The following is a 57671-nucleotide window of genomic DNA, read 5'->3' on the forward strand; positions in this document are numbered from 1 at the left end:
TACCAGGACGACGAAGGGGTGCCGCAGGGCTATCTCACCTATCGCCTCCAGCCCGAAGACCTGCGCGAGCAGCCGGTGGGCGAGCTGGTCATCGAGGACCTTATCACCGTCACTAATGATGCCAGGCGGGACCTGTGGGTATATGCGGCGACGTTCACCCAAGCCCGGACAGTCCGGGCTGTAAACGTCCCTCTAGACGAGCCGCTACGCTGGCTGTTATCCGATCCCCGCGGTCTGCGCACAACCGGCGTGCGTGATTTCCTGTGGCTGCGCATACTCGACATCGCTGCCGCGCTAAGCACCCGAGCTTACGCGGTGCACGACCGCCTGCTGCTCGAGGTTCACGACCGGCACATCAGGGAAAACGCCGGCCGTTACGAACTGACTGTGGCGCCGAATTCCATCGCCTGCGTGCGAACCGACGCTCCACCGGACATGGTGGTGGACATCGCTGCACTGGCGGCCGCTTACCTGGGGGACACAACGATGACAACGCTAGCCGCCGCCGGCCGGGTGCGCGAGTGCCGGCCCGGCGCGCTGGCCCGAGCCGACGCCCTATTCGGACTAAGGCCTGGGCCGTGGACGGTCACCGACTGGTAGCTCTAGCGGCCCTTTAGCTTACCAAGCGAGCCCAGAAGCTCTACGGCTTTCTTGAGGAGGTTTAGCAGCGACTGCCCCGAAGCGGCCAGCAGGTGTTTTTTGTTTAATTCGTCAAACAAGAATCCCAAGAGGGTCAACAGAGTGCCCACGAGCAGGCTGACGTTGCCCAGAAGACTTAGGACCGAATCGGATCCCACTTCCACGGCGACCGCAATGCCCAAAACGACAATCAGGAGTGCGGGGAGCCATGTCACTCCCCCCCGGCCGACGATGGCAGCCAGCCGCGCCTGTGATAGCTGCTGCTCGAGGTCGCGAAGGCGCTTGTTCTCGGCGACCAGGTGATCGATCAAAGCACCCTGTGTAGAGGGCGCGCCGGCAGTGACAGCGGACGAGTCTGGCCATTGCAGAGTCGTCAGCCGTTGTACGCCGACGGGAAAATAATCTACCGCGAGCAGAAGTGCGTGCGTAAGGCGGGCCCGTCGCCCTACATCCCGGGCATCTGGTGTCGATTTTCCCCGGCCGAGTTCACGCAAGACAACTTGCGCACCCGCAACCGCATGCTCGGCCAAGCGTTCGGCGACCTCGGGGTAATCCTGGCCGAGCAGATCTAAGATTGCTAGCACGCCCCGCACGACGTCGGCCGTTGCTTCCACCGAGGCCCAGCCCACCTCCGGTTGTGGTGGGAACCGCTCCAGCTGATCGGCAATCAATTCGGCTAGCCCTTTGACACACCCACGATCAGCGTGCAGTAAACCGAGCTGGTGCAGCAGCGCGATCGAGTCCAGGACACGTACCACCGGTGCCACCCGGCTCAGGGCGGGTACGGCGTCGACCAGGGCGGCCCGCACATCCTGCAAATAATCCTGATCGGCGTTGCGGGACCACCCAATTCGGACAGCCAAAATCTGCAGCCGGACATCGAACTGCTGGGCGAGCCTACGTTCCAGCATCGCGTCGATCAAGTTCAGGTTGGACCGTTCTGATGAGTCGAGCAACGCCACAACCTGGGCCAGCGCGATGCTGGACGAAAGATCTTCCTGATGACGGGGTATCGCCAACCGTTCAAGGATTTCGTCGACGACGCCGCTGATCTCCCCCGGCGACACCGCGCCGGGCGTGCGATTAAATTCGTCGACCCACAATAAGGTCAGGACGGCGGCGATATTGCGTAAACGGTGGGCTGAATCTACGGTGTCCCAACCGCCCACCGAGCGCATCCTGGCGTACAGGCCCCGGGCAAGCTCACGTTTAGTGTAGCGACCGACGTAAGCGGTAATCTTGGTGGCCGGAAGTTCAGTGGCCACGTCGGTGGTGAGCATCGTACCGCCACGTTCGAGGAAGCACAGGACCTCGGGGCGATCCTTTAAAAGCGCCAGGTTCTCGGGAGGAATGACGAAGAGCTCGACCTCCGACTGCGGGTTCGTGAGCAGCCAGCGTTCAGCCCTGCTGAGCTCGCCAGATTGCGCCGGCGCACTCGACACTGCTGATGACCGGTCCAAGCCCAGCCACCAGTGCAGAAGCTTCCTCGGGGCAGGATTCTCGCCGACGCGGAGCAGTCGGATCGGCGAACCGAAGGCTGCCCAGCGGATGAGGTTGGCGAGCATCGCGGTGTTGCCCTGCCAATCGAGCAGCGGCGTGCAGACAACAACGCGTTGCGGCACATGATCGTTGGTGCGAACCAGGAGGGCTTCCGTATCGTTACGCACCAGCACCAGCTTGAAAAGGTCGGGAAGAGTGGGCCGCACTAGTGCCTTGAAGAACAGCCACGACGGCCCGAACTCGAAGCCGCCGTCGCGTAGTCCGTCGAACGCCACCTCTATTGGGTAGTGCAATACGATGTCGTCCATATCGTTCACTTGTGGCGGATATACCGGCGTAGGGTCAGGGGCCGGACTGGTGCGCGTCGCCATGGCCGGGCACAGATCGTGTGGCAGGACGGACGACAGCGAGTCGAGCCACTGGTGAAGCACGATGACGCCGCCACCACGGTCGATGTAGGCATGCAACTTCTCAAGGTGGTCCGCCACGGCACGGTTGACTCGGTCAGACGTGAGCGAGTTTGTGGCGAATATGATGCACGCGACATCGTTGTCCAATGTCGCAAGTAGGCGATTGACCTCATCATCAGCGAAGAACTCAACACCGGCATCTACTACGTCGCCCGAAATAAGCCGCACGGCTTCCTGAAAATAATCGGCGGCCACATCGGCCCAGCTGGAACGGGACACCTCAGTGCCGTTCTGGATCACCGCAATGATTGCGACCATAGTCAGCCCCCTGTTGGACAATAGTGGTTGCGTGCAAAATCGAGGTTGGTCTCGATCGTGTGGCCGGCCGACCCAGATTGGTGTGTGTGCCGTCTCAGGTCGCCTTTCCCTCCAGGTGCCCCGAGGTCGTTTGAGCTCACATTGCGGTATGGAATGTTGGAAGCAGCGCCACCAATCATGGGCACGAACCGGAGTACCGCACTCACGTTGGTTCTATCGGGCCTGTCCGGTTCATCCAGGCCGCTTCCGGCGTCAGGGTCACGATAAGTGAGGCGAAGACTGCGGAGGTGCTTGCCCTGTAGCCCGGCCTCTAAGGGACAGATCAAATTTGCGGTGCCAGTCTTTCCGTCTCTGAATGAAACTGCACCTGCCTGCGCCTCAATAAGATCCTCCGGCAGAGTAAACGGTGTGGGCACGGCGGCCATTGCGTTGAAAGACCATATGGCGGCAGCACCTGGGGTTACGAAAGCTTCTCCTTCTGCATCTGCTCGGGCCATTGTTTGCACCTCTCATAACCATTGGCTGGGCAGCGGACGGGTGCTCGGCCTTCTTTCAGCTACAAAACTTTTTGGCGTTTACTCCAGGACATGCCCGGTTAGTCCCACAGGGTCAGGTTAGGGACGAGCGCGTTACGCTGGCGTTATTGGTGATGTGATCAGGAGCCCAAGGGCTACCCCGCAGCCCGCGCAAGATAATGCCCTCCTGTTAGGACAGCGGATAACCGATCAGGATTGTCCCCCGGCTGTTGACAGCGAATTGGTCGTCCACAGCACCTCCTGCCTCATTGCGCAATGGGCCGTTGCACGATTGCAGATCAAAGAGTGCGGGCACGGCTGGTGGTAGCTCGAGCCCTCCACAAGGGAGTTCCAATTGTCCAGATGGTGCCTGGACAGTCTGGCTAGGCCGTTCCGCCTGGCCGTGATGGCGGCGGCCACTTCATGTGTCTGCAGGGCGGCGGTCCAGTGCGATACGAAGTCTGCTTGCTTGAGCGGTCGGGAAGACCAGCTAAAGGACCTCTCCGTGCCTATGAGTCCGACGGGCTTATAGACGGACTCATGACACGGCCCAGTACGTCTCGTAGCGCATGTGGTCCGCATCGCTGGCAATGCCACCGAAGTCGGCATCGATCGCTTCGAACTCCGTAAGATAGGCACGCATTGCCGCCATCTTTGCGGTAATCGCTTCCTCCGACAAGCGGACTGCATTCCGTGATAGTTGCTGCTCGTCGACCCCCAGATTGTCTAGCGCCGCTTTGACTGCTTCGTCCGCCTCCGGGTTGGGCCGTGGAGCGAACCATGACGGCAGACCGTGCCTAAGGTAGTAGGGGGAGTCGGCGTACAGCCGCACCCTCTGCCCCCGGCGGGCCAAGTCAACCCCGTAGCGAGCCACGTCCTGATGATCTGGGTGCGCGCCGATACCGGCAGGGACATACACGAGCATGTCCCGCTCGATACGTGCACCTATCGCTGCATCGATGACGTCCAGGCCGATCCGGATAGCGGTCTCGCGCCTGCCCACGGCGAGTAGCCCGTCGGGCTCGCTGCCTGCAACAGCGCGCAATTTGGGTACCGCGTGCAGACGGTAGCCCAAATCCAGCAAATCGGCGTGCACGAGCCCGCACCCTGCAGACGAGATCGCGGCTTCGTCTTCCTGCCGACGCCGGGCCGCCCAGGCCGCCGATTCTGATGCGCCGTGCATCTTATCGAGCGGCGTGACGAATCCCGGTGCGGGGATTCCCGCGAACACCGTGATCACTACAACCTGCCGGCCCCGCCGCAGCACGTCCCACGCACTGAAAACCGCGTCGTCGGGATGGGGTGAGAGGACGACGATGAGGGGAGGGCTAGCAAAAGCGTCTTCCACGACCCACCCCTCGGCGTCCAACGTGATTTGACCAGTATACGTATCGCAGCGGCGCAACTATACGGGCAAGGCTGAATGGCGCTAACTGTTATGAGGCACGGATGACTAATGCTGATGTATCAGGAGCGGATTCGAGCGGCGCCCTTAATAATGACCGCAAAACAATTGAATAGCATGTCCGGGACGCCTGCGACCTCCCGCGCGCCATTGCACCTGCGCGAGGGCGCTCCTAACCATCAGCCAGCAGGAGATTGGCTTCGTGAGGAAACGAACAACTCGTTTCGGGGTCTGACCATGCGATAACGCCCCGGTAACGCTGGTCTAAATATCGTCGTTCATCATCGTCCGGTCCTCAGCCATAGAGGCTGATCATGCGTGTTCCCCGGAAGAGCCTCACAGCAGAGGGGAGTTTGACGAGCAACAGGGGCAGCAATGAACCGCAGCACCCGGGACCGGGCTCGGTACAAACCAGGCCGCCTGGAATCGACCGAGGGAGCCTAAACGAGTGGAGAAGAATGCTGCAGAGGGCAGGCGGTATCAGATTCGAGTGGGGCGCTCCTGACACAAGATCGCTGGTCAGAACGGGTAAAGATTACCACCTAGCCGGCGCGCAGATCTGTTCGAACCTTCACCAAAACATCAAAACTCAAAACTCCCCTACAGCAGACTGAAGGAAAGAAAATGACCGACGTAACCGATTCGCTAAACCTCTTGGATCGCCCCGAGATTCCCGAGGACGTAAAGACGCTGCTCAGGGTGATTCCGGGACAGGAACAGATCGAGCTTACCCCTCCTGAGTCCTTCCCTTCTGCCGAGCAAACAACCGAGCCGTACTGTCCCCCGTGGGCTACCGTCACCGAACCTTCCTCTGACGAAACCTTCGAGGTGGAGGGTCAGACGTTCGTTGCACCCCGAGTGCACGAAGAACCGAACCCCATGCTGTATCCGATGTGCACCGTCGGCATCGTCTTCAACAGCAATGGCAAGCGCGGAAGCGGGGTTCTCGTTGGCCCGAATCTACTGCTAACAGCTGGGCATGTCGCCCCTTGGGGAGCTGCTAATTGGAACATGGAGTTTGTTCCCGCCTACAGGAACGGGTCGCGTCCTTTCGGCAGTTCATTCGTTCAGACCTACCACGGCTACAACACGAACAGAAGCGTCACTGGCTACGACTACATCATTTGCAGGCTCTATAACCCCCTCGGCAGGGCCCTCGGGTGGATGGGGGCGGCGTCCTTCGGCAACGAAAACGACTACTACAACAAGCGGTTTGTCTCCTCCGGATACCCCGGCAGCTACGGCGAACGGCCAGCTGTCGAACTCGACATGGGCGTCCGGGACATCGACAACGACAGCCCCGGCAAGGAGCTTGAGTTCGCCTTGCGCGCCGATCTCGGACCTGGCTGGTCCGGCGGCCCCCTCTGGCAGCACACAGCGAACCCCTACGTCGTCGGTGTCCTGAGCGGTCAGGAAAAAGACGGACTGGATCCGACTCGACTGGTGTACTCCGCTGGGAGCGCACTCGTAGACCTGGTCCGGCACGGCCAGGCGAACTGGCCCGCGTAACTGACCAAATTGCGTCTATCGGATCCCTGTCAGTCACGTTATTGGTGTCTGATCATGCAGTCCACATCGACAACGGTGTTCACCCGGGGCCGAGGGCAAGGATGTCTCTCACCTTCGGGAGCCCGAGTGCGTCCACAAGTCAATCAACTTCTACCCCTAAGGGGGACATCGTGTTAGACATCCATCGGCCCTGCTGCAAAATTGCTCCTCCCGATCTGCTTGCCCTGCTTGCGGTCAATGGCAAGCAGCCCGAGCGAGAGGCCGCTGTCCGCGCGCTGGCTACGTCGGCCGCCATCCGCTCTCAGCGTGCTGTCATGGGCCGTTTCAGCCGCCAACTAAACCTGAACATCGCACAGATCGCCGGCTTCGGCGTCACCCCGGACCGCCGGCAAACTGTTTATGACAACCAAAGAATGGGCCGATCTTTCCTTCCCGGAGTCCGGGCACGGGGATGGGGAGAACCGCCAGTCCAGGATGAAGCGGTGAACCAGGCTTACACAGGTAGCGCGACAACATATGAGTTTTACCGGGATGTCCTCAAACGGGATTCCTTGAACGGCGCTGGGATGGAGCTCGTGTCCACTGTCCACTACGGTGTGGCTTTCGATAATGCTTTCTGGGACGGCTCGCAGATGGTTTACGGTGACGGCAGTGGCCGGATCTTCCAGGTTGGCGGGCTAACGCGCTCCTTGGATGTCATCGCCCACGAGCTCACCCACGGAGTTACGGAATTTACCGCCGGACTTGTGTATAGCAAGCAGTCCGGAGCCTTGAATGAACACTTTTCGGATGTGTTCGGCTCACTGGTCAAGCAATACAGCCTCAAAGAGACAGCCGACGAAGCGGACTGGCTTATCGGCGAGGGGATCTTGGTCCCCACTCTTGGCAAGGCTCTACGTTCGATGAGCAACCCGGGCACGTCACACTCGGGCGACCGACAGCCAAAGCACATGGACCATTATGTGGACCTACCCGATGACAACGATCCGCGCAACGACAACGGAGGTGTGCACATCAACTCCGGTATCCCCAACCACGCCTTTTATCTGGCGGCCACCGAGCTGGGTGGCTACGCTTGGGATGTCGCCGGAAAGATCTGGTACGAGGCCCTGACGACACGTCTTCGGCCCAACACACAGTTCGACGAGGCAGCGGCGGCGATAGTGGATGTCGCCGCCACAATGTTCGGCTCTGCCGAGGAAAAGGTCGTCAAGAAGGCATGGAAGGAGGTCGGGGTTCTCACGTGAAACTGATAGTCCGCAGGGGCGGCGGTATCGCAGGTATCGTGGCCCGGACTGAACTCGATGCAGCCGCCTTGCCGCGGCAGGACGCTGACGAGTTCGCAGCCAAATTCGATCAGGCCGGATTGAAAAATCTGGAAGAATCCCGCTCCACCCGGGGGATGCCGGATGCCCAGCTCTACGACATCTCCTGGGAAGAATCCGGCCAGCAACGCAGCCTTCACTTCACTGAGGAGTCGCTTCCTGAGGGCGTCCGCCAACTACTAGGATGGGTTGACGGCCGCGCCGAACGAGTTGAGTCCATTGAGCTGTAGTCCGTAGTACTGTGGGCATCCCAGAGGCTTCTCCCTTCGTTCGCTTACTCTTCCCGATGCTTCTATCAGCACGGCTAACGTTCCATGAGAAAATGCAGCTCCTCCTCAACCAACGGGTGGAGCCGATGGCTGGCCTTAGATAAAGCAAGCTTGCCCGTGAAGCACAGACTATGGTGCAGATTCCTGGTGCCGGCTCCGCCGTTCTCGGCTCCTGCTCGCTGAAGGTTAGTTCCTTCGTGTTGAACCCGAAGACGAGACCACCGTCGGAGTCGAAGGCACAGGGGACAGCAGAGAACGCGAAGGTTACCGGAGACGAGCCGGAGAAGATCACCGCGTCTTGCCGGGCGGACCAGGACACCAGGAGTAACCGCATCTGGTTACAACAGTAAAAGCGGGGAGCAGCAACTCAGCTTGTTGCCTGACAAAGGCATTTTAGGTACCGGGATTACTGCACCCATAGCGCTTAGTGCCCGGCCACTCGAGCCACAGAGCATCTACCTCAGGCTAGCAGCGGGATACGGAAGATCTGACCTGGAAAGATGAGGTCGGGGTTGTCGATGCGGTCTCGGTTGGCTTGGATTACGTCCTCGACGGTCGTGTTTTGACCCTGTTCGCGAGCGATCTTACTCAGGTTATCGCCTGCCACGACTTCGTAGAGCTTGAAGCCTTCCAAAGCCGTAAACAGCGTGACTGGAACGAGGTTCAGGTCTGTCCCTGGGGGATGAATACCGGAAGCATCGTCGCCGAAGACCTGAAGCGTCATAGGGGCTGCACGGGCAGTGTAACCGCCGATCGAGACCTGGTGGCCGAAGTCTTTGATGACTCCCATGGAACCGGCGCCCTGGATGTTTCCCTGCGCAACGCCTTGACCGTTCCTGTCCAACAGCCGCCATAGGACGGTCGCTTCGAATCCGGTGCCGAAACCGGCAATCGTAAATTCTCGCCCTATGACGTCATTCGGCGTCGGCTGGCGCACTTCAATGAGTAGCGGGGCCATTCCTACCTCCTTATGAGATCAGTTTTGCAAGAACCATCCTTGCTGTGTGTACAGGAAGACTTCACCATCCCACCCGTTACTGCCGCGTTATATGCTATGCGGTGGTGTGTAGTTACATAAGCAGGCCCGCGATTTGCCCGACCGGCAGTCTCAGCCATACGGGCCCCATGGATCCGGTCGCCTGGTTTCTCGAATGACAGACGAGCCAGCTGTCCTCATCACGTCAGGAGAAGCTTCGAACATTTTTTGCCTGGCTCCCCCGTTCTTCACCGGCAAACTAAGGGCGTGTACTTCCATGGCGTAAGGTCAACGGCCTGCTTAAAGACGAGGCCAGTAACGCAGCCGTAACGCCCCCCATGATCCGCTACAACCATGCGACAGGTACTTCAACGCTTTCTCCCTAAGTTGCATCTACCCTCCGTGGCCGGCAACAACAGGGATCTTCCCGGTCGTGACGGCCGGCTCCCGGTGATTTACGTCCGAGGTTTTGCTGGTACCGGTGGCGCGATCAACAGCGCTGTTGATGATCCTTTCTACGGTTTCAGCCAGGGTTCCGTCCATGTCCGTGCGGACAGCGACGGAAGGGCACAGTTCCACCAGTTCGAATCACCGATGCTGCGCCTGGTGACAGATCATAAGTACGAGGTGCTGGTCCATGGGGATCAATGGACTTTTCTCAACAGCGCCACCGCCGGCTCGGTGAGCGCGGCATCGATATGGATACACCGTTTCTACGATGACTCAGCTGATACCTTTGCGGAGAATCCAGAGCGCTTCTCCTTCGAGGACGCGGCTCGCGACCTGTTCAACCTGATCAAGCTGGTGTTGGAAAAGACAGGCGCGCCAAGGGTCTTCCTCGTCGCCCATTCCATGGGGGGACTCATTTGTCGCTCGCTCCTGCAACGTGTGATACCGGAAAGCCTCGCGGACGAAAACGGGAGAATAGACCCAGCTGCCGGTCTTAAGTACGTGGCCAGGGTGTTCACTTACGCCACGCCACACGGCGGAATCCGTTTCGATGTAGGTTTCGGATTGCTGGAGCGGGTCCGTGACGCAACGGGCTTCCAAGGGGCAGACATCTTCGGGCCTGACCGTATGTATGAATACCTCACCCCGCCGTTGCTTAGGAAGGTAAAGACGCGGAGTGAATTCAAAGGGACGGAGATGCCGGAGGATGGGTTCCCGGTTGACGAATTGTTCTGCTTGATCGGGTCAAACCCGGAAGATTATGACGTCGCACTCGGTCTGTCCTCGAAAGCCGTGGGCGCTAGAAGCGACGGGCTGGTACAAATCGATAACGCAGCAGTCCGGGGAGCGCCGCTTGCAGTGGTGCACCGCAGCCACAGCGGACGCTACGGCATCGTCAACTCGGAAGAGGGTTACCAGAATCTTCAGCGTTTCCTCTTCGGCGATCTAAAAATTGAGGCGGAACTGATCGGCTTTACGGTCGGCAGAGCCGCGCCGCCCCAGGTTGAGTTCCAACTCGACGTTGGCTTGGCCATACGGGGGCTCCCGGTCTTAGTCCACGAACAAAGCGCCGCCCACTTTTGTCCGGTCCAGGTCGAGCACTGGAAAGAGGGAGACCCCATCGATTCGCCCGTCCCGTTGCTAACAACATTCCTCTCGTCTAAAGCGCCACGACCCCGCGTCGGAGGCAGGGAAGTGCCGCGGCTGCGTCATGCCCTCAAACTGAGGCTGATGTCCATCAGGGAGAAAGAGGGACATTTCTTCTTTGACGATCACCTGGAGCAGACCGAGGACTGGCAAGACACCCTCCTCGTTGACATAGAACCTCCGTCTGCAGGCCGTCCCCTACCGAAAGCCTGGGCTGCCTGGAACAGCACTATCCCGACCGCCCTTCGAGACTGGAATCCGAAGCATGTAGATCAGCTGAAGGACACCGACCCCACTCCATATCGCTGGCAAGGACACATCGGAGTCCCCGACTTCGCAAAAGACCTCCTTGGAAAAAAGGCAGGCATACGCCTCACCGTCACCCCCAGATCACTGTCACAGTAAAAGCACCTGCAACAAGATATAGCTTCGGACACTCTGGACCGATAGCCTCCCCCAGCCCAGTAATGCCAGCGCCTTCATCGCCGTGCCGAGGCCGCCAAGACCCCGACTGGGGCGGCTAAAACGCGCCAACCCGCGCTACTTCCTCTGCCTAATGACAGAGCATTCCAATTTGGCCACTCCGCCTGGGACTGTCCGATAAACGGTGTGTAAGCTCCGGCCGGTTTTCACTTTTGAGTGGTTCTTTCGAACCGGCCGGCGAAGGTACGCGAACGCGTTTAGCGCAGGCTTCCACCTCATCACCCAGCGTGCCCTATCGCCGCCGGTGGGATCAAGGGACCTGGTGACGAGATACAGGCATTTCAGGGCAGCGGTTTCGTTAGGAAAGTGCCCGCGGGCCCTCACCGCCCTTCGGTAGCGTGCGTTGATCGACTCGATCGCGTTCGTCGTGCAGTCACCCGCCGGATCTCCACGTCGTACTCCAGGAACGACACGAAATCAGCCCAGGAGGACTCCCAGAGCCGCACGATCGCCGGATATCGCTGGCCCCACTCAGCCGTGAACTCGGCGAACCGGTCCTTCGCCGCTTGCTCGGACGGCGCCGTGTAAACCGGCTTGAGCGCCTTAACGATACCGTCGCGGTGCTGGCGTCCGGCCAGAAGCGGGCACCCTCGCCCCGTCGCCGGCCCAGACGCCCAGAATCTCCCGCTCCCCATTAGTGGTGACCCCCATAACCACGTAGAACGGGGTGTTGCGCACCTGCCCGTCACGGACCTTGACCACGACCGCATCAACGAACAACACCGGATAGAGCGGATCCAAAGGCCGGGCCGACCATTCAGCCAGTTCCCCGGCGACCTTCTCCGTGATGCGGCTGATCGTGTCCTTGGAAACCTTGGCCCCATAGACCTCCTCGAAATGCGCAGCGGTTTCCCCGGTGGTCAACCCCCGGGCGGACAAAGAGAGCACGATCTGATCAATCCCGTCCAGACGCCGTTTCCGCTTGGGCACGATCACCGGCTCGAACGAGCCGTCTCGATCACGGGGGCACCTCAATCTCGACCGGCCGACCTCGGTCAACACGGTCTTTGACCTGGTGCCGTTCCGCATGTTAGCGCCGACCGGCGTCTGGCCATGCTCGTGCCCGAGGTGCTCGGTGAGTTCCGCTTCCAGCGCGGTCTCCAGCACGTTCCTCGTGAGCTGGTTCAGCAACCCGCCCGGGCCTACCAGGCTCACGCCCTGCTCCTTGGCCTGCGCGAGCAACCGCTCCGCAAGCTCCTTCTGATCGATGATCTCTCCCGTCACAGGATCGATCATCACCCCTGTCATCTCGGTCGTGGACTCTGACACGGCCGTCTCCTTTCGGATCAGGCCGGACCCCACACGCCGTTATTCCAGACAGTCCCCTCCGCCTCCCCTGTCCTCGCTTGTTATGACCATGGGTAAGGGGTAGTCGAAGTCAGCCCGGCTCGTTCCTCTGTGGGAGGGCCGGGGAGGGCTTGTGTACGTCCGGTTGAAATTAGTTCCGTGTCTCTCCACAGGTGTATTGGCGTACGCCTGATCGGCGATCAAGTGGAGGGTGTAGAAGAGCCAAGCGCGGCACGCACTCCTTGTCCAGCATCGAAGCTCACCACTGGATGTCAGACAGATCCTCGAGTGGTGGCCGGTCCCCAATCGTTTCGGGGACCGTGAACGTGTCAGCGTCACGCAACTTGTCCGCGAAGTTCAGGCTTGTGCGTTCCTGGATTTCGGTGATGGCGACTTGGAAGACACGGAATTCATCAAGTTCCAGCGCTTCGATCTGGTTGAGATTCTGGGTCAACAGGAAGGCCCTGCTCTTTAGCTGCCCCTGTTCAAGGAAAGCGATAATCTTCCAGTACTCGCGCGGTATAGGTGTTCCCCGGTAGGCGCGGTCATCGTCCTGGAAAACCGGTCCGCCGAACGCGCTGACTCTCAGGTCGTCTACGTCTACGTCAGCAAATACGGCGTCCTCAATCCGTCCCCAGACGCCGTTCTTGCTGCTTTGGTTGAAGTCGTCCATTTGAGGGGTGATATTGGTGAAGTAGAACGAGTCCCGGTTTGCGCGGTCGGCCTCGGCCAGAGGGCCCCAGACTAGATCGGCTCGTCGGGCAAGATGCCCGCGGTCCAGGCGGTTGCCGCGGTAGAGCTCGTCACCGGTCTGGAAGATGCCGGGGATACGGGGATCCTTGATGAAGTCGATGCCGTTCCGGCTGAGTTTTTTTAGGCTGGCGCCGTCGATGTTCCACGCTACCCAACGGGCGAACCGCCTCGACTTGCTGAGGGAAAGCGAAAAGTGAGTGTACGGGATTGCCTCGGAGCCGTTGATGCGGACTGCGTCGGGATCCAGCGCCGCGGTGAGTGTCGGCAGGTCTATGTGATGGGCGAGAAAGTCTGTGGAGAAGCCTTTGGGCACATCCTCGGCCGCCTCTTCAGGTACGGGGGGTTGCAGGGTGATTTCCAACTTTTCGAACACTGATTGGGGTAGGCAGGCCAACGCGTGCTCGTCTGGGCTGTTCCCTGCTTCCCCGCCGAAATGGAGGCCGGCAAGGACATGTGTGATCTCGCCCGTGCGGGTTTTGAACATCCATGCCGCCCCAGAATCTCCTCCGCGGCTAATCTCCCCATCGACCGGAGGATGCTCCGGGTCCGGGGCAATCTCGAAGCCGCCGATGGCATGAGTCCCTGCCGCGCCGTAGTTGAGTTTGGCGATCACGTCCACACGGCGCACGATTCCGTGGGTTACACCTGTTGTGCGGCCGCTTTTGACCACCTTGTCACCTATTTCCGGTTCGCCCAGGCCATCCGGAGTCACGTCGAGATCATGGATTGCCGTGGTGAACTTACGACCTTCGATGGTTGCTACAGCGCAGTCTCCGGCGACTCCCAGATGAGAGCGGCTCAGCCGGCCGAGCCTGTTGGTCTCAACCCGGTTATCGTCGTGCGGGCCCGGTTGGACGATTGTGTCACCGAGTACGCCGGTGGGTCCGTGCAGCACATGCCAGTTGCTGAGAATCAGCGGTGTCCCGTCGCGTCTGTCGTACACGATGCAACCGATGGTGCCTGCGCTGACCCGGATGTGACCGACGCTGACTCCAGGCATAACGGGGTCTAGGCGGACTTTTGCCATCGGCGCCTCGGCTTCTGGCACCGCTCTGAACGAAGGACGGTAGGTACGTTCAATGACATCGGTGGGTACGGGGACCCCCTCGACGACGATCGCCTCCGGAATCAGAGCGGTGTTAAGGGATTCCAAGGCCTCAGGTTCTGCCTTCTGGTCGACGGTGAATTGGATGGAAATCTCTCCTGTCGGTTCGCCGTCAACAATCTTTCGACCCACACCAATTGATGAGATGTTGGGGTCCTCGAGAAAGCCGGAGCCTTGGGTCCTGATGAATTGTCGCAGCGAAGCCAACAGTTGCTCGTCATCGGGCTCTGTTTGTTCTGTAGATCGGCTCGTGGTGTTCATATTGTTGCCTTCCCATCTGGTTCTTTCCGGACTGATATTTGCTGTTTTCTTGTCCCCTGTTGACCTAGCGTGAAAAGTCACTCACTTGGTGGCTGGGCGAAAATGAGGATCGTGTTGGCTGGGATAGTAATTTCCGCCGAGGCCGGCAGTCCGTGCATCGGTGTCGGGTACGCAATGGTTCTTCCGTGGTTGCCCTGGACCCACGGGTTGGGGAAATGATCGTAGTAATCGCTGTTGAAGAGTTCCTGCCACTGACCTGTCGCAGGAAACCCGAGAGAGTAGGCGGTGTGGGTTGATTCGGACAGGCTGATTACAATTACAAGGTCCCGTCCCTGCCCCGGAACCCACCTGTGGAATGCAAGCACCCGGTTTAGGGTATCCACGTGATACGAGTTCGTTGCGCCCCCGCGAAGAGCCGGCTGGCTCCGCCGCAACGAGATGAGGTCTTTGGTGCAGCGATGGAAGTCGGCCCGGGTCGGGTCGGTGACCATTGCCGCCCAATCGATAAAGCGGTCCGCCCTGGTGGGGTTGTCGGACCAGAGCCGGTCCTCCAAAAACTCCTGCCCCATAAACAGCATCGGGACCCCGGGGGCGGTGAGGAGTATTCCCGTGACTACCCGCGAGCGGCTGCGCGCGTACCAGGATCGTGAATCCGTGGCATCTGCCAGCAAAGGGATGCGCGGCCAGCGGTGGTCCCCGTCCCCGTCCAGGACCAGGTCATGGTTCTCAAGACAGTTGTACATCCTTGTTGGCGGTGTGTTCTGAGGATTTTGTCCCAGGGCATGGTGAAGCGGCACGAGGTCCACCTGAGCGTCAGCTCCTGCCCTCGCCTCAGCCAGAGCACCGCGCACGGTGTTCCGTATCCCGTCGGCGTAGCTCAGGTCAAACCCCATGCCGTGGGGCGGTTGCCGGATGGCATGCTCCCGTGGGTTGTTCCAGTACTCTGCGATGAGCACGGCTGATGGTTTGAGGAAGTGAAGAGTCTGCGTCATGTCCTGGCACAGCGACCAGCCGCCATAATTTTCGATGACGCTGACCTCGTCAAAACGCAGCCCGTCGGCGTGATACTCCTGCAGAAACATGGAGGCATTGTCGATGAGGAACTGCCGGACCTCGGGGCGGTCAAAGGCGAAGACCCTTCCCCCGGCATAACCCGTGCCGGAGAAATAGAGGTTGTTCTGATTATTCGGCGAAGCGGGGAAGTCAAAGTGGTCGATGCTTTGGCCGTCGAATCCTCCGCCGGCATGGTTGTAGACGACGTCTGGAATGACTGCAATCCCGTACAGGTGGCAGACATCAATGAAGGCCTTCAGCTGCTCGACCTGGCCACCCACATCGTCCGGGCCGAGAGGCGGAAACCCCTTTTTTGCCAGAAGTGCGTTCAGCCGTGCCAAGTATGGCGCGATGTCCGCCGGGCCGATGCAGTAGTCCATCTCCGGAGAATAGATATCGGTCCCGTTGTAGCCTAGGCTCCATTCTCCTTGGAACTCCACCAAGGGCAACGGTTGAATGGCGGTAACCCCGAGGTCCGCCAAGTATTCAATGCGTTCCAGTGCATCCAGGAACTTCGCCACCCGGTAGGGGCGGATGTCACGGCCGGCTTGGTCCAGTGCGGAAAAGACTCCTACATGGAATTGGTAGACGATCAGGTCGTTGATCACTGGGGTCCTGTAATCACGATCATGCCAGGGGTAACTGTCCACTGCTCTGACAATGCTGTCGCACCGTGGCGGATACTCAAAGAGCTCCAGCTCTCGCGCCCGGGGATCCCGCCTCAAACCGCGTCCTCCCGGTCCTGCCAGGTAAAACCGATATCTCGTACCGTCCAGAACTCCGGGAAAGAACCCGGTCCAGTGCCCGGTTTCCACGACCTTTACCAGTTCGTCCTCGGCGCGGGGCGTGTAGTCGTCCGCCCCGCCCATCGACACGTAGACGTGTTGGGCTCCAGGGGCCCATACTCGGAACGTGGCACCATCAGCTGTAAGCCGACCGCCCATTGGCGTGGTGTTAGAAATGTGCTCCTGCGACGCGGCCATCAACAACTCCCAACATATGGACAGGCACACAGCGATGCCGTTGTGATGCTGACCCTTAAGGTTCTGTTCCTCTCCTTAGGAAGAACCAAATCCGGCGGGCCATCCCCAGTTCGAGATGTGCGCGGGGTATCCGGGATCGACTGTTCCGGGACCGGTGTCGCCTCTACTTATCCGCACGTACTGGTTTCCCTTGAAGAAGTAACACCTCGACCCTGAGTACAGAGCGGCGTCAATCCCGTTAGCTCCAAATCCGGCGGGCCATCCCCAGTTCGAGATGTGCGCGGGGTATCCGGGATCGACTGTTCCGGGGCCGGTGTCGCCTCTACTTATCCGCACGTACTGGTTTCCCTTGAAGAAGTAACACCTCGACCCTGAGTACAGAGCGGCGTCAATCCCGTTAGCTCCAAATCCGGCGGGCCATCCCCAGTTCGAGATGTGCGCGGGGTATCCGGGATCGACTGTTCCGGGACCGGTGTCGCCTCTACTTACCCGCACATACTGGTTTCCCTTGAAGAAGTAACACCTCGACCCTGAGTACAGAGCGGCGTCAATCCCGTTAGCTCCAAACCCGGCGGGCCATCCCCAGTTCGAGATGTGCGCGGGGTATCCGGGATCGACTGTTCCGGGGCCGGTGTCGCCTCTGCTTAACCGCACGTACTGGTTTCCCTTGAAGAAGTAGCACCTCGACCCTGAAAACAATGCTGCATCGATGCTCATCACATTCTCCTCTTTACTCTGACGGTCGGGCTCCAAAACTTTGGGAGGTATCACGGACGCCTCTAACCCTGAAGTAGACCTCCCGAAGCGTTACTACTGCGTTACCGCCGGCGTAGCCGAGGGCCTGCGGTTTTGCCGTTCGCGTCCTGGGCTGCCGATTGCCTCAGCCAGTAACGCTGCCGTAACGGCTGCACTTTAGGTTGCTGTCTGTACGAAGAACATGCTTACCGCCGCCTTGCCGGACGCGGGCAAAAGGAAGGAACAGGACATGGCTGTCTCGGGAAGTTGGACACTGCACTACAGCTGGGGCTGCACGGGTTCGTACGGCCAGCTCAACGTCACGTTCAATGCCAACGGAACATTCTCCGGAGGTTTGGCGGGCAAGTGGGTCCAGCAGGACGGCACGCTGCTACTGGGTTTTGATGGGGGGCCCGCGAAGTACGGAGGCACGCTAAACGGACACGTGGGGTCAGGAGCTATGTCAACGTTCACTGGAAGCAACGGGTGCTGGTACCTGACCAAAGCAGGCACAAGCGGGATCGCGGCAGAAGAAGCTCAAGAAGAACAGCAGCAGGAATTCGACGCTGCTGGCTCCCAAACCTAATAACAAGAGTGTGCGGTTCTCCGCACCGCAGAACCGCACACCCAAACTCTGCCCGCTGCCGACCTTATGGTGCGGCGTCTCTCTGCTGGGCTCGGATACCCGGCCGGGCCAAAAGCCGGTTCTGTAACACATGGAACTCCGTAGCTGTCTCTTGGCGTTCCATGGGATGCTGAACCGGCAACTCCATCATCCGGCCAGCGACTTTAGCAAGGTCCTACCACAGTTGGAGCTCCGCCGGTGTCAGACCGAAGTCCAGAAGCGGGTCCTGACTCGTATTCATGCTGCCCTACTCACTTTCTACGGTAGGCGCGGTGGCTTCAGGGCCGCGGCGAGTGTATTGGTGGCCGGGCAACGGCGTTCCCCCGCGTTACAGACCCCGAACCGGGTTGGGTAGGCGGGCTTGGTCCGTGCGCACTCTGAAAATGCGCACAGACCAAGAGGCGCTACTGAATGTCGTCGTCGGGGGGCGGTAGTTGGTAGCTCAGGTCCTCGCTCACAGACTCGACCCCGTCAACGGTTTCCAGTTCCGGACGGCTGTCGTTGGGAACAGACCCAGTGATGAATCCGCTCTCCAGCACCTGCTCTACCTCCATGCCCCGCAAGCGCAGTGCCTCGGCGACCTCACCTATGGCGGACAGGTGCTCGGAATCGACCGTCACATTAATATTTACCATTGCCTCAAGCTACTCTCACCGTTGTTGTAGGCAAAGACCTACTGCGGTGCGATGACCAGGCCGGAGCCGACGTCCACGGACGGTGCAGTCAGCCTGTCGCTTTCCTGGACCAGCACGGACCAAAGCTCCCGTCCGCGGAAGCCAGTGGCGTGCGCCCACAGGGCCGCTACACCTGCGACATGAGGAGTGGCCATGCTCGTGCCGCTTATGCTGTTGTATCGGGTAGGCATAGGCCAGGACGAATAGACTTGCCAGCCCGGGCCGGCGATATCGACTTGCCCCCCCCTGACAGCCAGGCTACGGGCAGAGAAGAACGTCACGTCCAGTTGATGATCGAGGGCGCCAACGGCCATGATGAATGGGCTGTTCGCGGGCGCGCCAACGAAACCGAAATTGCTCTGGAGACGGCGCGCGTTGTTCCCGGCGGCGGCGATGATCAAAGATCCCGCATCCAGTGCACGCTTACCTGCGGCCACGTAGGGCGGGTGAACCTGCGGGACGTTGGCTCCCAGGGACATGGAAATAATCGCGCACTTGTTGGAAACCGCCCAATCTATACCGGCCAAGATTCCGGCATCGCTGCCTGAGCCCGCGTTGCTGAGTACCTTGCCAGAGAAAATGTCCGCTTCGTAGGCGACACCGTAACGGGGTCCCATGGACTGGGTCTTGGGGCCGCAGGAGGTTCCGATGCAATGGGTGCCGTGCCCATGTCCGTCCTGGGGAGACTCCCCCTGAATGAACGAACGAGTCGTGATGTTGCGGCCAGCAAAGTCCGGGTGGTTCGCGTCGAAACCGGTATCCAGGACGGCAACCTTAACCCCCCGCCCCGAATACTGAGACGAGTTGGCTTGCACCGCCTGCAGCCCCCACGTAAATTGCTTCGTGTCTTGGAAGATCGGCACCGTCGGGGCTGCCGCAAGCTCCGTGCCGCTGCCCTGTCCGTTTCCTGTGAAGAGATGAGTATCCAGATGTGTCACGGCATCGCGGAAGCCTCTCACGTACTCGCTGGGGGCCGATGTCAGGACGTGGTGGACCAATTCCGGAGACACAGACAATACCGCCCCCTGTACTCCCTGCGATGTCTGTAGGGACCCGATTTGCTCCGGCTCCGCCGAAACGACCGCAATGCCGAGGGAGCTAAAGAACGTAGCATCCGCACTGCTGGTCTCCGATACATCCACCTCACGATCTCCGAAATCACGCGAGTCCGCGACGTTGGACAGTCCCACTGATTCCAGTACTGACGAAGGATTGCTTTCGTCCTGGGCAAAGACCACCACAAACCGGCCAGTCGTCTCCGCCCCAGAATAATCAGCGTTCGGTGGGACACCAGGCGGGTTATTGAAAATTGAAGTTGAATCCGGGCCAATCATGTCGATTCTCCTTTGGTATTGCATGGCACACCGCCCCAAATAAGTTTTCGTGCAGCAGTGTTGCATCTACAGTGAACGGCCTGCGTTATTGGCGCGTTACTGCGCCCGTTACCGGCCCAGATGCTGTTGAGCGGGCGAAATGAATCCATCGGTTTCCCCGCCGCAGGTACCCTTAAACCGCCGAAGTGGACCGGCATGCATTGTCCGGCTTGCCCCACGGGCACCAGGTTTCGTACTCGATAGCCAGCAAACCACTGGGCGCGCCGAGCAGCCTACGAGTTCCCCGTAGCGGAATAGACAGATGCGTGTGGGTGAAGTCCGCCCTTAATCGACTGCTCAGGATGCGACAAGCTAGAGTACGCGGTATAAGGCCAGGGTCCCAGACCAGCCGGTAACACGTCGCATGCGCGCCCTAAATGCGCGGCATTCTGCGGCCGGTCTCTCCGGAACTGGGCGATTTGTCGCCTACGTGATCATCTGCACTAGGCTGGGAGCCGGTCCGACCGCGAACATTCTGTAATGGCCGCCAGGGTGAGCCACCATCCGGAGTCCGCCGAGATGGTCCCGCATAATCCGTGCAGCCATTTGCGCCTCGCTGAAGCGGCCTGCGGACTGATTGCTGTGGACGGGGCCTGGCTGCTGGCATTAAGTGACAGCACGGAAGCGGGTTCTTCGCCCCAGAAGGAGACTGGAAGGACACATTCACCACAAGGGCACAAAGGGTCTGGCAATGACTGAAACTACGTGGACTTTGAATCTTTTGGGCTGTTGGCAGTTACGGCGCCTCGGCCAACCGGTGCGCGTTGGGAGCCGGCAACGCCGCCTGATCACCGCGTTGGCCCTCCTTGGGCCACGACCCCGAATGGCCATTGCGGGGCTGCTCTGGCCAGACAGCGACGACCGCCAGGCGGCAGCCAGCATGCGGGTGGCACTGTGGCATGTGGCACACGAGCTCCCGGGATTGCTGCGGGACGTAGAGGATCCGCTGACCCTGGGCCCAGCAGTGGCCGTTGATTTCCACATCCTGCAGCACTCCCTTTCATTCGCACAGGGGGAGCCTGTTCCGCTCGAGGACTTGCGGACCGGAGAACTGCTGCCCGGATGGTATGAGGACTGGGTCATCGACGAACAGGAGCGTTTCCGGCACCTGCGGGTTATCGCATTGGACAGAGCAGCGGAGCGGGCGCTCGCTGCAGGCGATGCCGAAACGGCCGAAACAGCGGCGATGGCCGCAGCTAACCTCGAACCTCTGCGCGAAAGCTCGATGATTCTGCTGGTCCGGGCAGAACTCGCTGCCGGCAACATCAACGGGGCCCAACGTTCGTATCGCCGGTTCCGTAGTCTCTGCCAGGACACGTTCGGCCAGGAACCCGGCTTCCAGTTAGGCCAGTTAATGCGATCGGAGCTGCAGGCGCGCGTTTCGGCGCTCAGTGCATCCTGACAACGAGGTCCCCCTGCGCCGGTCCCCGCTCAGGGCCGGGGATCGTGTCCGGCGCGCAGGTAAGTCAGAACGGCCAGCACCCGCCGGTGGTCCTCTGGCTCGGGGTGAAGTCCGAACTTGAGGAAGATGTTGCGGACATGCGCCTCGACGGTACGCTCGCCCATAGACAATGCCGAGGCTATTCCGGTGTTGGTGCGGCCCTCGGACATAAGCGCCAGTACATCCTTCTCCCGACTGGATAAATCCTGACTGTAGCGGTCTACCGTCCGGGGCCGGGAGACCATCCGGGTGACTAGGTCTGGGTCGATGGCCGTTCCTCCGGTGGCAACCCGCTGCAGCGCGTCCAGGAAGTCGTCCACGTCCGACACGCGTTCCTTCAACAGGTATCCAAGGCTGCGGGCCCCGTTGCTCAAAAGGGCCATGGCGTTGTCCGTTTCGATGTACTGGGAAAGCAGCAACACACCGGTTTCCGGGTAGTCGCGGCGGATCTGTTCGGCCGCCCGGATGCCCTCAAGGGTGTACGACGGCGGCATGCGAATGTCCACCACCGCCACGTCAGGTCGGTGGGTTGCTACCAGGTCGAGCAGGCCTTGTGCTTCCGAGGCCTCCCCGACGACGTCGAGGCCTTCGGAGGCGAGCAGCACCGCCAGTCCCCGTCGCAACAGGGCCGAATCATCAGCGATCACTACACGGAGGATCATGGCAGGGACCGCTCGGCGTCATTGACGAAGGGTAGGACCGCGGTGATCGTGGTTCCCCGGCCAGGTGGGCTGGTAACGGTCAGGACGCCACCCAAAGCTTCCGCGCGGTCGGTCAGGCCGAGCAGGCCTCCGTCCGGTCCAAAGTCGGCCCCGCCCCGCCCGTCATCGGTAATAGTCATGCAGAGTTCCTTCGTGGTGCTTGTCAGGGAAATGGCCATGGAAGTGGCGGCCGCGTGCTTGACGGCGTTGGTGACCGCTTCGGCGCAGATGAAATAGGCGGCCAGCTCCACCGTGGGTGGTGGCCGAAGGGGAAGATCGGCCTTGACTTGGATGGGCAACGCCGTGCGTTCAGCAAGTGCGGTCACAGACGCGAGGAGGCCGCGCTCGCGCAAGGAGGGCGGGTACACGCCATGTGCCAACTCACGGAGCTCGGCCACGGCCTCGTTCAGGTCCTCGCCCGCCTGCTCCACGAGGAAGCGCATGTCTTTCGAATCCTGCGCCCGCCGTGCCCTGGCCAGTGCCATGGCGACTGCCACGAGCCGCTGCTGGGCGCCGTCGTGCAAGTCCCTCTCCAACTGCCGCCGGCGGTCGTCCCCAGCCGTGACAATGCGTTGCCGGGAGCGTCTGACCTCGATCAGCTGTTCACGCAGCTGCTGCTCCATATGCTGGTTTTCGAGGGTGAGTGCGGTTGCGCTGCTTAGGGCGGCGAGGAGTTCCGGTTGGTCCTTGAGCGTCTCGTCAAAGACCAGAGCGCCGAAGGGCGTACCGCCGCGTTCGAGGACAATTGCAGCCCTCCCAGATGTGTCGTTGGGCAGGGCCTGAGGCCGCCCGTCGTCGTCGATGAACTGCTCGGCTTCGGCGGACCAACGCCACAGTGCCAGTGTGGGGTCGTGAACGGAGCGGCGCAGGACGCGGATCAGCCTGTCGCTCACAGGTGCCGCGCCGATTTCGACCATGACCTCGCCGAGGGTGCCGCGGGCAAAGCGGTAGCGCCATAGTCCGAACAACACCGCAAAGGGCACGACCGCCGTCGCGGGATACTGCCACAACAGCGCTGCCGTCGTGAGGGTCCCCGATAGCTGCACGACCGCCAGGGAAACCCAGATGGTTGCAGCGGTTTTCAGGATGACGGCCAGCCATAGTGGCAGGAATGCGGCTCGGTAGGCCGCTGTCCCCGAACGCCACCGTGCTACCAGGACGGCCACCACCGCAATGCCTACGCAGATTTGGAATACCCTCGCCGTATTGCCGATCCTGTTGGTGATCTCCGGACTGTTCCACAGCAGGAACAGATTCTGCGAACTTGAGGCATGCCCGGGAATCTGTTGCCGTGGGTCGAAGAACGCCCACCCGGCGATCGCAATGAACAGCCAGGAAGCAAAGAAAAACGTCACGAACCGTCTCTCCCACTTGCTGCGCAGTACGCCCCCGGGAAAGCACAGGGCCAACTGCAGCAACGGCGGCTGGTACATCAAAGTCAGTGTCACCCCGAGGGTGAAGGCCAGTGGATGGCTCGACAGCCGCAGGCCGGCCGCCAGCCACATCCATCCCGACACCACGAGCAGCAGGCCTGGATTCCGGTTGGGCCTGCTGTGCCATGCAGTGATTCCCGCTGCGACGAACGCCAGGCCGACGGCCAGGAATAATACGAGTTCCAGAACTGAAAATGGCGTCCGGTCGGGATTCTGGCTCCAGCGCAGAACCCCCTGGGCGTTCAAAAACAAGGTGCGTGCAGGGTCAGACACGGCGGCCGGAGACCAGTCGACATTGACCAGCACCAAAGCCACAAGTGCAGCCGTTGCGGCCAGTACACCCCAGAACTGCCGGAAAGTCATACAGAATCCGTCCCCCCGGCTTGCGCCTGCACAATTTGATTCAAGTAGACAGCGTCGCGCGTTATCCATGCGTTACTGCACCGGAGACCGTGTCAACACCCGCCCTGTTGCGAATACCTGGTCGGAATCACCTTGAACGACAACAGTATCGGTGCCGCGAGAGGATCTCACCGCCAATCCCGACTAGAAGTTGCCCACTCACACTCCGTCACCCATTACCTGACCCGTGACCGGTCGCCGCCTCCATCTCTTCGCCGCCTTCACCATGGGAACCAGCAGTCAGCACGCACGGGCTATATCCCAGCCCGACCATCACCGCATCTATCGGGGTGATCGCCTAACAGGTGTCACCATCCGGGACAGGCTTTCTGTGGAGACGAAACCTTTTCCGCTTTGACTGCGAACCGGGCACCAGCTTCGCCCTGTGTTTCATTTCCACCCAGACCAGCGCTATGGACCTCTGTCTCCACGACATCGCCAGTAAGCTGTTGCTCATCAAAGACGGCGAACAGCGCAGCATTGAAGTCGCCGCGGAGCCGCCCCTACAATCCTCAGAGCCCTTAACCAGATCTACCAGGAGCGAGTAGGGGTGCGCGTCGCTCTCTAGGATGGCAATGCAATGACCAGGGCTCTTCCAATAGCAGCTGCAGTCTATTCAAAACCGGTTTGCTTACGGCCGCCTCTCTCGGAAGGCTTGCGCACTCTTGGTCGGCAACTAGGGCGTGTCTGCTAATTGTTTGGCTTGAGATGTTCAAAGCTGGATGGATGGTTCGCTCGAATGTGATTTCAGATGAGTTGTGGATGGTCATCGAGCCTGTCCTTCCGACTGCACAGAGCCGTCCAGGCAGGCCGTGGAATGATCACCGATTGACGCTGGAGGGCATTTGTTGACGGTTCCGCACCGGCTCACCGTGGCGGGACCTGCCGGCTGTTTTCGGTGCCTGGCAATCGGTGTGGGAGCGGCATCGGCGGTGGTCTGCCGATGGATCGTATGAGCGGATGTTTTGCGGCTTACAAGTTTCTGCCCAGTGAGCCTTCTGATCACGCCATTGGACGCTCCCGCGGCGGGCTGACAACGCCTCACTGACCGGGCCTGCGCACCGGTCACCTGCTGCTCACTCCCGGCCAGGCGGGAGATAATCCGCAACTATTACCGCTGCTTGAAGCCCATAAGGACCGGACGCCAAGCCGTTCCGCCTGCTCGCCGATAAGGCCTATTCGCATCCCTCTACGCGCACCGAACTGCTCTCCCGCCGGATCAAGCACACCATCCCCGAACGCCAGACCAGATCGAACGGCGCAAGGCCAAAGGCTCCGCCGGTGGCCGGCCACCGGCCTTCGGTCCGGCGCTCTATGAAGAACGCAATAGCGTCGAACGCGGATTCAACCGCCTCAAGCACTGGCGCGGCATCGCAACCCGCTACGACAAATACGCCACCACGTTCCTCGGCGGAGTACTACTCACCGCGAGGGTCACATTCCACCGAGTCCACAATTAACGGACACGGCCTAAACGATCTCCCTACTACGGCGAACCCGGCAGCAGCCTCGCCCTGCCCGCCGATTCCACCCAGACCATCGCCATCAATGCCGCATTCATCTACCGTGGCAGCTTCATCGACCCACCGACCGCGTCGAGCTCCCCAGCACCAGCCAGGAAGCACCCAAAGCCGCCGCAGTCAGGCACCACATGGAAACCATTAGCTCCCAAACGACCGGCACTGCGCTTGAGCAAGCCGGAAACGCAGGGAGGCAGGCTCGATTCGAAGACCCTTCCCGAGCGACGACCAGTGCCATGCGCTCGCGGCCAGCCTGCAGTTTACGGCCATCCGCGACAGAGTCATCCCCGACCTCCTAGGAGTGGACGAACCCACGCAACACCTCCGGTTCGCCCAAATCGAACACGTCCCCAAGTGGTCCCGCATCGAATTGGCACAAAAACTGCTCCTGCACGCCTACACCCGCACCAGCGCAGAACATGCAGCACCCGTCCTCACGTCCTTCGGCTACATCAACTGGTGGGAAGGCACGGGCAGCAAGGCACACCAGTTCCTGGAACTCGCACTCGACAGCGACCCCGCTTACCGTCTCGCGCGCTTCAGCGACCACGATGGTCGGGTCGACCATCGTGGCCGGGCTGGAACATGAACAAAAACGCCGCCTTTTGTGCATTGCCCAAACTTCTACAACAATAGCCGGCCTCAAAGCGAACTCCGGATAAGAAATAGCCTTTGCCTAAAAGTGGACTCCTCAGGGGATCAACATTTGGGCGTTCAACAGCGCGAAGCCTGGCCTTATCCAGTAACGCCGCCGTAACGCGGAGGCCAATAGGCTGCACCCGAAGACAGACAAGAACGTTTCGTCTTCAACTCGAAAAGACCACTAAATGACCGGATGGTGCATGATGACCGAACTAACTAATGGACACACAGCTGTTTCCAATGAAGACGAAGACGAGCGCCGCACCGAAGTTGGCGAACCAGTGAGCGAGCCACCGGAAGAGGGAAGCGCTTCGGGCACGCCTGCGATGACAGCAGACGGTGCAGAAACTGTCGATGGAGTCGCCCGGCGGGCAGAGTTGGCGAGTGTAGACATCGAGTGGAACGTACCCGATACGTCAAATTTGCACGACATCGGGGAAGCCTCCTTTGGGACACCGCCCCCCTTGGCAGAAACCGTGCATGGCCCGGACGATCGGGTGCAGATTACTACCACCTCGGTGTATCCATGGCGCGTCCACGCGTCCCTTCTCATTACGGCGGCAGACAACTCAATGTGGATAGGAACGGGTTGGTTTAACGGCCCGCACACCTTGATCACCGCTGGCCATGTCGTCTATATCAAGAACAGCGGTGTACCGGGGCGGGACGGATGGGTAAAAAGCATTACTGTCATGCCGGGCCGCAACGGCAGTACGCTCCCCTACGGAACCGTCATCAGCCGGAGCTTCCGATCAGTTAGTGGCTGGATAAACAATGGGGACGAAAACTACGACTACGGGGCAATCCTTCTAAACTCTGAGTTGGGAAACACAGTGGGCTGGTTTGGCTTTGGCGTGTACTCCGATTCAGACCTGCAGTCGTCCACCGCCAATATCTCCGGCTACCCAGGGGACAAACCCAGTGGGACGCAATGGTACGCAAGCCGACGCATCGCTTCCGTGAACAGCCGGAAAGTCTTCTATGATGTAGACACAGCGGGGGGCCAGAGCGGAAGCGCAGTCTACCGAATTATCAACGGTCAGCGATACGCCGTCGCAATCCACGCTTATGGGGGTGCAATCACGAACTCGGGAACGCGTATTGTTTCTCCCGTTTACAACAACTTACTCAACTGGAAGAAATGAGCACTTCGCTTCCACGGCGGATGGGAGACACTTGGTGGAGGATGGCTGCATGCGCCGCCGTCGCCTCGGCAATCTGGCTGCTGCAAGCGTGCAGCCCTCCACCGGCGACGAAGGATGACCTCGTGACCCCACCTTTGATAATAAGCGGAGTCGTTTGGAACACCCCGGGGATGCCGGTGGCAAACGCCCGCGTGTATTTTGTCGAGGGCCCGGGCTCACTTCCCGATATCGCGGCGTTGAGCGGATCAGACGGCAAGTTCACTCTCACTGCCCCTGAACCCGGACAATACACGATCGGGTGCACTGCAGATGACTATCTGCCAACGCAGATCTCCGTTTCCGTCCCGCCAGCGGCGGCTATCGAGTTCCGGTTGGAGGCTCCCTCTTGAACCGCCAAACGACGCCTGCTTGCCAACCGCCGATCTGCTGGCCATGAAGAGAGATGAATCCTTGACCTCCTCGATTTTATGGCCAATCCTGAAATTTCGGTGACGCCTAATAGCCCGGTCAGTTAGACCGCCGGAAGGAGTCCCTTATGGATGCCGCAGAGCAGATGGCGCAGGTGGCGCAAGTGGTCACGGGCGTCGCATCCACGGTCATAGCGCTGCTGGCACTAGCAGTGGCAGTCCGGAGCGACAGGCGGTCTCGCGAGGCTCTGAAAGTGCAGACGTACCTACAATTGCGATCCCGCTTTATCGAAATATATCGAGATCTCGGACCTATTGAGGAGGTGAAGCCCGACAATATCGAATTCAAGCTCTCCCGCCAAGCCTATTGGTATCATGTTTGGGATGAGTGGTATATCTGTAACCGCCTGGCACCTAAAGAATTCTCAGCATTGTGGAAAGAATTCTTCGCCGCTGGTGCCAAGTCTGGGTATTCCCAAGCCGCGCTCAAAGCCAACCTCGAACAGCTGGCAGCAATGACCGATCGAGGTTTCGGCTTCTACGCCCAGGATCTGCTCAAAGAGCTCCGTGCGATGGAAGCTAAATCACCTTCGACTGACTGATGAGATAGGAAGGTTGACCAAGAGCGCACTGCACCAGGCTTGATGACACGGAGGACGGCAATCTGAATCGTCGCTTAATGTTTCTCGGCAGCGCCAAGGCCAGCCCCGAGGGACGGATAATGCCGCTGGGGCGAGTCCTGTCCCTTTGCCCTACGGTGGTTGCCACGCAATACGCTTGCAAAACGCAGCGACCCAGAATATGGACAGTTGCATAACACCCACTTCCATCTTTGCCCAACCCAACGCCTGCAGGTCCGGCTAGCCAATCCCGACGATTGGGAAGACACCCGACTCCAAGAGAGTTCCTCTTTTCGACTTGTGTCGCTCGGTGCTAACACCGCCGGATAATAACCACCGCCATGAATGAGCTGAATAAAAGTCGGCCACACGGTGTCGAGGTTGTCCTATGTCTTTTCGTTTTCGCCGAAGTTCGCATCTACCGTCGGCGGATACTTCCGAGTTAGAGGCCGTTGAATTCGCACGAAACGTTCACGATGACATGATCCAAAGCAATCGGGATCTGTTCCACGCTGACGGACCAGATGCTCGATGAACTGGTCGACCGGAATCCACACGTGTTCAGGCCAGCTACCCTTAAGGACCAACAGCGGGGCCTGGCCAAACGCATACCGTAGCCGGGACCACCATCCTGCGCCTCGTCCACGAGAGTTGATGACCCCGCCCAGACTTCCCCTAGGCCTAAAGAGGGAACGCTTATTGCTTTCCATAATTGGTTGGTCCGCAGATTGAGAAGGGAGTGGCTGACGCATGATCGACAGTACGGCGTGGCCGCGGGTTGGCCTGTTCATCTCAAGCACGTTTGACGACATGCACGGCGAACGAGACTACCTGGTCAAGCGCGTGCTGCCGAAGTTGTACCAGTGGTGCGAGGAACGTCGCCTGCACCTCGTCGACGTGGACCTCCGCTGGGGCATCAATAGGGAGGTCGAAGTCGTAGGCTCGTGCCTGCAGGCGATCGATGCTTGCCAACCGCTGTTCGTCTGCTTTCTCGGCCAACGTTTCGGGCGGGTCACCGCGATTGAGGTTGAGCATGCCCTCCAGCAAGGTTCGCGGGTCATTTTCTACCTCCGAGATCCGGACTATTTAGCGGACCTTCCCGCGGAGCTGCGTTTCGTGTACGCAAACGGCCACGAGAACGAGATGCAGCATCTCCGGGACCTCGCCCGGGAAGAAGCGCGGACGTACTCCGCGCACTGGAACCCGGACACCGGGCGGCTAACAGAGTTCGATTTCGGAGACCGGTTGCTGGCGGATCTGCAGAGCGCGATCGCCTCGGCATACCCCGACCGCGTGGCCGGCGTCGGCACTGGCTGGAGCGACCAACAGGAGCAGTTTCTGGCTCGTACGAGGGAGGCCTCGATCGAGCGGGTGGCGACCTATGAGGCACTGGACGCGTATGTCGAAGGCGACAACTCTGGTCTGTTTGCGCTGACGGGGCCGGGTGGCATCGGAAAGACGACTGCCCTCGCGAAGTGGCTCGAGCACCGCTCTGACACGGTCTTGGCGCGGTTCGTCGGAGCCAGCGATGTATCCACAACTGTCCCCACGCTGTTGGCTTCGATTGTCGGAGCCGCGACGGGCCGGGAGCCGGAGGACACGGCCAGGTTGCGCGATACCTGGCAGGGGCTGGTGCGCGGGGTCGTCGTCTTCGATGCCCTTGATCGTTTGGACGGTGGTCTGTCAGATCTCGATTGGCTGCCATGGACCCTCCCGCCCGGCCTCAAGGTAGTCGTAAGCTACGCGACCGACGCCCCAGGCGGCAGAGACTTGCGGGACCGCATGGCCGCTGGGAACTCCGTGGTGCTTCACGAGCTGGCCCCGTTCGGCTCCCTTACCCAACGGCGCGAGATCGTCGACCACTATTTTTCCGGCTACTTCAAGGAGCTGGCGCCGGAGCTGATGGAGTGGTTGATACGCAGGCCTTCCGCCGGCAATCCCCTGTACTTGAAAGTCGTGTTGGCGGAGTTGCGCGTTTTTGGCGATTACCGGTTGCTGAAGGAGCACCTGACGTCGCGTTTCGGTGCCAACCCGCAGTCGGCCTTCGACGAACCGTTGCGCCGGATGGAGTCCGATTCCCCGTATGCAGCTGTGTCCCAACAGGACATGGTGCGGCATGTGTTCGGGTTGCTGGCCCACGCGCGTACTGGGCTATCGGTCGAGGAACTGGCCTCGATCGTGCCGGGCGAGCGGTCCGAAGTGGAGGATGCGATCCAGGTGTGCCTTCGGCAAGTGCGGCCCTTCCTCGCCCGGCGCAAGGACCGGTACGATTTCCTGCACGACAGTTTCCGGGCCGCGGCGCGGAGCAGGTACGCGCATACCGATTGGCATGGACTTCTGGCTGGCTACTTCGACGGGCTGCCGCTCTCCAGCCGACGCAAACTCTCCGAACTGCCGTATCACCTGATGGAGTCGGGCCGGTTCGATCGGCTGCGTGATGTACTGTGCAATCTGGCCTTCATCGAGGCAGCATGCGCCTCCGGCCTGACTAGCGAGCTCGTCGCGGACTTCGACGCCGCGCGGCAGCGAACGTCCCTCGAGCCGCTGGCCGACTTTGAGCGCTTCATCCGAAGCGAAAGTCACCACCTTTCCCGATACGCGTCGATATCAGGTTTCACTCGCCAGCAGGCCGCCAACTGGGCTCCCACCGGATCAGTTCACGACACCGCCGAAATCTTGCCGGGACCCTTGCTGCGGCAACTCAACCCGCCCAGCTCGATGGATGACCGGCTGCTGGCGACACTCGAAGGACACACCGGCGAGGTTACCGATGCCGCATTCGTCCCGGGTGAGAATAAGCTCCTCTCCGCATCCCTCGACGGCACCCTGATTTCTTGGGACACGCGAACATGGCGACAGCTGGAGAAAACTATTCGGCTGGAAGACGGCATCGAAAGCTGTGACGTCTCCGTGGACGGCGCATTGATCGCGCTCGCGGACGCTAAGGGCCAGGTGCAAGTCCATCGCCGGGCCGACAACACGACGCTGCTTTGTGTCGGCAGCTTCTCCGATTTTGCACGGCGGTGCCGGTTCCTCCCCGACGGCCGACTACTGTCGGTCGGGCGCTCCGGCCTCATGATCCACAACCCCAGGACCGGGGAGCTACTGACCCGTTTCGAGGGAGGACTGACCGTCCGTGACTGCGCTGTCGCCCCCACCGGCCTGGTCGCACTGGCCTGCGAAGGCGCGAAAGTCTGCCTGTACGACCCGGATGCCGGCGAAGTTATCCGTACCCTGTACCTGGACCGCGACGAAGGCGCCGCCTGGGCCTGCGCCTTCTCCCCGGATGGTTCGCTCTTGCTTGGCTCCGGCGGCAAGCTTTGGTACTCAAACGATGTCGCGGCCCTCGGCCAGAGCAGCATCTGGCGCACCGGGACATGGGAAAGCGTCGAGGACTTTGAGCATCCTGTCGCGGCGACCGCTTGCCGCTTCCTGGACGAGGACACATTCCTCATCGGCTTGTTGGACGGTTCGTTGCATCTCTACGACGCCCGAACCCGCCAGCATCACGTACGCGGCGCCCATGCCAAAACAATCCAGACGCTGTCCATGGCGGACGGCATCCTGGTCACTGCCTCGCTTGACGGCCGACTCCGGGCTTGGAAAACCGACAACCTGGTCGAGGACGACGACACCGGGCGGGCAGGACGCGGCCTCTATTGTGCGTTCGCGGGGCCATCCGCTCGTACCTGGATCGGTGCAGAGCGCGGCTTCGAATACGACTTCCGCCAGCGGGATCTGGACGCTGATGGTGCGGTCTCCGACACCCCGCTCTGGCTCGATGGCGAAGTCAGCTTCGGGCTCCGCATGTTCCGCCGGGACGCAGCTACGCCGCTGACCGGGGTGGTCGTCCGGTGGGAAGATGCCCGTCGAACGCCGCCCCATCCGTCCAGTCCCATTCACGGCCGCGGGACCTACTGGCTCCTGGCTTCCAGCGGTCGGATGTACCCGTTCCAGCTTTCCCTCTTACCCGCGCTTCCGGCTTCGCTGTGGTCCCCAGAGAACGTCCGCTGGGCCCGGTCGCGGGAGGGCGAGTTTGCGCTATTGCGGCGCGGCCGCCTCGTTTGCGGCCAGGTCGAATACCGCTTCGACTGCGATCCCCACCAGTTTCACCTGCCGCAGGTCTCCTTCTCCCAGGACGCGAGCCGGGTCTTATTCGTCTCGGGCGAGGACCTGCACGTTCTCGACCTCCGAACCGGTCTGGGGGACGTCCTGCTATCTAGCGGTGGCGGCCTTGTACACGCCTTCTGCGAGTCGCCGAGCGGAACCCGGATCGTCGTTGCCTGCGAGGACGGGTCCCTGCGCGAAGTGTCGGCGGACGACGTGCGGCATCTCACTGGCCACGAAGGTCCAGTCGTCGACTGCTCGTTCCTGGACGACGACATGCCTCTCTCGCTGGGCAGGGACGGCACCTTGCGGGTGTGGGCTGACGGCCGCGTGCGGGCGGTCTTCGTGGGCCGCACGCCGCTCACCGCCTTCGCCGTCGACCCATCCGAAAACCGCATCCTGGCCAGCGACAGCGCCGGCGCTGTCTATCTCCTTGCGCCCCAGAATCTGCATACCTAGTAATCGCTGGGTGGCTCGGTGCCACCAGGGACGTCTACCTAGTGGTTCGGCGACGACGACTGACTTCCGTCAGTGCCACGGGCCGCTGCAGCGAAGCCGTGAGCTGTCGGCGTGTAGCAGCTACGCCACAATGCCTGAAACACTTCATATTGAAAATCCGCGCAAGGCCTCAACAGCTTACCCTCGGGTTGGGAAGCGGCTGTCCATGTCCGTAATGGCCCTCTGCGCTAGTGCGTGCTCTGCTGCGTTCGACCATCGTGCCATGCTCCAGCTGCGCAAATGCAACGCAGTCCTCCACGTCATGGCCGTCTGCCAGATCCAACACGATGGCCCAGATCGGGCATACTCCACAAGGAAAATCCGCGAAGGGACAACCCCTCGCGAGGCCCGACGGGCACTCAAAAGCCGGCTCTATAACCTCATCTACCGGACAATGGTCAAGGGCGCACGCCGCCCCACAACCTCCACTACTTGACACAGAGGCACTGTCAGCTGTCAACGCGGGCCTCCGAACCGGGCGACGCCCGTCCCGGATCATCAATGACAGGGCGAGAAAGTAATACCGGGCCCAGCGACCAAGTCCCCGGCTTTCGGGAACTCAATAAATGTATCGGGGCGCTGCGGAGGACGAGTTCCTCCATAATCCCGGAGAGCTCCTGCGCTTCCGCGTCCAGCGCCTTACCAGGCTGCGAGGGCGTGCCGGCTGGAGTTGTCCGGGGTGTTCAGCTCGCGCGGGCGCATCGCTGCCAAGTGCCGGGCGAGCACGATCGGGGTCTTCGGGCGAGCTCTTTGCGGAGTGGCTCCGGAACATGAAGGCTCATAGCCTTGAGGGTGACCATCGTCGCGGCGCGATTTTTGACGACCGTGTCGCGCACGACTTTCAGCTGGCGGATCATTTCCGCCGTGCCGTCCGCGGTTTTCGGGATGGCGGTGGCGAACCCGGCCAGGACCGCACGGGCTGCGTTCTCGGCATCGAGGGTGTCGGACTTGCCGACCCGGCGGCGCATCCGCCGGTCGGGCCGGTTGACCTCGATGCTTAATACCCGTGGCGGCGGGCGAATGAGGCCAGTGCTGCACCATAGGATCCGGTGCCTTCGATGCCCGAACGCGATTATGTGGCCGAACGATGTTGCCCAGTTCAGCAGGTGCCGGAAGCCCCCGGCGTCGGTCGGGATCGTGAGGGTGGCGAGGACGCCGCCGATGGGGTCCAGGACCGCCGCGACGTGGACGTGTTTGTGTGTGTCGACACCGATGACGACGTGTCCTGATTGGGCGGGACTGGTCGAGTTTTCGATTGCCATGGTCTCTGTCTCCTCGTGCGGGTTATCGTTGAAAACACGCTGCGGCCGGCGGGCGGACAGGACTGTCACGGGGACGCTCTCGAAAGGTTGCTCCAGGCTCTTATTACGTCACACCCGTCCGGCGGCCTCGCTTGTTGCAGCCCGACCGCGCGGCTGGCAAATCAACGCAAAGACACCCGAAGGATCAGTCGTAAGCAAGGGTCAAGCTGCCGCGGCCGGGACTGTCGAATCTGCTAGCGTTGATCCGACAGAAACAGACTGACTGCCTCAAGGTGTTACGTTCGAGACTGCAAGACGCCTAAGCAACGAATCGAAAGATCGAGATCCGAACCCGTTGGCGAACCGGTGATAGGGAGCAACTACCATGGCTAGGAACCGCGTGGAAAAAGCCCGACAAGGCCGGCAACGGCCCGCAATTGAGGACATCAGGCGCGCCCTGTGGAATGACGACATCGTTTCGTCATCGCATACGGGCGATAACGAAAAATACTCCGCCATAGTCCTTGAACAATACAAGATTTACGTTGAAATGGCAGACCGTATCAGCCAGAGGCGTGGGCTAACTAACACTTTCTTTCTGACCCTCAATACCCTGATCTTCACGTTGTTCGGAGTTCTTGCCAAAGACCAGACGGGACAAATCGGCACCGTAGGACTGATTCTTCTCCTTTCGGTCGCTCTGGCGCAGTGCGCGGCGTGGTGGACCATCGTTCGCTCCTACCGCCAGCTAAATTCCGGCAAGTATTTCGTCGTCGGCCTTCTGGAAGAACGGCTACCGGCCTCCCCTTACTGGTCTGCAGAATGGACCGCCCTCGGCAAGGGTGAAGACCCGCGCATTTACCTTCCGCTTTCACACATTGAGCAGTGGATTCCTCTATTTTTCGCTGCCGCCTATAGCATTGGGTTCATGCTCGTTTTTGCGGTCTACCGTTAGTAGCCGCACGAGCGATGCCCTGCGGCACTGATCGTCACGCTCCAAGGCAACTATCACGAAAGACTCCCTCTGAACAACAGATGACGCAATCGCCGCAACAGCCACTCTTATCTAATATCGTCAAGGGTTTTCGCTATCGCAGCTCGCCTATGTTGCTGTACCACGGAAAATTGTGCAGCAATTTCGGCATTCATTTGCGTTTTTGTTGCAACATGTATCTAGCACGATCTTTTGGATCCTTAAATTTCAGAGCTGAATCGCCTAAAAATCTGGGTTCAACAGCGATTTCCTCTTGTCGAGATGTTGCGCAGATTCTTTTGAGATTCGGTACAAGTCGTGCGAACGACTCTTCCCAGAAGGTTTCACTGATTTCAGCAGCCTGAAAACCCTGTTCAAAAGCCTGCCGTGCCCCGTGGGGAAGGCGCCTTGGGTCCGGCATTCGGGCCCCTCCGAGAAGGAGTGGGATTATATCCTTCCTGAGCTCTACGGACATTGCGAGTTCCGTGCACATATATGGCAGCTTCCCTCGTCTTATTCCTACTAGTCTTTTGCGATGGTTTGACATTGCGTGCTCCCACTCAGGGTCAACTATGGCAAGAACAACCTGTGTTGTAGTTAGAGCCTGCGCGACGACTTCTCTCCATCGTGAATTAATGGGGATATCGCTTGGTTCTCGGTCAAAAAAATCTCCGCATCATTGAAGCTTTGTCTGAGTTGAAGTAATACTGCTCTGGCGTCCGACCGCCCAGTTGACCTGAGGTAACTGATAAAGATCAGATGTTCCACTTTCTGCCCTTCCCGAGAGCTGCGCGGGAGGGCAACAGCAGTACAACCTATCCTGAAGTTGTAAGGCCGTGGTGACATTGATACTTCAATGGCATTCAGCCCCCTCGCAGCAGTTGAACCCCATGTTCCTCCCCGAGAGGTCGATTTGGACAGGGAGCAACCTCTGTTCTGTTGGTCAGCGCCTGAGTTGGCTCATCGTGGTTCGTGGGGAAATGGATTCCCTGATGAGCGTCATGCCGCCGTCCGGACGGCACTTCTCATCAGAATTACTGATTTGTAGTCGTATGCGTTCCGGTGACCGCGTGCGGTGCGTTTCATGTTCGTGATGCCGGTGTTTTTGGCCTCGAACTTGCCCGTCGTAGCGCCGGTGACGATGAGGGCTTCAATCTCGTTACACCACCGGCAGACGGTGCGGTCAAGCTTGTTCGTCTCGGGCCTGGACGATATGACTGTGGTGGCTGCCTTGACGAGGATCTACAGTTCCTCTTTCGCGGTGGCGGCATCAGCCAGGGAGTCGGTGCGCAGCAGCGCCCGGAGCTGTTCTTTGACTTTCCAGACCGCCTTGAGCTTGCCGGTCGGGTCATCGGGGGCGAAGACCTCGGCCAGGCGGTGTGCCGCGTTGCCGGTGAGTGTGCCGCCGGCGCGCAGGAGCAGCATCCGGTGAGCCCAGGCCTTGTCCACGCCCCGGCCGCGGCGGCTCTTGACCTCCTGGGACAGATTCTACCGGGCCTCCGTCAGTGCCTGGTTGGCCAGGGAGACCAGGTGGAAATGATCGACCGCGACAGCGGTGCGGGGAAGCCACATCCGCAACGCCTTCCTGAAGGCAGCCGACGGATCGGTCGCGACCACCTGCCCCGCCAGGCGCCACGCCAGCGGGCGGGCGAACAACCCTTCCCCTACGCCCTTCTGGTCCCGGCCGTCGACCACACCCAGGACCTGGCCGGTGTCCAGGTCCACAATCGCGGTCATCCATGGCTCGTACCGGGTCCACGACCCTGAATCCGGGTTCCGGAAGTAGCGCACGGAGCGGAACCGGTGTTCATCAATGCCCAGCATCCGCGGATTCAGCCCATCCACGTCAGGCAGGGTCAGAAGGGAGGCCTCGTTCAGTGCGGCACGGACCATCCACCACGACACCGCGAACGCCGCAGCTGTCTCGGAAACGGCCCGGCCGGACCGGATGACCGCGTCAACAACCTGGTCCCGGAGCCGGGCTGTGGAACGGGCACGACGCGGGACCTGGGGCGGGTGGATTCGAAGAACGAGAGCCGCGCGCAAGCCGGTTCTTCGCAGTACCAGCGGTACTTGGATAAGAGGACCTCCACGGCTCCGGCCACGGGATGTCCCGGATGCGTTGGCAGCGCCGCTCCTTCCGCCTCGTTGCGACGACACCGCAGCTCGGGCACCCCCGGCGGCGGGTCGGTTTCGACCATGACCTGACGCCGGCCATCAGCCAGCACTCTGGTGGAGATGACATGGTACTCGGCCAGGTTGAAGATGACGGTGGCAGGGTCGAGTACCACACCGGTAGGCTCGTTCAAGGCGCGTGGTCCTGTTCCTGGTTGAATGCTAGACACACTCATCCCAGCAGGGCCACGGGCACCTTTCTTAGCTACGACACGGAATCAAATCCCCACCGACCACGCTGTAGACCGGCTTGAGAGCCTTGACGATCCCGTGACGGTGCTGCCGGCCGGCGTAGCGGAGCTGTTGCCGATCAGGGGCACGATGCACTGCTGCACCACCGTCCGAACCCAGATGGCCGTGATCGCCTCCGGCAGCCCTTTGAGCCCGTCGCACACGGGGATGAGCACGTCTGTCACGCCCTGGTTCTTCAGCTCGGAGAAGACCTGCAGCCAGAACCGGGAGCCTTCGGCGCCGTCGCCGGCCCAGATGCCCAGGATTTCCCGCTCCCCATTGGTGCTCACGCCCGTGACGACATAGAACGGGGTGTTGCGCACCTGACCGTCCCGGGCCAAGACGGAAGATCGCATCGACGAAGATCACCGGGTAGATCGGATCCAAGGGCCGGGCCATCCATTCGGCCAGCTCACACTCTTTCGTCAAGCCATGGCCCCGCGCATCGTCACTGAAGGCGCGCATGCGGAGTGCAAACCCCCGGCCGCTACCCGGGCATCACAATATAGCAGACGTAGGTGTTGACACTGTCAACACCCAACTTGGCCGGACAAATAGGGCAAACGCAGCCATTCCCAGCGTGGCCTGGGTTTTTCTAGAAGGCCGCGCGTCAGACTCCGCAGGGTCATGTAGTACCCGCCACCCCGGACCAGGAACGGGTGTTGGCCACCCACGACCAACCCGACAGAACCGGAACGAGGAACCACGTAGCCCCAGCCCACAGCAGGCGGAAGGCCCCTAGCCAGGGACTTGAACCCGTCACCCACACATCTGAATAGGCCACCGCGGCGGCCAGGCCACAGCCCGCGCACCTAGCGTCGGAGGGACGCCACCACAAGCTATGTCAACACGTCAAAGCAAAAACCCCTCTGACGAGGGGATATGGTGTGCCCGAGGTGGGACTCTCGAACTGCATTCCTACCCTTGCAAACACTGGGAGCCCGCGAGATCATGCGGAAACCGGGACGGTCCGCAGGCTCTACGAGGCAATCCGAGTCAAAAAGTGTGGACATTGTCTACACCTCGATTCAAGGGCGCTAGAGGACTACTGGGGGCACCACATGCTTGGAAATCTCGGCCGCCAAACCCCGGGGGGCAAGCGAAGCAAATAGCTTTCACCTGTAATTGCGTTGGACATCGTCTCACAGACACGAGAACGGATGAACGACCTGCCACCCCCTTGGCGCGTTCACCCAGGGCCCCCTTCCCTGATTCGCCGCCAGGATCTCTTGCGATGCCACCAGCGCACTAGGCGCCGCCAGTTCATTACCAGAGAGATGATGAAACCCAGAACCGCCAGAACTAGCCCTGTGGTCGTAACCACCAACACCCCGTACAGACCCGGACGAGAATCGAGGAAGGTGCCAACATCAACCACAACAGAAAAGACTGTCAAGAGAGCAAGGACCACCAGCATCAGATTGAGCGTACGCTCGCGCTGGGAAGTCTCCTCCTGGTGTTCAAATCGCCTGCATTTCGTAGAGAACATCAGCAGCATTTGATATTCGATCCCGAATTTCTCCAAGCTTCGACGATTCAGCAAACCTGCTGAAGTACCTTCGGTCTTCCTCCGCTTGGCTGACCAGTCCGAAGTCGGTGAGGTTAACTGCTCCGACAGCCATTCTGTGAAGCTTGTTCAGCTCTATGGATGAGCGTGGCCGTCGACTTTCTAAGCCGTTGCTTACCGCGTGGTCGACGATTTCATCCCGAATCAGGTTCATGTACGCTTCACAAGTCCCAAAGAAACGAGTGTGCGATTTTGACATCCTCAAGCATCTGTTCCAAGTCTTCGGCCCGCTTAGGAGGTGGGACCTTAAACCGCATGCTTTGCGGTTCAAGAAGACAAGACGGCCACGTGTAATGCAGTGTTCCTCGGTCAAAAGGTAGCCGGTCTTGACGTTCCACACCCTGTAAACGGAGTAGCCGAGAAAGGAAAACCTCATCGCCGTCGTCGACACATAGATACAGTTTCGTGAACGCGCTGAATAGAGTTACTTCCAACTTCGATGACTGTTCTTCGCGTGGTGGCTGCCTTTTCGTGAGGCTTCTCACTGGGATTACTGTGGGCACTGCTGCTGCGCATGCATGTTTATAGGCAGCGTCTGCCAGCAATGTCGAGATTTCTTTAGTGTACGCCGCGAACTCAAAGCATCTTAGTAGTCCGAGTGCATATTTGAGCGGAACGCGCGAATTGAACTGCAAATAAACATAGCCGATACCAATAGCAAAGATGGTTATTTCACAAAGATCAACTCCTTGACCCGCCACATACGTTGAGAGTTCGAGGTCAAATTGTCGGCGCTTTCGAGGCGGGCCCACCCATCCAACATCGACTGGGTCGTGGCGCGATATCTGCGTGACGGCTTCCCGACGCCATTTGTCAAGAACGAAATCGGGAACCGTAGCGGTCGTGCCCCACCCAAGTGGGCTACGTACAGGAACGCGCCCAATATCTGGCCGTAAAGTCACTTTCTCCTTTTTAAATGCATTGTCTCCAAGTCCAAAGGATTCTCCGAGATCAAAGTAGCTCACGATGGCAATTCGCAAGGAGACCTCATTCTAGCGTCATGCCCACTCACCTCCGGCCGGCGCGTAACCGATTGTGTCTGTCATGTGGGTCTGAATTTGCATTCCTTGGACTCGAATCTAGGTCCTTCAGCGTTACTTCCACGTTACGAGGAATAGCAGCTCCGTCCCAGGCCCAGGCGTAAAGGGCCATGCGGCCGTCGCCCCCGGAGATAGCTTCCATTACCCGTTGGGGTGATTGCTCCACCAGGCACAGCTCGATCGGCTCGGCAGCCTGCTGATGTGGTCGCGAACTTCACGCTCTGGAAGCCGATCCAGACTGGACAGACACGCCCACTGGTCCTCGTATGGTTCGAGGGTCGTCGTGTCGAGGAACAGGGTGGCGCCATGCTGGCGGCGCTTGCCGTTCAGCGGTGCGGCAATCAGTTCCCCATACGTTTGCCACAATGAACGGAAAAAGCCTGTCGTAACTGGCCAGGCTCATGCTGCCTCGCAGCGCACCGGCCTCATGAATGAGGCCGGTGCCAAGCTAGCGTGCTGCAGACGCCGGGACTGCGTCGCTGAAGAAGAGCCAGACATAGGCACCACGCCCGGATTGGGAAACCTCCAGGGCGGCGGGTGTTACCTCGAAAGCGAGCAGCCTTGACGTACGCCAATGCATCCAGCATTGCGGCGCCGCCATCAATGTCCGCGGCGACCCACCAGCAGGTGTCCAGTGCCGTCTAGGAATAGAGGCCAATATGCTGCGCTCCCCTGCTCTCGCCGCATGGCTGTTCCGACACCGCAAAGAGGCAAGGGAAGGACAGCTGGTGCCGGTCTTCCGCGGCGGGCCTCAGCGCCCTGCCCGGCTGGGATCGCATGGCGGGTTCTGCCCACGGTGTCCGGCCCATGGCAGACGGTCTGACCCTGGCACCGACGGCTGGCCGGGGGATGGACCTGGGACCGATACCTTGTACAGGTCCATTAAAATCGTCGTCCGACCGCCTGGCTAGGTTTTCGTTCCGCCTTCTCGCCCCCGTTTCATCTGAGCGCCACTGTATTTGGCCGGGACGTGTCGCGTGCGTATTTACTTCTTACTGCAAGATGGGACGCCGCACCGACAAACTCTTTACTGCTAGCCCCAGCGCACTGCGCGCCGTCCGGCTATCGTCCCAATAGCCAGCGTGCACGGACAGGCTTCTCAGCATCAACATGTTGACGAGATTTAGCTTCAGGTCCGGATTCCATTGCCGGTTTTCTTCCGGAACTCGCCGGTCTGCACTATCAGTCGATGACACCAATCCGATTGTGGCCTCGGCTGACTCCTCATTGTCTCGGAAATTGGAGCCGAGCACATCGATTGGCTGATAGATATTGACCCATCTCGGTTTGATGTCCTGCTCGAAGGTTCTGCCTTCCGGGTAGTTCGGACGCACCATACGAACGAGGTCGAATGGGCTACCGATGGTGATTAGCGTGTCTACGAGCTTAAGGTTCTGGCCGGGACTACCACCATGTGGAAAAACAGTATCTACCGCCACCAGCGATCCAAAGCTGTAACCCAGAAGATGTATGTGTTCGACTTCTGGCCGCCGGGAAACCCGTTCGACCAGATCCTGCAGACCACCACACAAACGGTTCCGTAGGACGCCCGTGAAACAGAAGCGAACCATCTGCACCGAACGCTCGCCAAGCCCGTTGATCTTCTCCCGCGCTGTCGGCAAGAGCCCACCGATGACCGCACCGATGAGCACCACCCACTGCGGCCAATGTAGTACTGGCTGGATCGACTCGCCTTCGACGATTGTCACCACTGCCTCTACCAACGCAACGACCGCAATGCCAAAATAGACGACGATGCAGAGCAGCATCAGCAGCACGGCAAGTACCTGCCAGAGCTGAGCCCGAGATTTCGCGCGGCGCCGCACATTCAAGATGACTCCGACCAACGCGACGACGGCGGCCGCGGCGGTCAGCCCGAGGGCAAACACGCGAATCACCTGTTGGGTCGCGGTGGTGTTCCTGTCGAGTTCTGCGACTGAGTCGTAGATATACACATCGAGAACAGCCGAAACTGCACCTTTGCCGTCTGCTCGCTCGATTCTATGCACCACCTGAGCGCCCACTGAAGTGGGCACCGACGCGAAGGTAGTGGCTCGATCGGGGGCTTGTTGATTAAGTTCCCAGCACAGCAATTCAGCGACATGCGCCAGTTGCACAGATTCCGACTTCCCGAGACCTGGAACGAAGATCAACACGTCTCCGGGCGGCTTGATTGCGGGCTGTGCCGGGTCAGTCATATCGTGCGCTCCCTGCTCGTGGCCGACGCCTGCTTCTGACCTCAGGCTTCTCCGCAGAAAATAAGACGTCCTGCGTTACTGCTGCGTTACTGCTGCGGCAGAAGACCTACGGATACAAAGAAGCACATGCCCGTGACAAAGATGCCGGCACTCCTGCACCATCTGGGCGCACCGGCCCTGCCCGCGTGGTTGGCATGGACTCACGCGTCCTGATCGATGCGCTGGCCAGCGTCTTCGCGGCGTTGGGGTTTCGATGGCCTCGGCGACGAGGTCTTCCGCGACCTAGTGATCGCCCGGGTCGTTGAACCAACCTCACTGCTGGATGCCGGCAGGGTACTGCGGGACCTCGGCCAGGCCCCTGCCAGCTACGCCACTATGAAACGCACCCTCGCCCGCGCCGCTGCGGGGAAGTACCGCGATCAGGTTGCGACCTGGTGTTTCGAGCATGCCAGCACCGCTGGTGACGTCTCCCTGGTGCTGTATGACGTGACCACGCTGTATTTCGAGGCGGAGAAGGAAGACGAGCTGCGCAAGGTCGGCTACTCCAAGGAACGCCGCGTTGACCCTCAGATCGTGGTCGGTCTGCTGGTGGACCGTGGTGGGTTTCCGCTGGAGATCGGCTGTTTCGAAGGCAACAAGGCAGAGACGGCAACCATGATCCCGATCATCAAGCAGTTCCAGGCCCGCCACGGTCTGGCCGACATGGTCGTCGTCGCCGACGCGGGCATGCTCTCAGCGGGGAACTTGCGTGAGTTGGACGAGGCGAACCTGCGGTTCATCGTCGGCTCCCGGATGACGAAGGCGCCGAACGACCTGGCCTCGCATTTTCGATGGCACGGTGGCGCGTTCACCGACGGGCAGTTGATCGATACCATCACCCCCAGGATCGGCCACAAGAGCGAGAACAACCCCGACCTGCGCGCCGAACCCGTCTGGGACCCAGAGCAGCACCTAGGTTCGTGGCGGGCAGTGTGGGCCTACTCCCGCAAGCGAGCTGTTCATGACAACAAGACGCTGACGGCCCAGGAGAACCGGGCGCGCGAGGTCATCGAGGGCCAGAAGGCGGCCCGGACCCCAAGGTTCGTCAAGACCTCCGGCGGGGCGCGCAGCCTCGATGAGGCGTCACTGACGCGTGCCCGGCAACTGGCCGGTTTGAAAGGGTACGTGACCAATATCCCCGCAACCGTCATGGCCGCAGGGGAAGTCATCGGCTCCTACCATTCCGCAACCTCTCGGCCCGGCTCAGTGAGGCGGGGGGGCGCGGCGCCGACGCCTTGGGCGCCGCCCAGGGATCCGTCACCATCTACCGGCGGCTGGCCGCCGACAACCCAGCACTGTACGAACCAGACCTCGCCCGGGCGCTGAACACGCTCTCCGTCGACCTTGGTGAGGCCGGGGGGCGTACCGCCGAGGCCCTGAGCACCGCCCAGGAATCCGTCACCATCTACCGGCGGCTGGCCGCCGACAATCCAGCACTGTACGAACCGGACCTTGCCCGGGCGCTGAACAGCCTGGCCAACGACCTCGTGGAGGCGGGGGGCGCACCGGCGAAGCCTTGGGCACCGCCCAGGAATCCGTCACCATCTACCGGCGGCTGGCCGCCGACAATCCAGCACTGTACGAACCTGGCCTCGCCCGGGCGCTGAACACACTGGCCAACGGCTTAACCGAGGCCGGGGGGCAGACCGGGGGGCGCACCGCCGACGCCCTGAACACCGCCCAGGAATCCGTCACCATCTACCGGCGGCTGGCCATCGACAACCCAGCACTGTATGAACCTGGCCTCGCCTTCGCGTTGACCAATCTGGCCAACGGCCTAACTGAAGCGGGGCGCACCATTGAAGCCCTGAAACTCGCTCAAGAATCCCTCACCATCTACCGGCGGCTGGCCGCCGACAACCCGGCAGTGTACGAACCCTACGTCGCCCTTGCACTGCACAACCTGGCTAACGACCTCGCTAAGACCGCGGGGCACAGGGCCGACGCCCTGAAGCACGCCCAGGAATGCGTCACCATCTGGCGGCGGCTGGCCGCCGAGAACCCCACCTTGCACAAACCCGACCTCGCCCTGGCGTTGCACAACCTGTCCTGTCGGCTCACTGAGGCCGGGGGACGCACGACGGAAGCCTTGAAGCATGCCCAGGAATTTGTCACCATCTGGCGGAAGCTGGCCGCCGAGAACCCCGCCCTGCACGAACCAGGCCTCGCTCGAGCGCTGCAACACCTAGCCAACGATCTCACTGAGGCCGGAATGAATGCGGAAGCCATCGTCTCCTGGAAAGAACTGCTGCGGATTTATGAACGGCTAGCCCGCCAGGATTCACGGTTCAAGGCACATTTGGCCCGGGTACAACGAAGCATCGGGCAACAGAACCAGCTGGAGTAGAACACGTTCCGGGCATCTGTGCACGCCTCAACGCTTGCGGCCTGTCTGCCGATTCTCGTAAAGGAAGGATTTCAAGAACGGGGCGAACTGAGAATCGTGGTGCTAGCGGCGAGCAGCCGCTGTGACTGTTCCCGATAGATGGCGGTGTTTTTGCGCCGCTCCGTGTCGCCCTCGGATCACTCTCCCAGCGCTGGCACGGGCCCACCAGGCAGTCTCCGCATGCGCCGGTTCGAGCTCGCCTCGAAACCCTAGATTTGTGAGACGGTAGGGCGCTAAAGTGGCTGACAAAGAAATACTTGCCAAGATCTCGCCCCAATATGAGCAACCGATACTCAATTAGCTGTCCACAACCGTCCCCTCAGCTTGTTTGCGTGAATTCTACGACGCCTCCGAGCGCCTGAACTCTGGTCCCGGCGTTCTACATAGGAGTAGCATCAACGCCGACAGCCTTACATCCTTCCGGCGAAGGAGCACGCTAATGGACGCACTGGGAGTACGGCTACATGATCCTGAGCTCGACGACGAAGAACTCGATTCCCTTGCGAAACGCCTCCGTGCCGAACTTCTCGAACTCGACGTCTATGACGTGGTGCCATTTGAAGCTGTAGGCCATATCCCAAGTGGAGCTAAAGGCCTTGAAGTTACCGTTATCGGTTCGCTCTTGGTGAAGCTCATATCCAAAGTCGACGTGGCAAAAGTCGTATCCGCATTGAAGGACTGGCTGATCCGTCAGCGCTTACGTTCCATCGAAGTTACGGTCGATGGGGACACATTGAAACTGACAAATATCACTTCCGAAGAGCAGGAACGCCTGGTCGAATTGTGGGTCTCTCGTCATGCAAAGCCAGGCTGATGCCCCGAGGCGCATTGCCCTCATCATCGGTACCTCCACCTACGAAGACAGCACCCTTGCTCATCTCCGGGCTCCCGGGACGGACGCGCATGATTTAGTAGAAGTCCTTTCGGACTCCCAAATTGGAAAATTCGACGTCCATACCTTTCTCGATGCCCCCCACGACCGGTTGATGCGGGGCGTGCTCGAAGTCTGTGCCGACGTCGGCCCGAGCGATCTTATTCTTGTCTACCTTTCTTGCCACGGGGTGTTGGATGATAAAGGAAGGCTCTACTACGCGACCACGAATACGGAACGTAGGCTATTGGCTGCCACCTCGCTTGCGGCCGCTTGGCTGAATGATCAGCTGGAAGACTGCCGCGCACGTAGCCAGATTCTAGTGCTTGACTGTTGCCACAGCGGCGCTTTCGCGAAGGGTGCCAAAGGGAACGAATCCCTCGCCCTGCAGGAGAGGTTCCCCGGCCGCGGAAAGGTCGTGCTAACGGCGTCCCGTGCGACTGAATATTCGTTTGAAGGAACGGAAACTGTCGGAAACGGGGTTAAGTCTGTTTTCACCAAGGCGATTGTGGATGGCCTGAAGACCGGTGCGGCTGACGTTAACGGTGACGGTGACGTGACGGTTGCTGACCTTTATCAGTACGTTTTCAACAAGGTACGTCAGGAAGAGCCCCGGCAGACACCCACGATGTGGACCTACGGTTCAGAGGGAGACCTCCTAGTAGCCCGCAGCGTCCGCAAACGGGAAATACGCCCAGCACCGCTACCAGCGGACATTGTTCTTGCGATAGAAAGCTCACGGCCGCGAGTTCGAGCGTCCGGAGTGGCAGAGCTAGCCGACCTGCTGGATAGCGGACCACCGGAACTGGCGTTGGCCGCAGAGAACACTCTCAATAGGATGGCGGAGAACGAGGTGCCAAGCGTCGCGGAACTGGCGAGGGCTGCCCTGGACTCGGCTCAGGGCAACGCTCGTCACGCTGTGGCGGACCGAAGTGAAACCAGCCCGGAAGTCAGTGCCGATGGACTGGAACCACGACAGGTCAGGCCAGTCGGGTCAAGTCGTCCTGGCGGACGACCCATGAAGCCGGCTGGCGTAGTCCGGCTGGGAGTGTCCATGTTCCTGGCTGTTTTCGGCAGTCTTTTTACAGTGGGATTCGTCGTAGCCGGCTTAAGCATGATGGGTAGCAACTTCGGTGGCGCCGTCGGCTGGCTTGCGTTCGGCGGGATTGTTGGGTGGCTGACGTGGCTGGTCATCAGATACGGCAGGACGGGATCGTTTCGCGCGAATACGGCTGGGTTACCGGACCGCGAGCGAGGTGAAGAACGGCAAGAGGGGCAGTGAAATCGATAAGGTCGCATGTAGACCGAGCGCCACAGATAGGACTTCAAGCAATGAAAGCATGTACGGGATTGCCAGTTGGGGGAAGAATGACGGCCGACGTACTCGTGAAAAAGGCAAGCTTCTACCGGGCGTAAATTCTAAATGACGCTGCCCGGCAGGATCCGCAGGAGCGAGCCGCTTCGCTTGGGCTACGCGGCTAGCAGGAGCAGCAGTGGATCACCTAATGCTGCACGGGCCTGCAATGGTGACAGTGTGGAGCCCTAAGTTCCCGCCAGTACAGGGACGCAAGAGTGCCAAGTTCTTGGCTTCTTGATACCAATCCCTGCCGTAGATGCTGTCCAGTGGGATTCCTTTGGCACGCCAAAGACGAGAAATATGTTGACTTACGTAAGCCGCGAATTTGTCGTAGGAGCGGTCAAATGGCTGGCTCTTCGTGTCGTTGCAGCACCTTCAAAGAACGAGGCCGAACAGCACATCTTCCGATTTCCTGTGGCTTCGGATCGGCCGCAAGACGCTGTCATCCGCCCAGACTAAACCCACCAGCGCCAGCCAGTCGACGAAGGTCCGTGCGCTTATATTTGTGCTCATGTGAATCAGCCTTTGCTCCGCACCACCAACACGTGCCCGCTTAGTCTTTGGCCAAGGAAGCAAGGCGAACTGAGACATCAGCACTCAGACTTCCAGACTTGATATCTCTTGCCAAAACACCGTCTCCTTAGTGTGCAGCGAGCGGATCTACTGGCCGCCGGCGTTCGACGCGATGACCTCTACGTGGACCAAGGTGTCTCTGGAGCGGGCGCGTCACGACCCCAGTTCGATCGAGCACTCGACGCGCTCATGGAGGGTGACACCCCTCGTCATCACGACTTTGGACCGGCTCGGGCGATCCACTCAGAACATGCTTGCCTTCGCCGACGAACTCCGCAGTAGGGGCGCCGGCCTGCGGGTCCTGAACCTGGGCGGAGGCGACGTCGACACAGCAACACCGTGTGGCTCTATGCTGTTCACGATCATGGCCGCCCTCGCGCAGATGGAACACGAGATCAAGCGCGAACGCGTCACGGATTCAATAATCAAGCGAAGAGAAGCTGGCAAAGACCTTGGCGGCCGACCTCGCCGGGTTACTGATAGTCAGATCAGAAGCGCTGTTCGCCTGGTCAAAGGCGGCGAGCCCGCGGCGCAGGTTGCCCGGGATCTCGGAATGTCCCAAGCGACGTTCTACAGGCGGTCAAGAACGCTTGCCGACTAGCAGGACGAGTCGAGTTTTGAGAAGAGAACGCATCAATGACCGCACACCGGTCAGGCCTTATTCGTCGGAAGTATCAGCGGTAGCCGGCAGCCGCGAGAAATGGCGTCTGCGGAGTTGCCGAGGAGGTGCTGGCTTCGGTAAGCGGCGGATGAGTGCCCGGAGAACATTCGTAAGGAGCTTGGCTATAGCTGCGCTGGCGAGCAGAACCATAAAGGCCCGAGGTGAGCGAGGAACATCAGGAACCCTATACCCAGGGTGCCGGCATAAACGAGATTAAAGACCAAAATGGAGGAATCGGGCATTTAGTGCCCATCGGGGGGTCGTTGTTGGGTTTCCTCTGTATTTACCGGCGCCAGCTTATCGGCCCAGCGTTCGTGTGCCGACTGACGGCTGATGCCTACGGCGCGGCCGATGTCGGCCCAGGATGCCCCGGCGGCTTTGGCCGCGGCTACGGTCATGGCTAGTCGGCGACCGGCCCGGTTGTATTCGCGGGCGGCTGCTTCTAGGCCAAGGAGTGCTTCGGGGGGTGCGATGTGGGCTTTCCACTCGTTGTGGATAGCGTCTTCGACTTTTGTTGAGGCGTGAGCGGAGTCGTCCGGTGCGATGTAGCCGCGGCGGTGGTTTAAGTCGGCATCTGCGGGGGAGGTGACACGTTCCCACCTGTCGCCTCGCCAGCCGCACGAACATTGTCCCCGCCACCCCTTGATTTCGTTGTCGGGGACGACGTCGTAGTCGGGCATCATCTTGTCTGGCTGGTAGCGGCCGGAGATGCCGGGGAATAGCAATCGTTCAGCTGATGATGATGCGGAGAGCCGCCCGTCGGGCGCGACGCACGCTGCCCAGCCCTCGTGCTCGTTATCCGTTGATCCCCAGCCCATGACCTCTCCTGTCAGGCATCCCTGACGGCCATTATGTCAAGGATGCTTGACAATGACTAGGCTCTGCGGCCGCAAGGTGAACCCGAGACGTGGACAAAACGACCAGGCTCGGGAACATCCTCGTCTCGGACAATCACCACAAACCTTCGGGGCAAGTATCTCGGCTTTAAAAAACGCGTACCAGTTACTCGGGGGCATGCCAGGTCGAGGGACATACGGTGATGGCTGGAGCCGGCGACGTTGGCGTTCGCTTGAGACCACGAACGCCTCCCCCAGCCGTCGCCGGCTCCGCATCGGGCGCTGGTTACCGGCAGATGTCGCATGGACGCAGTGAAGGCTCAAGATCGACACAATAAATCTCGATGACGGTCATATATGCTTCCGCCTGGTCCTCTGGCTTCCTAGATTTTTTACAGGTCAGCGCAACAACTACGTCAAGGGGGACGTATGGGCATCAACATTTCGCTCACGGCACCTACACGGCCCCGTCCGAGCAAGCGGCGAAGGACCGGTTCGCCGAGTTCACAGCCGAATGGGGCCAGCGATATCCCGCCATCGTACGGCTCTGGGAATCCTTCTGGGCCGAATTCGTGCCCTTCCTGGAGTACGACGTGGAGATCCGACGGGTAATCTGCACGACGAACGCGATCGAGTCGATCAACGCCCGCTACCGAAGGGCCGTAAGGGCCCGCGGGCACTTTCCGAACGAGACCGCGGCCCTGAAATGCCTGTATTTGGTCACCAGATCTCTTGATCCCACCGGTGGAGGCCCGGGCACGCTGGGTGATGAGGTGGAAGCCTGCGCTAAACGCGTTCGCGACTACCTTCGCGGGCCGGTTCGAAAGAACGACTCAATAATGAAACCGGCCGGACTCCACACACCGTTTATCGGACAGTCCCGACTTTCATTAGCGCGAGTGGCTCGCCTCAAGCACTACTAGTAACGCATCAGTAACGCTCCGTTTAGGACAATTCTCGAGAAGACCGAGCCGACCTGAGAGGCAGGCCATGGGCCGTGAAGTATGGGGCGTTTACTCCGTGCGCGATCACCTTCCGACGCAGGCATGGGCCGCTGATGTTCTTATATATGACCGGCTCGTAGTACCGGTTCCCTCGCCCCGGGGCGACGAAGAGTGGCGCCGGTGGCAGGACCGGGGGTGGGAACCAGAACGGCAACAACGGTTCCTGTCGATACTGGGCGAAAAGGCCTACCCGCTTGAGTGGAGTGACTACCGGCAGAACCTCTGGCGGGATCTACGGGAGAATGACCTCGCAAAGGTGACGGCGCAGATCGAGAGGGAAGGGCACCACCGGCGTATCACAGACGCCTACATGCAAACCGCGATGGTCCTTACCGCGGGCCTGCCGGCCAAAGTAACCGCAGTCAACGCCGTTGCGACATACCGTTCAGCGGACGAGTTGAAGGCAGCGGTCCAGATGCGGGAGGTCGACCCCGAGGCACCAGTGACGCAGGGTCAGGCCGTCGTCGTGATCGGGAGGGAATTCCTGATCCCGGAGCCGGGGCAATTCGGAAGTGACGAGGACCTGTTGCGGGCCGCCGTCGAATTATCGTCGGACAGCGACTACCGGCGCCGCCGGACCGCCTACTGGCGCTGGCAGCGCGAGTTCCTGGGAGAAGGCATCTTCGTTGATCCCGCCTCGGTCACCGCTGCCCTTGAGGAAATGCAGGACCTCGTTGCCGATGAACAGCGTGCGATACGGCGCGGCCAGATCCGACTAGCGACACTATTTGCCCTTTGCGTCGCAACTGCTGGCGTCGGGCTGCTCGCCGGACCGCTGGCTCCCGCAACCGTGGCCACGGCCTTCTTGTCAGTCGGCCAATTTGTTGCAGGAGAAGCACTTGAGGAGGTTCCGTCCAACGCACCCTCACCTGCCGGTCTGCTCATATCCGGCCGCCGGGACCTGGGCTGGCGCGGCTGATCTGCGTCCAGCGGATTTAGAAACAAACCTTGACGGCGCGGAGCCAGTCCGCGCTACGTCTTGTCTGACTCCACACACGTCTGAATAATTTCTTTGCATACTACTAAGAGGTGGGAAATTGCCCGGTAAGTTCAACCCTCCTCCCGGATGGCCTCTGCCTCCCACCGGTTGGACTCCGCCTGTTGGATGGAAGCCAGATCCTAGTTGGCCAGAAGCGCCGCCTGACTGGTCATTTTGGCGCGATGATCCAGAAGCTGAAGGTAAGCAACGCTGGAATTCAATGGGCCTGAGACGAAAGCTAGCAGCCTTATTAGGCACCTTGCTGACGATCGCCGCGCTTGTACTGAGCTATTTTGCTTGGGTCAATCCCGACCCGGCCAACCAGCCTAGCAGCATGAATGAGCGAAAAACCTATCTTAACAAGATTGAGTCCATTTGTTCTGAAGCCGGCGCAACGCTCGACAAGGTATCGATGCAAGACACCACTCCCGTCCAATACAGCGAACGTATGGAAGCAGTAGCTTCTACATACGCGACTGTATTGGAAAGCTGGGCGGCGCTGACCCCGCCTACCCAAGCTGACCACAAACTGATTTTGCCAACCATGGACTCTTTGGAATCGATGATTCTTTCGATGCGTGAAGTGGCAAATTGGATGCGACTAGGTCATCTTCAATTTGCATCGGATGAGTACGAGCGATTGCGGGAGCATGGACAGGAGTTTCGGCGTACTGGACGCGAGTACGGACTAGACAATTGCCTCAGGCTAGCCCCTCAGTAATTCATAACTCGGGGCACCAAAGAAATACACGACAAGGTTCAGTTCATAACGAACACCTTTGCGAGAATCGCAGCCCGCGCGGCCGGTTGGCGAAGGAAGGGGGGCACCGCCGCGCCGCGTTGCTGAGTATCTTTCCCGACGCGAGCCACAGCTGCCCGCTTTCTGGCGGAGGCGCTGGACCGCCTACGCGCCACGGATACGACCGGGCCAAAGCGCGCGCCACTATCCTTAAGTCTCTGCACACGGCCGACCCCTGGGACGTGGAACATCTGGTGGTAGTGCTGGCTTCCCTGAACCTCACGGAGGAAGACCGAGTCCAAGCACGCGCCACCATCCTGAAAGCCCTGCACAACGCCGACGGCTAGGAAGCTCGCGTCCTGGCGGGGCTGCTGCGATCCCTCTCACCCATTGAAACCTGGCTGGCGTGGCTGAACCATAATTGGTGAACGGGGCTATGGAAGAATCTCGTAGTCGTCCTGGCGCGCCGGAGTAAATGTGACACCAGAAGCTGTGCCACTTTCTTCGTCGGTGTTCCCGAGCGGCCGAGCGCCTGGTCTTCACCCAACGCGACGAACGAGGCGCACCGGCGCCGCTAGGGGAGATCTACGAGGAGCGGGCGAATCGATAGTGCGTATTGAATAAGGCCGGTCGGATCGGTGATGACGCAGTTTCATTCAACGATTCTCCGGCTGCGCCATCTCGTAGAGTTCTAGTTCGCGGCCCTGTCGACCGCCCTTTCAGCGGGAGCTCGTATGTCACCCAGCGAGGGATTCGTATTTAGCCCTCAAGAAAACGACTGATCTGCTCTGTCCAAGGTGGCGGCGTTCCAGAGCCTTTACCGTCCCCCAAGATTTGACCTCTTGTACCCCAACGCCTTCGAAAAGTCAAACCTTGTCAACACGGAAAGGACAAAAAGCCTCTGACCTGCGAAAACATAGTGCCCGAGGTGGGACTCGAACCCACACACCTTTCGATACCGCATTTTGAGTGCGGCGCGTCTGCCAATTCCGCCACTCGGGCGCGGAATACATGGAGCCAAAGAGTACGCCCACAGCTGACTGTGAGCAACGCGATTGCTTCACGTACGCGGAATTACTCTACATGCAGATAGGCTGAATTCCAGAATCGCGCCGCCGACGCCGCAACCGACCCATGCAGATCAAGTACAGGACCGGGGCACCTAAGATAGTGATGTCCCCGCCGTACCTTTCCAAGGAGATCCCGTGACTGAACAGACGGAGTCAAAACCCACGTCCCAGCCGGCGCGCCGCGTCATTGTGGCCGAGGATGAAACCCTCATCCGCCTCGACATCATCGAGATCCTGCGCGGCGAAGGCTATGACGTTGTGGGTGAGGCGGACAACGGCGAAAAGGCGGTCCAGCTCGCCGAGGAACTGAAGCCGGACCTGGTCCTGATGGACGTCAAGATGCCCGTTATGGACGGCATCTCCGCAGCCGAGAAGATCGTCAAGGCCCGCATCGCCCCCGTGGTGCTGCTGACCGCCTTCAGCCAGAAGGAACTCGTGGAGCGCGCCCGCGACGCCGGCGCCATGGCCTACGTGGTCAAGCCCTTCACCCCCGCCGATCTTATCCCCGCGCTTGAGATCGCACTCTCCCGCCACGAGGAGATCAAGGCCCTCGAAAGCGAGGTCTCCGACCTTCAGGAACAGTTCGCCACCCGCAAGCTCGTGGAGCGCGCCAAGAGCCTCCTGACCACCAAGATGGGCCTGACGGAGCCGGAAGCCTTCCGCTGGATCCAGAAAACCTCCATGGACCGCCGCCTCAGCATGCGCGAAGTGGCCGAGACCATCATCAACCAGGTCAACTAGCCGCGGCGGATTGAGCCTGTCGAACTCCCTGGATTTCGACAGGCTCAATCACCGGAGAGACAGCTCAATCACCGAAAAGTCACCGGACCCAAAAGGACCCCCGCCAACCGGCAGGGGTCCTTTTCGTTGTCAGAAAGGCTAGGCCTTCTTCTTCTTTTCCGGCCAGGGGCCGAGCTTTTCCTTGTTGCTGGTAACTTCCCCCGCGCGGGTGGAGTCGGCGAGGTCGCCCACCTTGTGCACCTTCAGCGAGTTCGTGGAACCGGCCTTTCCGGGAGGGGAACCGGCGGCGATGACCACCAGGTCACCGTCCTGCACGAGGTCCATCTCCATCAGGCTGCGGTCAACCTGCGCGGTCATGGCGTCGGTGTGGTCCACCATCTGCACCAGCACCGGCTGGATGCCCCAGGTGAGGGCCAGCTGGTTCCAGACCTGCTCCACCGGGGTGAAGGCGAAGACCGGCTTGATCGGACGCAGGCGGGACAGGCGGCGTGCGGAGTCGCCGGACTGCGTGAACGCACAGATGTATTTGGCGTCCAGCTGGTCGGCAATTTCGACGGCGGCACGCGTGATGGCGCCGCCACGCGTCTTAGGCTTGGTCCCCAGCGGGGGGACGCGCTCCAGGCCGTGGACCTCGGTGGATTCGATGATCCGGGCCATGACCTTCACGGTTTCGATCGGGTACTTGCCCACGCTGGTCTCGCCGGAAAGCATCACGGCGTCGGCACCGTCGAGCACGGCGTTGGCGCAGTCGGAAGCCTCTGCACGGGTGGGGCGCGGGTTGTCGATCATGGACTCCAGCACCTGGGTTGCCACGATGACCGGCTTGGCCCAGCGGCGGGCCAGCTCGATGGCGCGCTTCTGCACGATCGGCACTTCCTCCAGCGGAAGCTCCACGCCCAGGTCGCCACGGGCCACCATGATCGCGTCGAACGCGTCAATGATCTCGTGGAGCTGGTCCACTGCCTGCGGCTTTTCGATCTTGGCGATGACCGGCACACGGCGGCCTTCTTCGTCCATGATCTCGTGCACGCGCTTGATGTCCGTGGCGTCACGCACGAAGGACAGGGCAACCAGGTCAACGCCGCGGCGGATGGCCCAGCGCAGATCGTCCTCGTCCTTTTCGCTCAGCGCGGGGACGTTGACGGCAACACCGGGCAGGTTGATGCCCTTGTTGTTGGACACCATGCCGCCCACGGTTACGGTGGCCACAACCTTAACGTCGTCCACCTCGATGGCACGCAGGGCCACCTTGCCGTCGTCGATCAGCAGGGCATCGCCCACGTTGACGTCTTCGGTGAGGCTCTTCAGGGTGGTGGAGCAGATGTCCTTGGTGCCCGGAACGTCTTCGGTGGTGATGGTGAAGGTGTCACCCTCGGCAAGGGCGTGGGGACCGTCGACAAAACGGCCCAGGCGGATCTTCGGACCCTGCAGGTCGGCCATGATCGCCACGGGCTTGCCGAGGTCGGACGCTGCCTTGCGGACGTTGTCATAGGTGTTGTCATGCACGGAGTAATCGCCGTGGCTCATGTTCATCCGGGCGACGTCAACGCCGGCTTCGAGCACCGCGAGGGTGTTCTCATAGCTGGCAATTGCCGGGCCGAAAGTAGCCACAATTTTTGCGCGTCTCATATACCTACCCTATTGGTCTCTTGCATTGGTTAAGTTGTCGCGGGGGTGAACTTAAGCCCCCGGTGCTGCATTAGAGGACGGCGATGGCGCGGTCCGTCGGCGCGACGGGAGCCGGCAGGATGGTGCTTCCCATCAGGTACTTGTCCACGGCTGCGGCGGCGGCACGGCCTTCCGCGATGGCCCACACGATGAGGGACTGTCCGCGGCCGGCGTCGCCCGCCACGAAGACACCTTCGGTGTTGGTCATGTAGTAGCCGTCGCGGGACACGTTGCCGCGGCCGTCGAATTCGGCGTGCACCTGTTCGGTGATGCCCGCCGGCTCTGCGCCGGTGAAGCCCAGGGACAGGAACACCAGGTCCGCGGGGATGATCCGCTCGGTGCCGGCCTTGGGCAGGCGCTTGCCGTCAACGAACTCGGTCTCGGCCACCTTCACGCCCGTCAGCTTGCCGTTCTCGCCAACGAATTCCACGGTGGACGCGAGGTAAGTCCGCTCGCCGCCTTCCTCGTGGGCGCTGGCCACCTCGAAGAGGGTGGGGAACGTCGGCCAGGGCTGGTGGCTGGCGCGCTCGGCCGGCGGCTGCTTGCCGATGGCCAGCGTGGTCACGGATGCAGCGCCGTGCCGGTGCGCGGTGCCGAGGCAGTCCGCGCCGGTATCGCCGCCGCCAAGGATGACAACGTGCTTGCCCTGCGCATGGATCTGGTTCTCCACCGTCTCCCCCGCCACCACGCGGTTCGCCGGCACCAGGTAGTCCATGGCGAAGTGGATGCCGTCCAGGTCGCGGCCCGGGATAGGCAGGTCGCGCGGCACGGTGGCGCCGGTGCAGACCACGACGGCGTCGTAGCGGCGGCGCAGCTGCTCCCACGTCACGTCGGTGCCGACGGCGACGCCGGTCCGGAAGCGGGTGCCTTCGGCCTTCATCTGCTCGACGCGGCGGTCCACCTGCTCCTTTTCCATCTTGAAGTCGGGGATGCCGTAGCGCAGCAGGCCGCCGATCTTGTCGTCGCGCTCGTACACGGCAACGGTGTGACCCACGCGGGTCAGCTGCTGTGCGACGGCGAGGCCGGCAGGGCCGGAGCCAACGACGGCGACGGTCTTGCCGGTGAGGCGCGTCGGGGGCAGCGGGTGGACCCAGTTGTTGTCCCAGGCCTCGTCGATGATGGAGACTTCCACCTGCTTGATGGTGACGGCAGGCTGGTTGATCCCCAGGACGCAGGATGCCTCGCACGGGGCAGGGCACAGGCGGCCGGTGAACTCGGGGAAGTTGTTCGTGGCGTGCAGGCGCTCGATCGCTTCCTCGCCCTTGTCCCGCCACATCAGGTCATTCCACTCGGGAATGAGGTTGCCCAGCGGGCAGCCCTGGTGGCAGAACGGCACGCCGCAGTCCATGCAGCGGCCGGCCTGGGCCTTCAGGGTGCCTTTTTCCTGAGCTTCGTACACTTCCTTCCAGTCCATGATGCGGACGGGAACGGGACGCCGTGGCTGGGTTTCCCGCTGGCGTACTTTCAAAAATCCGCGTGGATCAGCCACCGGTTACCTCCAGGATTCGAGACCACACTTCTTCGCCGTCGGGGTCAAGGCCCTCTTCGATGGCGTCGAGGCGGGTTTGCAGCACGGCCGCGTAGTCGCGCGGCAGCACCTTGGTAATGCGGGCTGCGGTGTCGTCGAAGTTCTCGAGGAGGCGCGCAGCCAGCTGGGAGTCAGTTTCTTCCACGTGCTTGACCAGCAGGCCGTGCACGATGTCGCGGTCCTCGGCGTCCAGCTCGCGGAGCTGGAGTTCGCCGGACTGCAGGGCATCCTTGTTGACCTTGGCAGTATCCAGGTCCAGGACGTAGGCGGTACCGCCGGACATGCCGGCGCCGAAGTTGCGGCCGGTGCGTCCGATGATCAGCGTCTGGCCGCCGGTCATGTACTCGCAGCCGTGGTCGCCAATGCCTTCGACGACGGCCGTGGCACCGGAGTTGCGGACCAGGAAGCGTTCGCCCACCTGGCCGCGCAGGAATATTTCACCGCTCGTGGCGCCGTAGCCGATCACGTTGCCGGCAATGACGTTGGTCTCCGCCTTGAAGACGTTGGTCCGGTCCGGGCGGACGATGATCCGGCCACCGGACAGGCCCTTGCCCACGTAGTCGTTCGAGTCGCCGTACAGCCGCAGGGTGATGCCGGCGGGCAGGAAAGCGCCCAGCGACTGTCCGGCGGTGCCGTTGAGGGTGACGTCGATGGTGTCCGTGGCCAGCACATCGGTGCCGAACGTCTTGGTGACGACGTGGCCCAGCATGGTGCCCACGGAACGGTCCGTGTTGATGACGTCCACGGCGATTTTCACCGGGCTGCGGTCCGTCAGCGCTTCGGTGGCCATGGTGATCAGGCGCTGGTCGAAGTGCTTGTCCAGCTCATGGTTCTGGCCGGTCATGTTCCGCAGCGGAGCGTCGTCGTCGAACTCCAGCCCGTGCAGGATCGGGTCCAGGTCCAGGCCGTCGGCCTTCCAGTGGTCCACCGCTTCCCGGGTGTCGAGGACTTCGGCGTGGCCGATGGCCTCCTCCAGGCTGCGGAAGCCCAACTCGGCCAGGATCTCGCGGACTTCCTCGGCAAGGAACTCGAAGAAGTTGACCACGAACTCGGGCTTGCCGGTGAAGCGGGCACGCAGTTCCGG

Annotated in this window: 44 protein-coding genes, 1 tRNA gene and 6 pseudogenes (2 of these 51 cut by a window edge); 24 read left to right on the forward strand and 27 right to left on the reverse strand. The window is 60.7% G+C overall.

Annotated elements, in window-relative coordinates; genetic code table 11:
* Positions 1-600, forward strand: the end of a protein-coding gene (locus tag DXK94_RS07855) for a GNAT family N-acetyltransferase (RefSeq protein WP_181884771.1). 627 nt of this gene lie to the left of the window's left edge; the window shows 600 of its 1227 coding nt (coding positions 628-1227); its start codon lies off the left edge, out of view; it ends in the stop codon at positions 598-600.
* 2 nt (positions 601-602) lie between these two features.
* On the opposite strand, the gene DXK94_RS07860 is transcribed toward DXK94_RS07855, so the two are convergent.
* Both DXK94_RS07860 and DXK94_RS07865 read right to left on the reverse strand, forming a co-directional pair.
* On the reverse strand, positions 603-2867 hold the full coding sequence (locus tag DXK94_RS07860) for a hypothetical protein (protein ID WP_115524547.1): 2265 nt from the start codon (positions 2865-2867) through the stop codon (positions 603-605).
* Positions 2868-3920: 1053 nt separating this feature from the next.
* Positions 3921-4730 (reverse strand): PIG-L deacetylase family protein, encoded by an 810-nt coding sequence (locus DXK94_RS07865; RefSeq protein ID WP_181884772.1) that lies wholly within the window; start codon positions 4728-4730, stop codon positions 3921-3923.
* Positions 4731-4789: 59 nt separating this feature from the next.
* On the opposite strand from DXK94_RS07865, the gene DXK94_RS21915 reads away from it, so the two are divergent.
* From DXK94_RS21915 to DXK94_RS07885, 4 genes are all read left to right on the forward strand, one after another.
* Positions 4790-4903, forward strand: coding sequence for a pentapeptide repeat-containing protein (locus tag DXK94_RS21915; RefSeq protein WP_115524697.1), 114 nt, complete (start codon positions 4790-4792; stop codon positions 4901-4903).
* A gap of 508 nt (positions 4904-5411) precedes the next feature.
* A complete protein-coding gene (locus DXK94_RS07875; protein ID WP_115524549.1) occupies positions 5412-6296 on the forward strand; it encodes a serine protease in 885 nt (294 codons plus the stop codon).
* Between the two features lie 170 nt (positions 6297-6466).
* A complete protein-coding gene (locus DXK94_RS07880) occupies positions 6467-7543 on the forward strand; it encodes a M4 family metallopeptidase (protein ID WP_220272962.1) in 1077 nt (358 codons plus the stop codon).
* Entirely contained in the window at positions 7540-7851 is a 312-nt protein-coding gene (locus tag DXK94_RS07885) for a protealysin inhibitor emfourin (RefSeq protein WP_115524551.1), read from the forward strand. Before DXK94_RS07880 ends, DXK94_RS07885 begins: the two co-directional genes overlap by 4 nt.
* Before the next feature lie 499 nt (positions 7852-8350).
* Here DXK94_RS07885 and DXK94_RS07895 read toward each other — a convergent pair whose 3' ends face one another.
* On the reverse strand, positions 8351-8848 hold the full coding sequence (locus DXK94_RS07895) for a Gmad2 immunoglobulin-like domain-containing protein (RefSeq protein ID WP_115524553.1): 498 nt from the start codon (positions 8846-8848) through the stop codon (positions 8351-8353).
* A gap of 420 nt (positions 8849-9268) precedes the next feature.
* Between DXK94_RS07895 and DXK94_RS07900 the strand changes: the two genes are divergently transcribed.
* Positions 9269-10867, forward strand: coding sequence for a hypothetical protein (locus DXK94_RS07900; RefSeq protein WP_220272963.1), 1599 nt, complete (start codon positions 9269-9271; stop codon positions 10865-10867).
* 224 nt (positions 10868-11091) lie between these two features.
* Here the strand turns inward: DXK94_RS07900 and DXK94_RS07905 are convergent.
* The 5 genes and pseudogenes from DXK94_RS07905 to DXK94_RS07920 form a co-directional block, all read right to left on the reverse strand.
* Positions 11092-12181: pseudogene (locus DXK94_RS07905) on the reverse strand (transposase).
* Between the two features lie 310 nt (positions 12182-12491).
* Positions 12492-14351: a DNA/RNA non-specific endonuclease gene (locus tag DXK94_RS21630; RefSeq protein WP_115524555.1), complete on the reverse strand. Its 1860-nt coding sequence runs from the start codon at positions 14349-14351 to the stop codon at positions 12492-12494.
* Between the two features lie 77 nt (positions 14352-14428).
* The gene (locus tag DXK94_RS07915) at positions 14429-16012 is read right to left on the reverse strand and encodes an alpha amylase C-terminal domain-containing protein (protein ID WP_258868483.1); all 1584 of its coding nucleotides are present in this window, start codon (positions 16010-16012) and stop codon (positions 14429-14431) included.
* A gap of 114 nt (positions 16013-16126) precedes the next feature.
* Positions 16127-16387: pseudogene (locus tag DXK94_RS21920) on the reverse strand (hypothetical protein); the annotation flags it as partial.
* A 75-nt stretch (positions 16388-16462) separates the two neighbouring features.
* Positions 16463-17104: a hemopexin repeat-containing protein gene (locus DXK94_RS07920; RefSeq protein ID WP_115524556.1), complete on the reverse strand. Its 642-nt coding sequence runs from the start codon at positions 17102-17104 to the stop codon at positions 16463-16465.
* Between the two features lie 268 nt (positions 17105-17372).
* Here DXK94_RS07920 and DXK94_RS07925 point away from each other — a divergent pair, with 268 nt between their 5' ends.
* Positions 17373-17708, forward strand: coding sequence for a hypothetical protein (locus tag DXK94_RS07925; protein ID WP_181884773.1), 336 nt, complete (start codon positions 17373-17375; stop codon positions 17706-17708).
* 443 nt (positions 17709-18151) lie between these two features.
* Here DXK94_RS07925 and DXK94_RS07930 read toward each other — a convergent pair whose 3' ends face one another.
* Entirely contained in the window at positions 18152-18382 is a 231-nt protein-coding gene (locus tag DXK94_RS07930) for a ketohydroxyglutarate aldolase (protein WP_115524558.1), read from the reverse strand.
* Between the two features lie 38 nt (positions 18383-18420).
* Entirely contained in the window at positions 18421-19755 is a 1335-nt protein-coding gene (locus tag DXK94_RS07935; protein WP_115524559.1) for a S8 family serine peptidase, read from the reverse strand.
* Positions 19756-20485: 730 nt separating this feature from the next.
* Between DXK94_RS07935 and DXK94_RS07940 the strand changes: the two genes are divergently transcribed.
* Positions 20486-21196: a BTAD domain-containing putative transcriptional regulator gene (locus DXK94_RS07940; RefSeq protein WP_115524560.1), complete on the forward strand. Its 711-nt coding sequence runs from the start codon at positions 20486-20488 to the stop codon at positions 21194-21196.
* Between the two features lie 29 nt (positions 21197-21225).
* Here the strand turns inward: DXK94_RS07940 and DXK94_RS07945 are convergent, their stop codons facing one another.
* Positions 21226-21897 carry a response regulator transcription factor gene (locus tag DXK94_RS07945; RefSeq protein ID WP_115524561.1) on the reverse strand — a complete coding sequence of 224 codons (672 nt, stop codon included), beginning with the start codon at positions 21895-21897 and terminating at the stop codon, positions 21226-21228.
* A complete protein-coding gene (locus DXK94_RS07950; RefSeq protein ID WP_115524562.1) occupies positions 21894-23732 on the reverse strand; it encodes a sensor histidine kinase in 1839 nt (612 codons plus the stop codon). The genes DXK94_RS07945 and DXK94_RS07950 overlap by 4 nt, the downstream gene beginning before the upstream one ends.
* 765 nt (positions 23733-24497) lie before the next feature.
* On the opposite strand from DXK94_RS07950, the pseudogene DXK94_RS07955 reads away from it, so the two are divergent.
* The 6 genes and pseudogenes from DXK94_RS07955 to DXK94_RS07980 all read left to right on the forward strand — a co-directional run bounded on the left by DXK94_RS07955 (position 24498) and on the right by DXK94_RS07980 (position 32671).
* A pseudogene (locus DXK94_RS07955) lies at positions 24498-25231 on the forward strand (IS5 family transposase).
* A 328-nt stretch (positions 25232-25559) separates the two neighbouring features.
* On the forward strand, positions 25560-25880 hold the full coding sequence (locus DXK94_RS07960; RefSeq protein ID WP_258868488.1) for a DUF4192 family protein: 321 nt from the start codon (positions 25560-25562) through the stop codon (positions 25878-25880).
* A gap of 253 nt (positions 25881-26133) precedes the next feature.
* Positions 26134-27078 carry a serine protease gene (locus DXK94_RS07965; protein ID WP_220272964.1) on the forward strand — a complete coding sequence of 315 codons (945 nt, stop codon included), beginning with the start codon at positions 26134-26136 and terminating at the stop codon, positions 27076-27078.
* 41 nt (positions 27079-27119) lie between these two features.
* Positions 27120-27467, forward strand: coding sequence for a carboxypeptidase-like regulatory domain-containing protein (locus DXK94_RS21925; RefSeq protein WP_395928705.1), 348 nt, complete (start codon positions 27120-27122; stop codon positions 27465-27467).
* A gap of 146 nt (positions 27468-27613) precedes the next feature.
* The gene (locus tag DXK94_RS07975) at positions 27614-28087 is read left to right on the forward strand and encodes a hypothetical protein (RefSeq protein ID WP_115524565.1); all 474 of its coding nucleotides are present in this window, start codon (positions 27614-27616) and stop codon (positions 28085-28087) included.
* Between the two features lie 768 nt (positions 28088-28855).
* Entirely contained in the window at positions 28856-32671 is a 3816-nt protein-coding gene (locus tag DXK94_RS07980; protein ID WP_115524566.1) for a DUF4062 domain-containing protein, read from the forward strand.
* A gap of 722 nt (positions 32672-33393) precedes the next feature.
* Here DXK94_RS07980 and DXK94_RS07985 read toward each other — a convergent pair.
* A complete protein-coding gene (locus DXK94_RS07985; RefSeq protein ID WP_147294365.1) occupies positions 33394-33972 on the reverse strand; it encodes a transposase in 579 nt (192 codons plus the stop codon).
* A gap of 379 nt (positions 33973-34351) precedes the next feature.
* On the opposite strand from DXK94_RS07985, the gene DXK94_RS07990 reads away from it, so the two are divergent.
* Positions 34352-34906: a hypothetical protein gene (locus DXK94_RS07990; RefSeq protein ID WP_220272965.1), complete on the forward strand. Its 555-nt coding sequence runs from the start codon at positions 34352-34354 to the stop codon at positions 34904-34906.
* Between the two features lie 1017 nt (positions 34907-35923).
* Here DXK94_RS07990 and DXK94_RS21810 read toward each other — a convergent pair.
* The 8 genes from DXK94_RS21810 to DXK94_RS08020 all read right to left on the reverse strand — a co-directional run bounded on the left by DXK94_RS21810 (position 35924) and on the right by DXK94_RS08020 (position 42135).
* Positions 35924-36166 (reverse strand): transposase, encoded by a 243-nt coding sequence (locus DXK94_RS21810; protein WP_309544315.1) that lies wholly within the window; start codon positions 36164-36166, stop codon positions 35924-35926.
* On the reverse strand, positions 36167-36349 hold the full coding sequence (locus DXK94_RS21815; RefSeq protein ID WP_309544312.1) for a hypothetical protein: 183 nt from the start codon (positions 36347-36349) through the stop codon (positions 36167-36169).
* Between the two features lie 63 nt (positions 36350-36412).
* Complete coding sequence (locus tag DXK94_RS21820; protein WP_309544313.1) at positions 36413-36970, reverse strand: transposase; 558 nt, start codon at positions 36968-36970, stop codon at positions 36413-36415.
* Positions 36971-37317: 347 nt separating this feature from the next.
* Complete coding sequence (locus DXK94_RS08000) at positions 37318-37686, reverse strand: transposase (protein WP_258868484.1); 369 nt, start codon at positions 37684-37686, stop codon at positions 37318-37320.
* Positions 37687-38519: 833 nt separating this feature from the next.
* The gene (locus DXK94_RS21380; RefSeq protein ID WP_115524568.1) at positions 38520-38855 is read right to left on the reverse strand and encodes a hypothetical protein; all 336 of its coding nucleotides are present in this window, start codon (positions 38853-38855) and stop codon (positions 38520-38522) included.
* Between the two features lie 1223 nt (positions 38856-40078).
* A complete protein-coding gene (locus DXK94_RS21930) occupies positions 40079-40303 on the reverse strand; it encodes a TOTE conflict system archaeo-eukaryotic primase domain-containing protein (protein WP_395928592.1) in 225 nt (74 codons plus the stop codon).
* Positions 40304-40385: 82 nt separating this feature from the next.
* Positions 40386-40538, reverse strand: coding sequence for a TOTE conflict system archaeo-eukaryotic primase domain-containing protein (locus DXK94_RS21935; RefSeq protein ID WP_395928595.1), 153 nt, complete (start codon positions 40536-40538; stop codon positions 40386-40388).
* A gap of 391 nt (positions 40539-40929) precedes the next feature.
* Positions 40930-42135 carry a hypothetical protein gene (locus tag DXK94_RS08020; RefSeq protein WP_115524570.1) on the reverse strand — a complete coding sequence of 402 codons (1206 nt, stop codon included), beginning with the start codon at positions 42133-42135 and terminating at the stop codon, positions 40930-40932.
* Between DXK94_RS08020 and DXK94_RS08025 the strand changes: the two are divergent.
* From DXK94_RS08025 to DXK94_RS08035, 4 genes and pseudogenes are all read left to right on the forward strand, one after another.
* A pseudogene (locus DXK94_RS08025) lies at positions 42111-43356 on the forward strand (IS1634 family transposase); the annotation flags it as partial. The gene DXK94_RS08020 and the pseudogene DXK94_RS08025 sit on opposite strands and share 25 nt — an antisense overlap.
* 334 nt (positions 43357-43690) lie before the next feature.
* Entirely contained in the window at positions 43691-44521 is an 831-nt protein-coding gene (locus DXK94_RS08030; RefSeq protein ID WP_115524571.1) for a tetratricopeptide repeat protein, read from the forward strand.
* 478 nt (positions 44522-44999) lie between these two features.
* Complete coding sequence (locus DXK94_RS21225) at positions 45000-45374, forward strand: hypothetical protein (protein WP_147294368.1); 375 nt, start codon at positions 45000-45002, stop codon at positions 45372-45374.
* On the forward strand, positions 45358-46713 hold the full coding sequence (locus DXK94_RS08035) for a caspase, EACC1-associated type (protein WP_115524572.1): 1356 nt from the start codon (positions 45358-45360) through the stop codon (positions 46711-46713). The genes DXK94_RS21225 and DXK94_RS08035 overlap by 17 nt, the downstream gene beginning before the upstream one ends.
* A 450-nt stretch (positions 46714-47163) precedes the next feature.
* Here DXK94_RS08035 and DXK94_RS21385 read toward each other — a convergent pair whose 3' ends face one another.
* Positions 47164-47301 carry a hypothetical protein gene (locus DXK94_RS21385; RefSeq protein WP_181884775.1) on the reverse strand — a complete coding sequence of 46 codons (138 nt, stop codon included), beginning with the start codon at positions 47299-47301 and terminating at the stop codon, positions 47164-47166.
* A gap of 108 nt (positions 47302-47409) precedes the next feature.
* Between DXK94_RS21385 and DXK94_RS08045 the strand changes: the two are divergent.
* Positions 47410-47962 (forward strand): annotated as a pseudogene (locus DXK94_RS08045) (recombinase family protein).
* Between the two features lie 302 nt (positions 47963-48264).
* Here DXK94_RS08045 and DXK94_RS08050 read toward each other — a convergent pair.
* Entirely contained in the window at positions 48265-48840 is a 576-nt protein-coding gene (locus DXK94_RS08050; RefSeq protein ID WP_115524574.1) for a hypothetical protein, read from the reverse strand.
* Positions 48841-49316: 476 nt separating this feature from the next.
* Between DXK94_RS08050 and DXK94_RS08055 the strand changes: the two are divergent.
* From DXK94_RS08055 to DXK94_RS08065, 3 genes and pseudogenes are all read left to right on the forward strand, one after another.
* Positions 49317-49698: pseudogene (locus DXK94_RS08055) on the forward strand (transposase); the annotation flags it as partial.
* Positions 49699-49848: 150 nt separating this feature from the next.
* Positions 49849-50781, forward strand: a complete 933-nt coding sequence (locus DXK94_RS08060; RefSeq protein ID WP_115524575.1) for a hypothetical protein — start codon at positions 49849-49851, stop codon at positions 50779-50781.
* Between the two features lie 280 nt (positions 50782-51061).
* Positions 51062-51562: a hypothetical protein gene (locus DXK94_RS08065; RefSeq protein ID WP_181884776.1), complete on the forward strand. Its 501-nt coding sequence runs from the start codon at positions 51062-51064 to the stop codon at positions 51560-51562.
* A gap of 938 nt (positions 51563-52500) precedes the next feature.
* On the opposite strand, the gene DXK94_RS08070 is transcribed toward DXK94_RS08065, so the two are convergent.
* A tRNA-Leu gene (locus DXK94_RS08070) sits at positions 52501-52582 on the reverse strand.
* 203 nt (positions 52583-52785) lie between these two features.
* Between DXK94_RS08070 and DXK94_RS08075 the strand changes: the two genes are divergently transcribed.
* Positions 52786-53391, forward strand: a complete 606-nt coding sequence (locus DXK94_RS08075; protein ID WP_009358190.1) for an ANTAR domain-containing response regulator — start codon at positions 52786-52788, stop codon at positions 53389-53391.
* Between the two features lie 138 nt (positions 53392-53529).
* On the opposite strand, the gene pyk is transcribed toward DXK94_RS08075, so the two are convergent.
* The 3 genes from pyk to gltB form a co-directional block, all read right to left on the reverse strand.
* Positions 53530-55020 (reverse strand): pyruvate kinase, encoded by a 1491-nt coding sequence (pyk, locus tag DXK94_RS08080; RefSeq protein ID WP_115524577.1) that lies wholly within the window; start codon positions 55018-55020, stop codon positions 53530-53532.
* A 70-nt stretch (positions 55021-55090) separates the two neighbouring features.
* Positions 55091-56548 (reverse strand): glutamate synthase subunit beta, encoded by a 1458-nt coding sequence (locus DXK94_RS08085; protein ID WP_115524578.1) that lies wholly within the window; start codon positions 56546-56548, stop codon positions 55091-55093.
* On the reverse strand, positions 56541-57671 hold the end of the coding sequence (gltB, locus tag DXK94_RS08090; protein WP_115524579.1) for a glutamate synthase large subunit. 3483 nt of this gene lie beyond the right edge of the window; the window shows 1131 of its 4614 coding nt (coding positions 3484-4614); the start codon falls outside the window, past its right edge; it ends in the stop codon at positions 56541-56543. Before gltB ends, DXK94_RS08085 begins: the two co-directional genes overlap by 8 nt.

It is taken from the genome of Arthrobacter sp. RT-1 (assembly GCF_003367205.1).
Classification (GTDB): domain Bacteria; phylum Actinomycetota; class Actinomycetes; order Actinomycetales; family Micrococcaceae; genus Arthrobacter.

Coding starts and splice junctions, on each gene's coding strand:
- pyk (WP_115524577.1), bottom strand. CDS start 55,020: ATGAGACGCGCAAAAATTGTGGCTACTTTCGGCCCGGCAATTGCCAGC.
- DXK94_RS07965 (WP_220272964.1), top strand. CDS start 26,134: ATGATGACCGAACTAACTAATGGACACACAGCTGTTTCCAATGAAGAC.
- DXK94_RS07950 (WP_115524562.1), bottom strand. CDS start 23,732: ATGACTTTCCGGCAGTTCTGGGGTGTACTGGCCGCAACGGCTGCACTT.
- DXK94_RS21225 (WP_147294368.1), top strand. CDS start 45,000: ATGGACGCACTGGGAGTACGGCTACATGATCCTGAGCTCGACGACGAA.
- DXK94_RS21815 (WP_309544312.1), bottom strand. CDS start 36,349: ATGCTGCTCCTGCGCGCCGGCGGCACACTCACCGGCAACGCGGCACAC.
- DXK94_RS07940 (WP_115524560.1), top strand. CDS start 20,486: ATGACTGAAACTACGTGGACTTTGAATCTTTTGGGCTGTTGGCAGTTA.
- DXK94_RS07945 (WP_115524561.1), bottom strand. CDS start 21,897: ATGATCCTCCGTGTAGTGATCGCTGATGATTCGGCCCTGTTGCGACGG.
- DXK94_RS08065 (WP_181884776.1), top strand. CDS start 51,062: ATGGGCCTGAGACGAAAGCTAGCAGCCTTATTAGGCACCTTGCTGACG.
- DXK94_RS07975 (WP_115524565.1), top strand. CDS start 27,614: ATGGATGCCGCAGAGCAGATGGCGCAGGTGGCGCAAGTGGTCACGGGC.
- DXK94_RS08035 (WP_115524572.1), top strand. CDS start 45,358: ATGCAAAGCCAGGCTGATGCCCCGAGGCGCATTGCCCTCATCATCGGT.
- DXK94_RS07920 (WP_115524556.1), bottom strand. CDS start 17,104: ATGAGCATCGATGCAGCATTGTTTTCAGGGTCGAGGTGCTACTTCTTC.
- DXK94_RS08050 (WP_115524574.1), bottom strand. CDS start 48,840: ATGGGCTGGGGATCAACGGATAACGAGCACGAGGGCTGGGCAGCGTGC.
- DXK94_RS08060 (WP_115524575.1), top strand. CDS start 49,849: ATGGGCCGTGAAGTATGGGGCGTTTACTCCGTGCGCGATCACCTTCCG.
- DXK94_RS21385 (WP_181884775.1), bottom strand. CDS start 47,301: ATGAGCACAAATATAAGCGCACGGACCTTCGTCGACTGGCTGGCGCTG.
- DXK94_RS21935 (WP_395928595.1), bottom strand. CDS start 40,538: ATGGCGGCGCCGCAATGCTGGATGCATTGGCGTACGTCAAGGCTGCTC.
- DXK94_RS07875 (WP_115524549.1), top strand. CDS start 5,412: ATGACCGACGTAACCGATTCGCTAAACCTCTTGGATCGCCCCGAGATT.
- DXK94_RS08000 (WP_258868484.1), bottom strand. CDS start 37,686: ATGCGATCTTCCGTCTTGGCCCGGGACGGTCAGGTGCGCAACACCCCG.
- DXK94_RS07985 (WP_147294365.1), bottom strand. CDS start 33,972: ATGGCAATCGAAAACTCGACCAGTCCCGCCCAATCAGGACACGTCGTC.
- DXK94_RS07925 (WP_181884773.1), top strand. CDS start 17,373: ATGGCTGTCTCGGGAAGTTGGACACTGCACTACAGCTGGGGCTGCACG.
- DXK94_RS21925 (WP_395928705.1), top strand. CDS start 27,120: ATGGCTGCATGCGCCGCCGTCGCCTCGGCAATCTGGCTGCTGCAAGCG.
- DXK94_RS07980 (WP_115524566.1), top strand. CDS start 28,856: ATGATCGACAGTACGGCGTGGCCGCGGGTTGGCCTGTTCATCTCAAGC.
- DXK94_RS07895 (WP_115524553.1), bottom strand. CDS start 8,848: ATGGCCCCGCTACTCATTGAAGTGCGCCAGCCGACGCCGAATGACGTC.
- DXK94_RS07930 (WP_115524558.1), bottom strand. CDS start 18,382: ATGGTAAATATTAATGTGACGGTCGATTCCGAGCACCTGTCCGCCATA.
- DXK94_RS07935 (WP_115524559.1), bottom strand. CDS start 19,755: ATGATTGGCCCGGATTCAACTTCAATTTTCAATAACCCGCCTGGTGTC.
- DXK94_RS07860 (WP_115524547.1), bottom strand. CDS start 2,867: ATGGTCGCAATCATTGCGGTGATCCAGAACGGCACTGAGGTGTCCCGT.
- DXK94_RS08020 (WP_115524570.1), bottom strand. CDS start 42,135: ATGACTGACCCGGCACAGCCCGCAATCAAGCCGCCCGGAGACGTGTTG.
- DXK94_RS21630 (WP_115524555.1), bottom strand. CDS start 14,351: ATGAACACCACGAGCCGATCTACAGAACAAACAGAGCCCGATGACGAG.